Here is a 56,583-nt window from a genome sequence, read left to right on the forward strand (position 1 = left end):
GTGTAATCCGGCGATCAGAATTAAGCGCCATGGTGTACCTGTGCGTTGAGAAGCATGCAGCCGGATGGCCGACCTGCATTGTCTCAATTTCCTGCAGGAATCAGGAAGCAGAAATCCTCTAAACTGTGCGATAGCCATTAGCCCGTGCGTACAATTCACCTGGGTGCGTAAAGCGATGTGCTGATCCGCAGGTTAAATCTCAATATCGGTTGGGCCGCCGGTGAGGAATACCCGTGCCTGCGCCAAATACGCCCGCATCGACTGTCATCCCCCGGCCGCAAATCCTCACCAGCCGAGCATTGGCTGCGGTGGAGCGATTCAGCCACATCGAAGCCCTCAGCGGCGTCGTACTTGTACTCGCCGCTATCGCTGCAATGCTCTGGGCCAACAGCTCGCCCAGCCTTTCCTATGAAACCCTCTGGCACACCCCAGTCGCCATCACCATCGGATCCATTAGCGTGGGTCAGTCGCTGCACTTCTTGGTCAATGACGGCTTAATGACCATCTTCTTTCTCGTTGTCGGAATGGAGATTCGTCAAGAGATCCAAGACGGCGCTCTGTCGAACGCAAAGCTGGCAACGCTCCCGTTAGGTGCGGCACTGGGTGGTGTGCTAGTCCCTGCAGGAATCTACCTTGCTTACAACATGGGTACGGCGTCTGCACACGGTTGGGCAGTCCCGACCGCAACCGATATCGCGTTCGCCGTGGGAGTTCTTGCTCTGCCCGATGATGAGGATTGCAGCGATGTCGTCGATGATTGCAAGAGCCAGACGATCATGACCGATGTCTTGGAAATGGACGGGCATGAGGTCCAGGCGTTTTGCGAAGCTGATTCAGCCTGGAATCACATTCAGAGCTACGGCTTTAACGCCGATTTGCTGATTACCAACCTCAGAATGCCAGGGACGATCGATGGGATTCAGCTAGCCCCCAACGTACACGCGCTGCTACCACTGATGCCTGTGGTTGTGGCATCCGGGTTCCATGCCGCTGCTGATAGCTTGGACGGTGATCACGTGTATTGGCTACAAAAGCCGTACGGCCTTGATCAGCTGCGGGAGCTTTGTCACAAGCTCACTCCCCACAGCTGAGATAGCGAAGTGGAACGTCCGTACGCTTTGTTGCGTGCCGTCCACTGCTCTATTCAGGCAAGGCTGGGAAAGAAGGCTGGCACCTACAACTGTTTGGCTGAATTTTTTCCTCGGTTCTAAAGCTTGAACTGCCCAACCAGCGTGTTAAACGACATAGCCACCGGTTCGAGATCAGTATCGACAAGAACGTCGAGAAGACTTTCACCGCCGAAAACCTGATCGTGGCCGACGCGAACGCTGCACACATCGATCTGGTGGGTCTTGCCCCTGCCCATGTGCATCCGACGGGCTGACCCCAGAGGCTTGGCAGTGGCCTAGGTCTTGACACGCGTGACTCTTCAGATTTCCATTGCCCTGATAACGGCTGCTTTGGGTCGAAAGCGGTCAGCCACGACCGGCCGCTTTCGACCCATTGCAGCCGGTTGTGACAGGTCTCAACCGACCCAAAGCGGACTGGGTTTCCCCAGCCCGCAAACTATGATCAGCTTTGGCAGAACCGAATTCGATTGCCGAATGGGTCGTAGACTTCCAGCACTTGCCCCCAGTCTTGCTGAACTATATCTGGTCGTCCGTATCCGTAGCGTTTGCCCAGCAATTCGTCGCGCAGCAGTTCGATATTTTGCATCGGAACAAATACGGTCGATCCCGGGCTCGCATCGCCATGATGTTCGGAAAGATGGAGTTGCAGGCCGTTTCGACTGATTCCCAGGTATAGCGGCAGATCTGCTTCAAATCGGTGCTCAAATTCGACGCTGAACCCTAGAAAATCAAGGTAAAACTGGCGCGCCTTGGCTTCGTCAAACATCCGCAATATCGGGATGGCTTTGTCGAAGCTTATAACGGGTTGGGCCAGCTCATAGGGAAGCATCGCAGACGCGGTGTTCCAGTCCTTGAAGCCCAATTGATGTGCTACCAGTTCAAGCGCCGTTGAGTGAGACGCCTCTTGATTGCGCGCCTCAAGCGAGGCACGCAGCCTCTTGGCCATCTGCTTGGCTTGTTCGATTGAAAACATCGTTCCTCCTGTAACCGAGGCATTCTGATGCTCGCATTGCCAAACCTCGACTCTCAAGAGTTGCGACAGGATTTGGGAGGAGAAGAAATGCTTTCACCTTTCCTTTCAGGAGCGAGCGGCGGGCAGCATCAGCCCGCCCAGATAATACACGGCGGCTCCCACCAGCGAAAGTTGTCTCGATTGCATGTCTCCGGCACGAATAATCAGTCTGCTTTGGGTCGAAAGCTGTCGTTCGCAAAGAAAAATTTTGCGGTAACACGCATAGCGATACCTGATGACGGACCGTCAAGCCCGACGCTCGTACGTTAAGTAGTCATTCCTACCGGTGCCGGTGCATGAAAAGCCTGCTGTCTGGTATATAAACTTCGCGGGGTTATCAGGCCGCACGCTTAAGCGAAAATGCCTAAAACCCTGCCGTGCCGCATCGCACAGGTATGCATCAAGCAGCGCCTTTCCCACGCCAAGACGCCGATAGGCTGGCCTTACGTAAACCGAACAAAGTTCGGCGTAGCGTTGTTCGGGCGCCCAGAACCCATAGCCCGCGAACTGACCCTCCATCACAGCGACTGTCAGTCGGTCCAAATTCTCTACCCAAAGCGTCAGGTGGCGCTCCATTTGCGAGCGCCATGCAGCTTCATGACCCGGCTCCCAGCAGCGAATATAGCTCTCCTCACCTAGGTAGATAGCAGGGAGATCAGTCACACAGCCTTGCCTGAGTTGGAGCGTCATTTCATTAGCCGTCGATAGAGTGAGGCACCATGGTGGAGCCCGCGCCTGTCTTCGCAAACCCTCACGGCTAGGTCGTAAGCCTAAAGCAAGCGCTAAGCGTCAGGCGGCATTCGGCCAAAAGCAGCCGTCGTGGACATTCGAGTCTTTGCAACGACAAAACATTCAAGCCCCGAACCCCAACCTAAAGACTAATATGCCTAGGCTTAACTTGGGGTCTGAAGCGGTCACTCACACAGGTTCGGCTTGGGCCACCCCGATCAGGTGCAGTTCGGTGGTGTCTGGAGCGAAGACAAAGTTGTCGGCGCTGAGGGTTTGCGTGTAATCGCCTTTCAGCGATACCTCAAAGCGATGGCCTTCGGTGTCGGCCTGGTTGGATTGCACGTAGGTGCGCTCGGTCGAGGCGCTGTAGCCGACCTTGAGAGTGTGGTCGTTGCCGTTGCCAAGACCGGTGAACCCCAGGGCCGAGACGTCGATGCGGTCCACTGATACCAGCAAGTCGGCGATGATGTCGGCAGAACCGTGGTAGCTGTCGCTGATGCTGCGGTACACGAAGGTATCCGCGCCGGAGCCGCCTGACAGGTAATCGCCGTTGCCGCCCCCAATCAGGACATCATTGCCAGCGTCGCCGTACATCTCGTCATAACCTTCACCACCGATTAACCGCGCCGGTATCAACAAACCGTTAGCGCCCGTTTCCGGAAGGTCGCCGTCAGGATCGGGTATCGAGGGCGCGAAGATAAAGGCGTTATCGGTCGTCCCACGTCCATCGCTCAAGAAACCGACGTCCAGAGTCGTCAGAGAAAAACGGTTGCCGGCGGCGTCGGCATCTAGGGATTCGATGGTGGCCAGGCCGGTGGCATCATCGTAGGCCCAGGTCAGGGTGGTGCCGTGGCCGTTGCCGATACCGGTGAAGCCTAGGGCGGAAACGTCGATGCGGTCGCCCTGGCCCTGGTGGAAGTCCATGAGCAGATCCTGCTCGGCAGTGCCGCTGGCGTCATTGACATAGCTGTCAGTCAGCGTCTTGTACACAAAGGTGTCGCGGCCCTCATTGCCGGTCAGACGGTCAGCGCCTGCGTCCCCCTCAAGGCGATCATTACCGACCCCGCCAATGAGTGTGTCATTACCCCCAAGCCCCACTAGCAGGGCGCCGCTGGCACGCACGGCGGTGATGGTGTCCGAGAGATACGTACCGGCCTGACGACCAAAGAAATTGGCGTCGGTGAGGCTATCCTGGTAGTCGCCGCTCAGGGCGATCTTGAAGCGGTAGCCGTCGGCATCGGCGTCCAGGCTTTGTAGGTAAGTGGTGTCATTACCACCGTTGTAGCTGAGCAGTAGCGTGCCCTTATGGCCATCACCCAGGCCGGTCAGGCGCAGGGCGGCAAGATCCAGCTGGTCATGGGCGGCGTCGAAATCCAGGATGCGGTCATGGGTATCACCGGCGCTGCTGGCGTAGCTATCCTGCCGACGGCTGTACACAAACACATCGTTACCCGAGCCCCCGGTGAGCCGGTCCGCCGCCTGGCCGCCGTCCAGCAGGTCGTTGCCTGCGCCGCCATCGAGTACGTCGCGGCCACGCCCGCCTTGCAACACCTCTTCGCCTGCAGTACCGATCAGGTGATCAGCGCCGTCGGAGCCCAGCAGGGTATAGGCCGGGAGCTTCATCGAGGTGTACAAATGAACGTAATCGGCATTGCTCGCCAGGCCCAGTTGGGTGTGGCTGATCACGTTGCCATAGATACCGCGATAATCATTGCCGTTGGGCTGGACCTGTCTGTCGTCCAACCCATAGGTGGAGTGGCTGCCGCCGGTGATGGTGTTGTTGACCAGATCAAGTGCGGGGTCGGCGCCGGTGGTGACGCCTTGGGCATTGGTGTATTGCCCCACGAAAATTTCTGCGGCCGGGCCGCTCTGGGCGTTGTTGTGCACGTAGTTGCCGTACACCGCCTGGTTGAGAGTACCAAGCAGGGCAATACCTTCGTGACCATTGCCGTATACATCGGCATTGCGCACCGTGCCGGCCTCGTAGCCCTGCACCTGGATGCCCGCACCGCCGTTGTTATAGAACTGGCCGCCGACGATGCCGTACTGTTGGTAACCATTAACGCCATCAGGCCGCGCTACACCTGTGAGCAAAAAGCCATTGCCAGCGTTGTCATGGGCCAGGTTGTTAGCCAGGGTCAGATACGTTGGTGCCCTGGATGCGGCCACCACGTCAAACCCATCACCGCCGTTGCGGTAGGCCTGGTTGTCCGTGAAGTCCATGGAATCGGCGCGAACAGGCTGAGCTTGGAACTGGGTAGAAAAGCCATCGCCGTTGTTGTCATGGGCCAGGCTGTCGGTTACCCGGGAATTTGCTGTGAGCGCCTGCGCGCGAAGCCCGTCGCCGCTGAAGTTCTGAAGCTCAACCCCGGCCACGCTGAACCCGGTGGTATGGGCAGTGCCACCGGCTGCGCTACCGGTGACGATGCCATCTACAATCCCGCTGGTGTGGGCCTTATTGCCGTCCAGTGTCAGGTTGCTGACAGCTGCGCCGCTGGTATTGGCCTTGGCGGACGTATGAATCAGCCCGGCAATATCCGCGCTTGAGCCGTCGGCGAGTTTCAGGGTGGTTTCCCCCAGGCGTTCGCCATTGAGCGAGACATTGCTCTTCAGGGTCAGACAACCACCATCACCGTTGGGGCCGCTGACGATATAGGTACCCTCAGGCACGAACACCTGGCCGCCCCCCGCCTTGGCCGCAGCGTCGATGGCCTTCTGGATCGCCTTGGTGTCATCCGTAACGCCGTCGCCTTTGGCACCGAAGTCAAGCACATTGAAGAGAGTGGCCACGTGAACTCCTTGATAAGTGAAGCAGGGTCCGCGCAACTGCACACTGGGCGGATAAATAATCGGCAGTTTGTTAAGACCCACCACTGGTATTCCAGTTCAAGGCTCGTTATCGCGGTATTTTTTACTCCGCCAAATCCAGCGCCTTGGCGCCAGATCAGCAACGCCTTGATGTCCCCATGGTGTCGAAGACTTTGCCCATAACCGCGAATAAGAAGCTCACTCTCTCACTGGGCGCACGTAGCCGAGAAGGTCACGGAGGCCTGATGCTGTTCATGAGCAGAGCCACTCGTTTTCGGCAGAAATGATCAGTCTAATCCCAGACGGCGCGGCCGTTTGAACATTCGGCCCTAGGCCTATGTCAATTGGTCGATTCATAGGAGCAGATGATCGTCGGCTTTGGGTCGAAAGCGGTCATCCACGGCCGACGGCTATCGACTCAAGCCGCGCTCAGCCCTTCGGCATCTTGCTGCGTCTTCACTGCGCGTAGCGGGGTTTACGTTAAATGCCTATTTTCATCCGGCTGGTGAGATTGCAGCAGGCTGAGGGTTGTTAGTGGCCGGCAACCCGGGCTCCGTTGACCAGTCATAGTCCAACTAACCGGCTGCTTTCGACCCAAAGCAGCCCTTCGTCGTCGGCAGCAGTCGGGCACCCCGCCCATCATCCCTACTGCGTATTACCTGCCTTTTTCTTTGCCCACTCTAAATGAAATCTCTAAATGCATCGCCTGGCTTGCGCAGGGGGCGGAGGGGCGGCTCACGTGTTCCACGCAGCCTTACCTCTCGACGGCCGCCAAGCCCTCCAAGCACTCGTGGCTGTTACTGAATGTGGCCTGCATCAGGCGGCAACTCCAACCATGAGTCTGTCACTCGCCCCCTCTCATGCGTCGAGCGATCAGATATACCGCCAGTCCTGCAAGTGCGGTCGCAGCGCCGATGTAGCCAGTGCTCGTCCAGCCAAAGCCAGCTGTGATCGCCATTCCCCCTAACCACGGGCCTAACGCATTTGCAAGATTGAATGCAGCATGGTTAGACGCTGCCGCCAAGCTAGGCGCTTCGTGGGCTATGTCCATTAACCGAATCTGAAGCGGAGCGGCTAAAGCAATCATTGTCCCGACTAGACCAACACCCAGCATCACCCCCCAGGTCGATTCTGCGGCTAAAGGGAAGAACATCAATACGGCTATAGACCATACGAGAACAACCCCTACCGCACGGAATTGCAAACGGTCAAACAATTTGCCGCCAACGATATTGCCGATGATACCGCCCAAGCCGAATGCTGCGAGCCCAAATGGAATCATCTCTGGGGACGTCCGGGTTACTTCAAGCATCGTCGGCGCTAGGTAGCTGAAAACCGAGAACATACCTGAAAAGCCGATTGCAGCGATGGACAGAGCCATCCAAACCTGAGGTTTCTTGAACGCCTGTAACTCCTTACGTGGATCACTACGGACTTCGTCTCGACGATCAGGAACAAAGAGCCACACCAAGGCAATGGTAGCAACTGCAATGACGCCTACGAGCGCGAACGCCGAACGCCAGCCGAAGAACTGCCCCAGAAATGTAGCTACAGGGTTACCAAGTAGCATCGCTAGGGTTAACCCCATCATCACGCGCGCTACAGCTCCAGCACGCTTATTCGCCGGCACCATACTTGAAGCCACCACTGCTGCAATACCGAAATACGCTCCGTGTGGTAATCCGCTGATGAATCGAAATGCAACCAAGCTACCAAACGTCGGCGTATACGCAGTGGCAAGGTTGCCCACCGCGTAGAGAACCATTAGCAGGATTAAAAGATGCTTACGCAACATCTTGGCACCAAGGATCGCCAACAACGGTGCCCCTACCATTACGCCCAACGCGTAGGCACTGATGGCATGCCCCACTTGAGGCTCACTGAGATGCAAATTGCTGGCGATGTCTGGCATCAACCCCATAATGGCGAACTCACCCGTACCAATGGCGAAACTGCCCAACGCCATGGCAGCCTCCATCTTGACCGCGGCACGCACAGGCAAAACATAAGCGGGTGTTTGCTGGATAGACATATGAAGTGCTCTGATCTTGAAGAAAGAATAGGAAAAATGAGCGCGGATCCACGGTCCGGAAGAGCCTTGAAACCCTCTCCCCGCACCGGTGATGCTTTTACTCAATGAATCGATTACGGCCCGCCATTACGGCAAAGAAGATTTGTAGAACTGCCGCCACCAAAAGCATCCAAAGCGATTCCTGCCAGGTGCCGAAAACGCTGTGAAGCCAGCCTGCCAAGAATGGGCCCGCGGCCCCCAAACCGTAGCCTACGCACTGTGCCATAGCCGAAAGCGAACTTGCCTGGTGGTGATCACGAACGCGCAGACCAAATAAAGTCAGGCATGTGACCATAGACGCACCTGCCCCGACGCCTGCAAACAACAGCCATACCAAAGACATTGAAGGAGCCCACACAAGCCCTGCCATACCGATCGCCACCGCCAGCGAGCATAGAAATCCCATTAGGCGTTGATCTTTCATTCGCTTGATTGCGACGGAAGTGGAAAGGTTAGCCACGACAGCGACCGCTTGATAAGCAAAGAGGTGCAAGCCCGACTGTGATGCCCCTATTCCTATTGAATTTGCCATCGCGGGGTACCAGTCAATCACGGTGTAGAAAGTCACAGTCTGTAAAGCCATAAACATCGAGACTTGCCATGCGATCGTGCTTCCCCAGACTGACTTTGCGGCGTGTGGCGCTGGTATCGCCACACGCCCGCGGGCCTGCCGGAGATGAGGTAACCAGCAAACGATAGCTACGAGGGCGAGGACAAACCACACTCCCAAGGATACCTTCCACGTGTAGCCTGATAACGAGGACAGAGGCGCTGACAGTCCACTCGCAAGCGCAGCCATCAACGCCATAATTGCAGCATAAAGACCGATACACAGCGCTGCGTGAGTTGGGAAGTCCCGTTTCACAAGGGGCACAATGAGCACGTTGGCTGTAGCGATACCTCCGCCGATGAGAAGCGTACCGACCCATAGTCCGGTAGCTGTACCGCTAGACCGGATTAGGCAGCCCATAGCAATGAGACACAGCGCACCAAACAAAGCCTGTTCAAGGCCGAAGCGTCTCGTGAGCCATGGAGCCAGTGGCGACGCAGAAGCGAACATCAGAAGTGGAAGCGCGTTCAGGAAACCCGCGGCAGCCGCACTCAAAGAAAAATAATGTTGCACCTGATCCAATACTGGGCCAAGCGACGTAATAGGCGCTCGCAAATTGGCAGCGATCAGCAGAATGCCGAGCAGCAAGGATGATGCTAATACAGATGTACCGGCCCGAACGGCCGACGAGGAAGACGTCATAGAGACCACTCACAACTTAAGGACGGATTTGCCCTATGGTTGCGTTGGTTGACGTTAACGCTTACGCAAAGCGCTGTAGAGCACAATGTCTACTGGGGAATATACCCAAACGACATCATCTGCTTCAAGCCATGGAACAATTTGCCGCAGGACTTGGCGTCAAGCCCCCTATTCTCCAACCTGTGTACGGATTGTATTCAAGGAGACCTCTAGGCTCGGTCACTACGGCGCATTGATTATCTCTGAACCTTGACATTGAATGTGTGATTCGGGAATTCATAACGGCTGCGACAAATGGAAATATAGCAACTCACCTCATCTGTTCGACCAGCGTAGGGGGTTGCCAAATCAGATAACAGCTGGCACTGAGTGCCGCGCCATTGGCCGTAAGTGGAATATCCGGATGGCTTCGCCCTGCCTAGCTTGCGAAGTCGCATTCTGTTTACGCCCGATTACTGTGATCGGTGACAGCTACACAGTCCATTTCGGCGGCCATGTACTTAAGTAGCCATTTTTCAGGGGGGCAGCTTGTTAGGGGGCTAATCGCAGCTTGCCAAGCACTCGTATCCCTAGATGCTGGGGTATGCGTATGAAAATCGAATTTCTACCAGCGGGCGCCGGCGTATGGCCAAGGCTGACTCATGTTCTCTCCTTGTTGGCCATGCTTAACGGCTTCTTGCCGATAGTGCTCGTGTCCAGTTACAGATAGCACTATGCCGTAATCGTATCGCTCAATCGCCCGATGCGGCTAGATGATTGTCCTAAGCGACGGCGCGCCATGACCTAGTGGGGTTTAAGTGAAACCCTAACTAGGTGGTTTTGTTCTCAATGCATGTCGTGTTTGGGAAGTGTCCAGATCACTCGACCGCGCCCGGTACTTTGCCCAATTATCTCATGCACATTGCCAGCTTAAACCGCGTCATCAACCATTCATGAACGGTGCTCATGGGCCTATACGCGGTTACGGCATAGTCGCTAGCCACACAAGACGCTAAGTTCGGTAGATATACGCACCTATGAAACCGATGCAATGGCGAGCGATTTTACGCGTGCCCCTCTGTTCATGAACAGGCCATACAGCTTTCCTGAGGAATACTGACCGTGGATACGATCGACAGGATGCCGTTGACCCGGCGCGAATTCCTTATCGTAGGGGTAGTCACCTCTGCGACCATTACTCTGCCCCCATTTATCACTGCAAAGGCCAGTGCCGCCAACGCCGCGCAACCAAACAAATCGCAGCTCGTTATCAATATCAACGGCACGACACAGGCGCTTGTACTTGATACCCGAACGACGTTGCTGGATGCATTGCGCGATCATTTGCACCTGACCGGCACCAAGAAAGGGTGCGACCACGGTCAATGCGGCGCTTGCACCGTCATCGCCAACGGCACCAGGATCAATTCATGTCTGACGCTGGCCGTTATGCATCAAGGTTCCAGGATTACCACCATTGAGGGCTTGGGCAGTACCGAGAAACTACACCCCATGCAGGCAGCTTTCATCAAACATGATGGCTATCAATGCGGTTATTGCACGCCAGGGCAAATTTGCTCAGCGGTAGCGGTTCTTGAAGAGATTCGCGCCGGCATTCCCAGCCATGTCAGTGAAAACCTCACCGAAGCGCCGCGACTTGTCGCCCGGGAGATTCAGGAGCGCATGAGCGGCAACATCTGCCGTTGCGGCGCCTATTCGAACATTATCGAGGCGATTACCGAAGTCGCGCAGGAGACCGTATGAGGCCGTTCAATTATCTGCGCCCCGGATCTCCGGCAGAAGCGGCTACCCAGGCCGCCCAATTTGAAGGCGCACGCTTCATTGCCGGGGGTACCAATTTAGTGGATCTGATGAAGCTCGAGATCGAAGCCCCCACGCATTTGATTGACGTGAACGGACTGGGGATGGACACCATTGAGCCCACGTCCGAAGGCGGGCTGCGTATTGGGGCCTTGGTACGCAACACCGATCTGGCTGCCGACGCTCGCGTAAGAAAAGATTACGCGGTGCTCTCTAGAGCCCTGCTAGCAGGTGCCTCGGGACAACTTCGCAACGTCGCGACGACGGCAGGCAATTTACTGCAACGCACACGCTGCCCCTATTTCTACGATACCAACATGGCGTGCAACAAACGCAAGCCCGGCACTGGCTGCGCAGCCATTGGGGGGGTTAGCCGCCAACTCGCTATCATCGGCACGAGCAGTAACTGCATTGCCACCCATCCAAGCGACATGGCGGTAGCGATGCGTTTGCTGGATGCCACGGTTGAGACTGTTCGGGCTCACGGTCGTGTCCGCTCCATTCCAATAGCCGACTTCCATCGGCTGCCCGCCAACACGCCGAATATCGAAACAGCCCTTTTCCCAGATGAGCTGGTGACCGCTGTTACGCTGCCCAAGCCGCTAGGTGGCGCGCATCTGTATCACAAGGTGCGCGACCGCGCATCGTACGCGTTTGCCCTGATCTCGGTGGCGACCATCGTTCAGCCCGACGGAACCGGCCGGGTAGCGCTGGGCGGTGTCGCTCATAAGCCATGGCGCATGGAAGCTGCTGACGCGCTGATGCCAAAAGGTGCCAAGGCGGTCATGGACAGACTGCTCGCCGGTGCCGCTCCTGCTCATGACAATGCCTTCAAGATTGTCTTGGCGGAACGAACACTGGCGTCGGTACTATCCCAAGCGAGGGCTCAGTCATGAAGTTCGATTCGCCGACGGGTGACAATCCGATAGACCAGTTGAAAGTCATTGGCCAGCCCCTTGATCGAATCGAAGGACCGTTGAAGGTTACGGGCGCTGCTCGCTATGCCTACGAGAATCATGAGCCGGTCCCGGACGCTGTGTACGGTTATATCGTAGGTGCTGGTATTGGCAAAGGTCGTATAGCCCGAATACAGACAGACGCTGCGCAGGAAGCATCGGGCGTGCTGGTTGTCATTACCGCAGCAAATGCCGGCCCCCTCGGGAAAAGTGAGTTCAATGCTGCCAGGGCGCTTGGTGGCCCGGACATCGACCATTACCATCAGGCAATTGCGATGGTGGTCGCACAGACTTTCGAGGAGGCGCGCTCGGCCGCGCAGTTGATCGAAGTGGAATATGCACCAGGCCAAGGCCGATTTGACCTGGAGGCTGAACGCCCTAATGCCCAGATTCCTAAAAGCGGGCCCGATACGGACATCGGCCAGTTCGATCAGGCCTTCAACCAGGCGACCGTGCAAGTCGACGTGACGTACACCACGCCTGACCAAGCCCACGCGATGATGGAGCCTCATGCATCCGTTGCGCGATGGCAGGGGGACCAGTTGACGTTATGGTGCTCGATTCAGCTGCTGTCGTGGAGCAAGCGCGACCTTTCGAAGATCCTCGGCGTGCCACCACAAAACATCCGCCTGCTTTCGCCTTACATCGGTGGCGGTTTCGGGGGAAAGGCATCGGTGCTGGCAGACGCGGTCTTGGCATCGGTTGCGGCACGTCAGCTCGGCAAGCCGGTTAAGGTTGCGCTCACCAGGCCCATGATGTTCAACAACACCACTCACCGGCCTGCCACGATCCAGCGCGTGCGCTTGGGTGCCGATAGCTCAGGACTTATCACAGCGATCGGCCACGAAACCCTGTCCGGCAATCTCCCAGGCGGACCGTACGAAAAGGCGGTCACTCAGACCCAAGTCCTATACGCCGGTGCCAACCGCATGACCCGCGCTCGCTTGGCCGTGCTGGACCTCCCTGAAGGCAATGCGATGCGTGCACCAGGAGAGGCATCTGGAATGATGGCCCTCGAGGGCGCCATGGATGAATTAGCAGTGGCCCTGAATATTGACCCAGTCAAACTGCGCATTTTGAACGACACGCAGGTGGTGCCGGGAGAACCTTCCCGGCAATTCTCGACACGCGAGCTGATCAAGTGTCTGGAGATAGGCGCGCAGCATTTCGGCTGGGATCAGCGTTCGTCCGCTCCAGGCAGCCAGCGCGATGGTCGCTGGCTGATAGGCATGGGCATGGCCTCGGCGATTCGCGGTAATCCCATCCGCGATTCCGCGGCGCGCGTGCATTTGGATGCTCATGGCCTCATCACAGTCGAAACCGACATGACCGACATCGGTACTGGCAGCTACACCATCCTCGGGCAGACAGCCGCCGAGACTCTGGGTGTTAGCCTGGACAAGGTGGTGGTTCGCCTGGGTGATTCTAACTTCCCTACGTCGGCAGGCTCCGCTGGCCAGCGAGGTGCTAACTCATCCACCTCCGGAGTGTATGCCGCCAGCATGAAGCTGCGCACGCTTATTGCCGAAACGATCGGTATCGACCCCGCCACTGCGCAGTTCACGGATGGCCAGGTGCGAGGCGGCGGCAAAAGCATGTCTCTTGCAGAAGTCGCTCGCCACGGCACGTTGATGGCCGAAGATATCCTGGAGTTCGGCAAGGCCCGTGAAGAGCGCGAGCACCAGACCTTTGGCGCGCATTTCGTTCAAGTCCGAGTCGATGCTGCAACCGGGGAGGTGCGTATTGACCGCATGCTGGCCGTCTGCGCTGCCGGTCGCATACTCAATCCCAAGACCGCGCGCAGCCAGATCATTGGCGCCATGACCATGGGTGCCGGCGCGGCGCTGATGGAGGAATTAGTGGTCGACAAGCGTCACGGTTTCTTCGTTAACCACGATCTTGCCGGGTATGAAGTACCGGTGCACGCCGACATTCCGCATCAGGAAGTCATTTTCATCGACGAAGTAGATGCTTACTCATCACCGATGAAAGCCAAGGGCGTAGGGGAGCTTGGCATCTCAGGTGTCGCTGCGGCCATTGCAAACGCTGTCTATAACGCCACTGGAGTTCGGGTTCGGGAATATCCAATCACCTTGGACAAATTCCTTGATCACCTGCCACCGATTGCTATCACCTGAGAGGCACCATGAGACTGATTGCACCCGTATTCGCGACGTTGTGTCTTGCTGCCGTGACCGAGGCTGGAGCTAGCTCAGCCAAGCCGGACCCCAAGCCTGCGCCCCATGTGCAGGAGGTCACGCCAAAGCTCTATGACTACACCACGCAGCTGCTGTTTGGGGAAGTCTGGAAGCGTCCGCAATTGGCGAGCCGCGACCGGAGTCTGATCACCCTCTCTGCCCTTATTGCAAACGGCCAGAGTGCACAGCTGACTGGCCATATCAAGCTAGGCTTGGACAACGGTCTAAAGCCGAGCGAGATCAGCGCCCTCATTACCCATCTTGCTTTTTACGCAGGCTGGCCGAACGCGATGTCAGCAGCGGGGGTGGCCCATCAGGTATTTACCGAGCGCAACATTGCCCATGACCAAATCGTGCCGGCAATCACCGAGCCCCTAAGTCTGGACGCAGATAGCGAAGCCAAACGGCGTGCCGCTGTGCGATCGGCGACCGAGGAAGTAGCACCGAAGCTGGGCGATTACACCAACGATGTCTTGTTCGCAGACCTTTGGCGTGATCCGAGCCTGACGGCTAGAGACCGTAGCTTGGTCACCGTCGCCGCCCTTGTCGCACAGGGCCAGACCGCACAGTTGCCGTTCCACTTGAGCCGCGCGATGGACAATGGCCTGAGCAAGACCGAGGCTTCTGAAGTGGTGACACACCTGGCGTTCTACGTCGGCTGGCCAAAAGCAATGTCGGCAGTGCCGGTATTCAAGGAAGTCTTCGAGTTCCGGGCAAAGAGCTGAGCATACGGCTATAAGCTATCCGCGCTCCTGAACAACTGCAGCGCTTGCAGGGGTTTGTCGCACGATGAGAGCAAGCACCACGATCAACGCCAATACCAGCAAGACAGCGCTCCAAACGAAGGCCATGGAAATACCCGCCGTTACCGCTTCGATTGAGTCCGAGGAACGCGCTCCATAGCTGTAGGCAACGGTTAGCACGCTGAGCCCTAAGGTGCCACCGAGTTGATGGCTGACGTTGACTAAACCTGATGCTGCGCCAGTGTCGGCCGATTGCACATCGGTCATCGCTGCAGTGGTCAACGGACTGAGGCAGGCACCTTGACTCAGGCCGATCAGTAGCAGCGGTACCACGACGCTAAGGTAATGGTTGTCGGCGCGTATTCCAGACAGCCACACCATGCCGACACATCCCATAGCCACTGCGCCTGCCAATAACGCTCCGTTTCCAAACAGGCGGGTTAGCCGCGGTATGGCCAAGGCGGCGGAGAAGTTTGCCAAGGTAGTCGGTAGAAAGGCCAACCCTGCCTCGCTGGCGTTGAAGCCAAGCACCTCCTGCAGGTACTGAGTTGTGAAGAAGTAAAAGCTCATCATCGCACCCAGGAACAACAGTCGAGCGCTGTACGCACCGGCGCGTACCCGGTGCTGGAACAGACGCAGCGGCAATATCGGCTCTTGGGTTCGCGCTTCATGAAAGCTAAAAATCGACAGTAGAACGAGGCCAACGATCAGCCCTATTACTGTGTGCTTATCGCTCCACCCTGCATGGGCGGCAGTGACGATGCCGAAGACCAGGCTGGTCATGCCCACCGTCGACAGCAACGCACCCGCCAAATCGAATGTGCTTGGTTGCACAGGCGTTTCGCGGACGACGCGCAGCGTTACCCATATCAGTACCAAGCCAAGCGGAAGGTTGATCAGGAAGCCCACACGCCATGATGCCCATTGGGTCAGAACGCCACCGATAAGCAGGCCGACACTTGAGCCGACGCCGGCGGTAGCGCCATACCAGGCGATCGCACGGGTACGTTGCTGCCCTTCAAAATTGACCAGCAACAACGCCAAAGAGGACGGCGCAAGAATCGCTGCACCCGCGCCCTGTAGAGCCCGCGCAGAAACCAGCAACCACTGACTTTGCGCCATTGCCACCAGCAGCGAGGCGAGCATGAACACGCCCAGGCCCGTGACGAACATGCGGCGGCGACCGAGTATGTCCCCGGCACGTGCGCCGAGCAACAATAAGCCGCCAAAGGCCAGGGTGTAGGCATTCTGCACCCATGACAGGCCTGTGGTGCTCATCGCGAACGTTTGGCGAATTTGCGGCAACGCGGTAATGACCACGGAGGTATCCAGTACGATCATCAGATAGCTGCACAAGATGACCAGCAGGATTCTCCACTGGCTGCGAGACAGTGGAATCATTGCGCCTGACCATAATCCGCATCGCTGACCTGTTCGAGCCAGTCGACGGTCTTGCCGTCCAATGCCTCGGCAATCGCGATATGGCTCAACCCGGTATCCGGCCCTGCACCATGCCAATGCTTAACATGCGGGGGTATCCAGACAGTGTCGCCCGGACGGATCCGCTGTGGCGCCTGCCCTTGCTGCTGCACATACCCCGCTCCTGCAGTCACAATCAGCGTCTGACCCAACGGATGGGTGTGCCAGGCAGTTCGAGCACCCGGCTCGAACGTCACGGTTGCGCCACCTACACGTGCGCCGCCGGTGCCTTTGAAAGGCGTATCAACGCGGACCTTCCCGGTAAAATATTCCGCCGGTCCTACGACCGACGGCTGAGAACCTGCGGGTGTCACGACAACGTTTATGGGCTGGGCACCTTCGCTTTCAGCGGTAAGCAGAGACAGTGAGAGCGCTGCTGCGGCAAGTGTCTTCATCACGAATCTCCGAGGCTTTTGCAAAGATTTGTAATCTATCAGTTACATGTAAATTCTATTAGTCACTAGAATCCACATAAATCAATGAGTGAGATTCATTAATGCTTCGCGAAAATGCTAGTGATCTGCTCGCCTTTCTGGCGGTAGCGAGGGAACGCAGTTTCACGAAGGCCGCCGGCAAGCTAGGCGTGTCCCAGTCGGCCCTCAGTCATACGATTCGCGGCTTGGAGGCGAGATTAGGTTTGAGGCTGTTGACCCGGACCACGCGAAGCGTGTCACCGACTGAGGCAGGAGAGCGACTCATCAGTACGGTAGGGCCTAGCTTTGAGGAGATTGAGTTTGCCTTGGCAGCGCTTAGCGATCTGCGTGACAGACCTGCGGGTAACATTCGTATCAACGCCATGGACCATGCATTGGAGCTGGTCATTCGCCCTGTTCTGAAAAACTTTCTGCCCAAATATCCCGATATTTCGGTCGAGGTTTGCTGCGACTACAGCTTTGTCGACATTGCTGCGCAGGGCTTCGATGCAGGCGTACGACTCGGCGAGGCGGTTGCCGACGGCATGATTGCGACGCGCATCGGCCCCGATCTGCGCATGCTGGTCTTAGGCTCACCAGCCTATTTCGCTGATCGGGAAAAACCCATCACACCTCGCTGTCTGCCCAAGCATCTTTGCAACAACCTGCGCCTGCCGACTAACGGGGGAGTGTATGCATGGGAGTTCGAGAAGGATGAGGAAACACTGAATGTGCGTGTAGCCGGACAGATCACGTATAACGGCGTTTATCAACTGCTGGATGCCGCGTTGGATGGCTTCGGTCTGAGCTACATCCCTGAGGACATAGCAGCGCCATATATCGCCAGTGGGCAACTGCAGGTAGTGCTTGAAGATTGGAGCCCTTGGTATTCAGGATTTCATCTGTACTACCCAAGTAGACGGCAAGCGTCGCCCGCTTTTGCTTTACTAGTCGAAGCGTTGCGCTATCGACCTACTTTGGTTGATTAATGATGTCGACTCATAACTCCTAGCGCAGCGCAGCGGCTAATCAAACGATGCTACTGGCCCTAGTATGCCGTAGGGTTCCTGCACAGGTACCAGAGGTACTAGGAAATCGTTATTTCGCGGAGAGTCCACATGCACTATCCAACCCGCTTTAGTTGTGTCGGTTGCGGAGCATGCTGCAAAGGACGCTTCATTCCTCTCACGCTGGGGGAGACCAGGCAATGGCTTGAGCGTGGCGATGATGTGGCAATCCTGCTTGAGGCCTTTAGCCGTCCGCATTGGCCGGTTTCAGAACAGGAATACCAGCACAGTCTGCTGCGATCGGCACAGGTGTCATGTGGCGCTACGCAGGTGCAGGTCACAGCCATTTTCGCTGCCCACGCTCTTACCCAGTGCCCCAATCTACAACGTGATGACCTTTGCGGTATTTACGAAAATCGCCCGCTCGTGTGCCGTATTTACCCGATGGAGATCAATCCTTTCATCGAGCTTGAGCCGCAAGCCAAAGATTGCCCGCCCGAAGCGTGGGAACCGAACACAATCATTATCAGCGATGCATCCGCAGATCCTGCGCTGAGCTCGCTGATCCAGGCATCTCGGCTGGCAGACCAGAATGACGCAGGCCTGAAGATATCGATCTGTAATCAGATGGGCATCAATGTCGCTGCATGGAAGGCCGAAGCCTTCGTCATCCACTTTCCCGAACGTGATCAGTTCCTCGAAGCCGTTAATGGCCAAACGTCTAGTTTTCAAGGCGACCAGAGCGACCTAGGGGCATGGATGCTCCGGGTAGCGAGCCCCGCGCTTTGCAATGAGCTGAAGAATGGGCAACTTGCGTTGGATGAGGCCGAACATCCCAACTATATCTTTCATGCCCTGAAATGACTTCAATCCTGCATACTTGAAAAGGAGAAAGTGTATATGAGCAAACTTTTTCGACATACTGCGCTTGCAGCGCTGGTGGGTGTAGCAAGTGGAGATCTGCTTGCGGCCGACTACAAGAAGAACCCATTCACGTTAGCCTACGACGGTGCGATTACTAAAAACGAACCGGGTAAAGTCAATATCCGCCCTGTCAGCTATAAACTTAATGGATTAGATATAGCAGCGAACGTCTACATTCCGGCTAACTATGACCCTAAAGGTCATTATCCAACTATTGTAGTGGCGCACCCAAACGGCGGCGTCAAGGAACAGGTTGCAGGTCTGTACGCGCAACGTCTAGCTGAAGTGGGTTACCTCACCATCACCGCCGATGCAGCTTACCAGGGTGCTAGCGGCGGTGAGCCGCGAAGCGTTGACAAGCCTGCCTACCGAATCGAAGACATTCATGGCATGGCCGACTTCATCACTCGGTATGATGGCGCCGATAGCACGCGCCTGGGCCTGCTAGGCATCTGCGGTGGTGGCGGATACTCGTTGGCCGCCGCCGAAACGGACAAACGATTCAAAGCGGTTGCCACGGTGAGCATGTTCAATTCGGGACGTGTGCGCCGCAATGGCTATGTCGACTCACAGCTTGACTCGGTACAAGTACGGCTGCAGCAAGCTTCTGCGGCCAGGGCCCAAGAGGTCGCAGGCGGGGCTGTTATGTATTCAGGGGATGCCAATCTCAGCGATGAACAAATCGCTAAACTACCCTTCGACTTGTATCGTCAGGGCTACGAGTACTACTGGAAGACCCATGCCCACCCAAACTCAACATTCAAGTACACGACGAGCAGCCTGATTGACTTGATGCGCTTCGACGCCACGGACCAGATAGCGCTAATTCAGCAACCTCTGCTAATGATTGCGGGCACGAAGGCTGACAGTCTTTACATGACTGAGGATGCGTTTACCAAAGCGACTGGTACTAAGGATAAGGAGTTGTTCAAACTCGACGGCGCAACTCACATCGAAACCTACTGGGTTCCCAAATACGTGAGTGCCGCCATCGATAAACTCAACACCTTCTATACGCGTACCCTCTAAGGTCCCGGAGTTAAGTAACCCCCCGTCCGCTTCGTTCGTTGAAGCGGACTATTTGACAGGTGCCTCCACTCCAGAGAATGCCAGTACTGCATCGGGTAACCGTGAACCTTTGACCTCAATCGCTCGCACGGATCGATCCAGCTCGGCGATCTCCGCCGGCGTGAATTGCACACTGACCGCACCCACGTTATCCAGCATATGAGCCATCTGTGTCGTGCCCGGAATCGGTACGATCCAAGGCTTCTGGGCGAGTAGCCACGCCAGCGAAATCTGCCCGGGGCTGGCGTGCTTGCGCTGCGCCCAGGCGTTCAGCAAGTCTACCAAAGCCATGTTGTGTGCCAAATTTGCGGTGGAAAACCGTCCTTCGATGCCGCGAATGTCACCCTCAGCGAACCGGGTTTTTGCATCGATTGCACCTGTCAAAAAGCCTACCCCCAGAGGGCTCCACGGTACGAAGCCAATCCCCAGCTTTTCACAGGTCGATAAAACATCTTGCTCAGGGCCCCGCCAAAGCATCGAGTATTCGCTTTGAACGGCGCTCACCGGCTGCTCTGCATGTGCTCGACGTAGCGTGTCGAGCCCCATTTCGCACAGTCCCCAGTGAAGGACCTTGCCTTGTGCCATCAGGTTCTTGATAGCCCCTGCGACATCTTCGATCGGGACCTGAGGGTCCACTCGATGCTGGTAAAGCAAATCGATTCGGTCGGTACGCAGCCGCTTTAACATACCCTCAACGGCGCTCTGGATGTGCTCGGGGCGACTATTCAGACCAGGACGACGCTCCCCGGTTATGGGGTCGATGTTCCAGCCGAACTTGGAGGCAATGACGCATTGGTCTCGAATAGGGGATAACCCCTCGCCTAAAATGCGTTCCACTTCGAGCGGACCATACGCTTCTGCCGCATCGAAGAAGGTCACGTCATGGTCATGAGCCGTGCGAATGATGTTGATCATCTCGGGACGGTTAGGGATGGTCGTCTGGTAGGTACGACTCATGTTTTGTACGCCCAATCCAATACTGGAGACCTCCAAAGAGCCCAGCTTTCGTCTTCCAAGGGTAGGCTGGCTGCTAGGCACGGTATCCCCGCTCGCGGAAGTCATCGCGCCAAGCGCCGTCGCTGCGCTCGCGAAGGCCGGCGCTATGGCAACGCCGCCCATTGCACCCAGCAATAAGCGACGACTCAGTTCAACCTTAGAAACCATTCGGGTAATCCTCAAAAATCCTGCGAGCAAGCCGTGCTCAGCGAGCGGTCCCTTGGGAGATAAAGAAGTTTGAATACGATCAGTGCGCGAACCGGGTCTTGATATCCGCAAGCGCCTGCAGCACCGAATCCGGCTCTTTAGCCGCAGGAAGACTGTCCCGGTCGCCTATGGCGTCCTGCCCACTTGAAAGGTCTGCTGGTACGGTCGAAAATAACGGCTCCAGATCCGTCTGAGCCAGGCCCGGATCCTACGAGCTCAAACGTTTTGCGTGTTGCCGCTTGAGAGGTCAACGAAGCAACCAACACCTGAGCAATTTGTTTACGTGAAACAACGCCGTCGGCGGGCGATCCAGTCCAATGCGTATCCCCCTGACGCATCACCAGTTTCTGCTGATTGGGCGAGTTGTAGTCGAACCAGCCTGGTCGCACGATGGTGTAGGGCAGTCCACTGGCGCGGACGAGCCGCTCACCTCGTCGTTTCCAGTCGTGACCTACTGACGGCTTTGTCACACCTACAGTGGTCATCAAGGCGATGCGAGTCGGCGCTTTGAGCACAGTAAGCACGTTAAGTATGGCCCCGTAGTTCACCGACTCTGCGCCTTTTGCATCATTACCACTGATGCCGTGGGTGAAGATGACGCCTGTTACCCCGGCAACAGCCTCAGCCAGGGTCTCAGCACGCGTCAAATCGCCCACCACAACGGCCACCTCTTCGGCGAACAGCTCGGCCTGAGAGGGATCACGGACCAGTGCTCGAGTTTGGTAGCCTCTGCGCAGCGACTCGGCGACAGTCGGCTGACCGATGCTACCGCTTGCTCCAACGACCAGCACGATAGGATTATCGGTATTCATAGCTGTATCACCTTCGAGATCAGCGTTTGCTGGGGTAGAGCGAAAGCAGCAGCGGGCAGGCTGACCCGGGACGGTTGCTCAATGCCCAACCATTTTCATTGCAGCTTCAGGCAAACGGTCGCCTAGGATCTCGATTTTCGATATAGCCGAATTGATTACCGCCAATTCCTCATGAGTTAAACGCAACTCTGCGGCACCCAGATTTTCTTCCAGTCGGTGAAGCTTAGTGGTGCCTGGAATCGGTACGATCCATGGCTGCTGTGCTAATAGCCAACCCAGAGCCACCTGAGCCGGGGTTGCTTGTTTGCGCTCTGCCAACTCCGTAAGGAGTCTTACCAGAACGCTGTTAGCTTTACGCGCTTCGACGGAGAACCTCGGTACGTGATTACGAAAATCGTTGGGTGCGAAAACCGTATGTTCGTCAATCTGCCCGGTTAGAAAACCTGCTCCAAGTGGGCTGAAGGGCACGAAGCCAACATTGAGCTCTCCAAGCAACGGCAACAAATCAAGCTCCGGTCCCCGCCAGAACAGTGAATATTCGCTCTGTACGGCGGTGAGGGGCTGAACTGCGTGAGCCCGACGGATAGTCTGAATCCCAGCTTCCGAGAGCCCGAAGTGCTTGACCTTGCCTTGCCCAATAAGCTCCTTGACAGTGCCAGCGACATCTTCGATTGGCACTTCCGGGTCGACCCGGTGTTGGTACAGCAGATCGATGTGATCGGTGCCCAAGCGCTTAAGGCTTGCCTCAACCGCAGCCTTGATATGTTCCGGCTTGCTGTTGGTGCCCGCGCCGCGTGCGCCTGTCTGCGGATCAATGTTGAAGCCAAATTTTGTCGCAATGACGACTTGGTCCCGGATGGGCGCGAGGGCTTTACCTAACAGCGTTTCGTTGGTGAGCGGACCATAGGCTTCTGCTGTGTCGAAAAGGGTGACGCCGCGCTCGTGAGCACTGCGTATCAGTTCGATCATGTCCTTGCTGTTGGCAGCCGGACCATAGACCTCGGTCATACTCATGCAGCCAAGGCCAATGGCTGAGACTTCCAGGCCGTTACCGAGCATGCGGGTTTTCATAATGACTCCTCGAATCAAAGCTCTCTGAGCTTGGGTAGCAGACACAGCTTTGCAGCTCGCACTGCCATTGCCTTGCTCAAGCGGGTAGTTGTATATCTTCAAGCCAGCCGTTGACTTGGTCCATGGTCCTGCGCTCTTGATCAGCCTGCATCTCAAATCCTTTTTGCAGCAGCGCTCCAGGGGCATGACGCGTGAGTACGTGGTAACTGCTACCTAAGCCGTAGCCACCGTGAGTAATAAATGGCACAAGAACCTTGCCATTCAGATCATGGCTGGACAAAAACGATCTGATGACGGGAGGCGTGGTTTCGCCCCAAATGGGGAAACCCAGAAAAATCAGGTCGTAATTGGCCATGTTCGACACATGGGCGGCGAGCAAAGGCTCGAAATTGCTGTCACGCTCCCGGCGTGCTTGCTCTACTGTGCCCAAGTAATCTTCGGGATAAGCATCTGCAGGAGCGATCTCGAAGAGGTCAGCCTGCTGAGCGCGCTGAAGCAGACCAGCGACAACCTTGGTATTACCTGAGCGGGTGAAATAAGCGACCAGAACTTTAGAGCCTCCAGGAGCCCCACCCTTGCCTTGGGACGTTAGCGAGGCGCCAAGCAAAGGCAAGCTTGCCAATGCCGCTACCACCTTGCGGCGCTTGGGGTTGTGGATTGCGGTCATCTGTTCCTCGCTGGTTGCTCGAGTATTTTTCAAGCACATTAGCGATGCGGATGTGTGAAGACTAGTCAGCTGATCGTTCTAAGGTTTATGAGCGTTGCTCATTAATTGGTAGAACAAACTAAACGCCTCATCATTGAAGCTGTCACTGTATTAAGGCTCGCACCGAGCTGGCTCTACGTGGTGGACAAGGCCGGACCGGTCTTCAAGGCCGAAGGTGGCGACGACTACAGCGGGGCGAAAGCGTAGGTCGCTGTTGACCCCGATCAGGAACAGGAAAAAAGATCTTATGAGCAATGAGTTTGTAAGCGTTGACGGCACAACCGTAAGAGCCCCGGAAGCGGCGCCGATAGAAAATTTCGAAGGTTTAACAGAAAAGCTCTGCACAGCTTGGCGTGAGCTTATGGATGAGATCATGGCAATAGAGCAACGCGACGACATTCGTGTTTGCCTTGCTCGTGCTGAGAGCTACGCCTTGGCCCTGCTCGACGCTGATCTTATCACTGAGAGTCAAAATACCATGATGGGAGTTGAGCTGGCTGAACGCTCAACGCTGCGTGATTGGGAGCTTCAAAGCCGGGACGGAAGGCGCGGATAGGAAAAAGCTCGATAACTCGATCATCAGCTTCTTGTGTGGGCATGAAGCCAAAGTGGCGCTCATAGAACACGCTCGCGGCCTGGACGTTTCTAACGTAGAGCATCAGGCGATTTAATGATGACTGCATAATCTTTCTTTGATTTGATTTCTACTGAATATTTTCGGCCTCAAATCAACCAATGTCGAGCTTCCGCCTTCAGCAGTAGACGTCGCACCAAGGATATGGATTCTAGGGTGAGAATCCTCAAGCGGTGATCACTATGCCGTGGCTTCTGTAGGTGGTTTGCCCGAACGGTTACGACCTAATTGCAGTAAAAGGATTTTGTGCCATAGTCAAATGGTTAGCAGCTGCTATCGACCAACAAGGAATGATGATGGCAATTTACGTAGCCCCAGGTAACAAGATTGAGAGGGACGGTGGTTCGTTTCAGGAAGTCACCATGAATACCTCCAACCATTCAGTAACGCAACGCTTCGGACGATACTGCACCATTCGAGATCACGAACAGGCACCCGCGACCAGTAAGCCTGGCCGGCATTGGTTACAGATCTATCGCACTCCTGACAATACAGAGTAAAGAAAATCCATGTGTCCCAAGCCCTTGGCTCACGCTGAGGGTTTCTGTCTTATTACACGATCCGCCCTGCTAGAAAAATAATTTGTAGTCTGTTGAATACAGCGATGTAAGCGGATGAGGCGCCACAGGCTGTCCATTTTTGCTAACTCTACAAACCGAGAGCTCATCGCTATACGAATTTGCCAAGCATCTGTTGTCCGCTACCTGAGCAGTTAGTGACTGTCGCAAGCACCGCAACGGAAATAGCACTGACTCGATCAAGTACGAAAGCGCGCAACCATCTGATCCAAATTTGCCGCGAGTTGAGACAGGTCGTTGCTGGCGATGAGAGTCTGACGAGTGCCTTCACTGCTTTGCAGCGCTAAATCACGAATACTGGTCAGCGCCCGATCGACTTCGCGGGCCACGTACGCCTGTTCTTCCGAAGCAGTGGCAATCTGTGTATTTCGGTCGTTGATCATTTGAGCAGAATCGGTGATCAATTCTAGCGACTGGCCCGCTTCGTTGGCCATACTGTGCGTGCTATGAACCTCACGTGTGCTCTCAGCCATAGAATTAACGACCTGGGCGCTTCGGACCTGCATTGAAGAGATCATGTTTTCGATTTCGCCTGTCGAAGTTTGAGTTCGGTGAGCTAGCGCCCTGACTTCGTCGGCGACAACAGCAAAACCGCGACCTTGCTCACCGGCCCGGGCAGCTTCTATAGCGGCGTTAAGGGCTAACAGATTGGTTTGCTCGGCGATTGCTCCGATTACACCCAGTACCTTACTTATATCCTGAGTTTGCCCAGCTAGCTGCTGAACCTGTTCGGACGTCACATCCACACGATCCTTAAGACTCACCATAGCTTTCAAGGTCTCACCAACTTTCATGTTGCCAGCCTGGGCGGCGTGCGTTGACTCCTTGGCCGCCTGCGAGGTTGAGGTTGCGTTGCGCGCGACCTCTTCGACCGCCGCACTCATCTGATTTACCGCAGTGGCGGCTTGTTCGATTTCACTGTTCTGCTGTTGCAATGTGCGGTTTGCGCTCTCGGTGACTGCAGTCATTTCAGTCGATGCAGAGCTGAGTTGTTTAGAGGCATCGGAGATCTCGGTGATGGTATTGCGCAAATTGGCCTGCATGGTGTTCAGAGCCGTCATCAGGCGCGCTGATTCATCGTTACCTGTCACTGTCAGTGAGCTGCGTAGGTCACCCTTTGCGATTTGCTCAGCCAAGGCTAGTGATGCATTGACTGGTCTGACGATGCTATGAGTCAAAGTGATTGCCAACACAATCGTCAGAAAGATTGCAGCGGCGACGACTACTCCTATGACATAGGTACTACGCGTGTATACATCAGATGCCGTTATCCCGGCTTGCGCAGCGCCTTCGGCGTCGTGTTGGCGTAGCAGTGTCAACTGAGCCTGGTAGGCCGATGCGCGTGCGTATTGCTCAGTATTGGCATAGGCAACGGCCTGTTCGTGGCTGACGCTATCCAGCTCCAAAATGCGAGCCAGACCGTCAATAAATTCAGCCATCAATGTGGCTGCGTGTTCAAATGCCGCACGCTGCTGATCATCCTTGATCAGGTTCTGACGGTAGAAATTCGTATGTTCATTGAGGGTGTCACGTGCTTGGGAGATTTGAGCAATGGACGCTTTACGATCTTCAGCATTCGTATCTGCCAACAATCGGATGCTCGCTAAGCGCGCGCTCAGAACGGCTATCTGAATGTCGTCTGTGGTCTGAATACTCTTCAGCCAGTGGGTTTCTATCGCTTGCTCTGCAGCGCGAAGCTTGCCCAATTGGAGGTATGCGAATCCCCCCAAAATCACCACCAGTAGGGTAATCAAGCCGAAACATAGCGACGCTCTTGGGGCGATATTTAGTGATCGAAAATTCATGATAGTGACGCTTCTGGGTTGCCACGGTTGATGGAGGCGTTCTGATATGGGATCGGCCGCTCTTCTGAAACCTTAAGTAAAGTAATCAAGGCAGGCTGTCCTGATTGATCTCTATGCATGAGAGCAACAACAAAGGCAGGTGTCATACAGGCAGGCGGCAGAAGCTGAATCTTGTGGTTGGCTGGGCAAGGAGCCTCGTACAATCGAGAAAAAATGCATTCAGCCGTGACTCAAGCGCTTTCCCAGATTGGGTCTCGTACAAGCTGCTCGATGAGCTGCGGCGGAAAGCTCGGGAATCAAGCATCCGCGATCAGTGTGGTGAAGGTGGGAATTCTCGTTGAGAGGCGCTTTCTGCTAGTTCGCTGATCCACATCAGGTCTCGCTATGGAAAATCGTCGTGCTGACTAGCGGTCGAGCAATCCGGAGCGTGGGTAAATGGCACCCGTGCTTGATGTGGCCATTGGCCCCAGCCGCAGCTTCGAGCCTTGAGGCACCCGGTATAGGGCCCAGCGATGCGTCCAGTTTTCCGAGTTCCCATTCCCTGGAACGACCGAATTTGTACATGCTCATTAGACACGTTCCTCGGCAAACAAGCTGAACGAGCCAGCTTGTCGTGGCGAGTCCCTATTCCTCGTTTCTCTTTCAGCCAGCCAAACATCCGCTCAATGATGTTCCGCTGTGAATACTTTGGGCGATCAAAGAGTCGGGGAAAGCCAGGTGGGTGTCTGCCTGGCATGGCGCGCAGCGGGATCACCGTGTGCAGTTGGTAACGGTCGCAGTAGTGACGCAGGTGTTCTGCGTCATAGCCCTTTTCAGCCGGTAACCAGCGACTACGCTTGCGTGGTCGCCTCGGCTTACCGGGAGTTCGACCTGATCCAACAGCGATTAGGCTTGTGCGATATCGCTGGCTTGCCTCGACGAAAGGATGAAGCGTAAGGAAATGCCATTGGCGTCGCAGACCATGTGGATCTTAGCAGTAAGGCCGCCTCGACTGTGTCTCATGCGCCAATACTTTACTTTTCGTACAAAACCTAATCAAAGTGATGACGCAAGTGATGGGTTGGCATCATAAGAGCCCACAACTAATTCAATAGCTCAGTATCGCGCTAAGCTTTCGAGACCGCCCTTACGTTAAGTCATTGACGATGGCTGAAATTCGACTGGAAAGGCTTGTAAAGGCCCAATTTCAAAGCTGGTACGGGTTCCCGAATAGGGCTCGTAATGCAGCCTCTCGCCTCTTACAATATGGAGATGGCAATTTGCCCCAAAAAATTCTTGCCATGTTGCTACAAGGCTGCCAAGCTGTTAGCTGAAAACGGGATTTAAAGTAAATACTCAGAGCATTTAAATCCGAACTGCGTTTTCTTAGCTACCCTACACACGGAGAAGTCGACATGAACGAAGAGGTTTTGACTAATGATTTTGTAAGATGGAACTGGGAAAGCTCTAACTTTATAACCTCCCAGATTATTCCTGGGTTGAATGACTTCGACAAGTCGACTGGCAATTTCTTTCACCCGCTTATAGATAGCTTTTCCAGTCTGTTCTCTACTATAAACGTGCAGCAATCCAATTTGGTTGCATTTGCTTCAGATTCGGTCGACGTCATCAACCACACGAAATCCATCGTGGACGCGCTCAGCGATGGCGTCATCGACACGGATGAAAATACGCTTATCATTCAATCTCTGGACAGCCTGGGTAAGACATCTGATCACATGAACGGGCTGGTGGCCAGTAGTGCTATTGCTTCCGTAAACTACATTGATGGAACGTTCATTCCCGTACTAGACCATTTGGCAGTTGTGTCTGCGCTGATTGGGGACGAAGTGGGCCTGGGAATAAACGCGTTCATCAGATCATCCGCCACCTACGTATCAAGTGTGACGAAAAACGCTATAGAATCTACTCATGACATTACGAATCTCAGCGCCCTAGTCAAAGAGCTTGGCTCCAGTTATGATGAAAAGACTGGAACGCTTGATATTTTTAGGCTAACCGAGAACATTACAAAGCTGACCGATACCGTAAATACCACTATCGATCATTTTGGCAAATTATTTACGGCTACCCATGCAGTGAGTGGCGATTATACAAAAGACCAAGCTGCATCGGCACACGAGTTAACCCCTATAGCTGTGGTAGGTATTCCGGATCACACTGACATGCTTCCTCACGCGCATGTTTCATAGCACATCTAGGGAAGGTCTGAAGTAGGCGTCTATTCCTGACGCCCTCTTGGCTTGAGGCTCAAAAAACGCTCGCCCAGTCAGAAAACCAGACCTTTTCCGCCGCCCCGCTATGTTTTGCTGGCTGCCTTAATGTAACGTTACCTAAACCTTAACTTTTGCGCGCTGAATACACACCTCAATACTTCACCTTGTAGGTTGGTGAATCCTCAGGCCTATTCTCCCTGCGGTCGTAGATCTTGGTCGTGCTGATATTGGCATGACCCAGCCAGGCCTGGACCTTGGCGATGTCGGCTTCATGCTCTAGGGCGTTGGTGGCTGCGGTTGCCCTGAGTCCGTGTACGCCAAGGCCGTCGACCTTAATCCCAGCCTTCTTCGCGTAGGCCGCCACGACGGTGTAGATACCGTTGGACGTAATACCGGCACCGGTCAGCTTGCCGCGCAATGGGATGAAGAGCGGCACTTTCCTGTCCGCCCAATGATGCCCTGAGCTTTCCAGATACTGATGAATGCGCCCAGCTGCCACAGGGTGCAACGGCAGGTAGCGCACCTTGCCGCCCTTGCCATGCACCTTCAGGTGCTGGATCCCGCGGCGTTCCTGGATGTCGCTGACCTGCAGCAGCGCCGCTTCTTCACGGCGCAGCCCGTGATAGAGAAGAACAGCCAGTAGCGCCCGGTCGCGCAGCCCTTTGAGGGTTGTTTCATCGGGCGCCTCGAGCAGCGCTTTGGCCTGGTGATCGCCCAGTGCCGGTGTCTTGCCTTCGTTGCTTTCTATCCTGGGTCGTTTCACCCCATGCACGGGATTGCCGCCGGCGATCGCATTGCTTTCCAGAAGATGATCAAACAGGCTGGCCAGCGCGGCCAATTTGCGCCGGATCGTGGCTCCGGCTAAACCGCGATGCTCGAGCTGGGCGCGCCAGGCCAAAACATGCGATCGGGTCACCACGCGAAACTCATCGGCCGACGCCAAACCGACAAACCCACAGAAGTCTTCCAGGTCATTCTGGTAGGCACGACGAGTGCGCGGGTTGTCCAGGTTAGCAAACCACTCGACCGCGGCCGGAACCCGGGCCAGCGTCTGAAATTCGACCGACGTGAGCCGACGCTGATCATTCTGATGGGTTTTCGTCAGTTCCTGCATAGCATTCCAACCATTGGCTCTTTCTCGATCATTGCTCACCTTTACAGTCACGAAAGCAACGTCACGCATTGCCTTCGCCTACAAAACCGACAAGCGGTAAAAACTGGTGATAACCTATTTTATCAAGAATTTTGCCTGCGTGAACGACTCGCTTAGGAAAGAAGCTCCGGTTGTGTTTGGGTAGGCAAATGCAGTTGTTCGCTCGGCAACACCGGCGCCGGGTTTTCACTCGACCCACCCGACCAACGCTTCGGACGGCACGAAATTCATGCTCCAATACCCGCCGGGCAATTTTTGCCAATGAGGTGCTCCATGTCGGGTATCGAGCAGGGCAATAGATGTCTAGGTGACATTTCGCCTTTCGGGGGGAATTCAGAAGCACGACGACCCTACGCGCGCCCTTAGGCAGGCTGATCAGTTGGGGCCGGTCGGGGAGGGTTCATCTCGGCTCAGTACATGCCGGATGCCTTGGTGGATTGCATCAGTGATGGACGAGGGAGGTCAGAACCTCTCCGGGTAAAGGATATGGATTTCGTCAATAAGGCCTTCAAAAACCTTGCTGAGGCATTCGGCCATAGCGGCAGATGCCCGCTGCTCACCGCGTTCTATCCTCGATAAATTGCCAGTGTCTAGCCTTAGATCGCTGAATGCGGATGCTTTAGCGCACACCTCTTCGAGCGTCCATCCACTGTCAATCCGTGCCTTTCTGAGCGGGCTCATGAAAATCCTACCAGAAAAAATTAATTCTGCGATTAGCGCAATCCAATTTCAACAACGTTCTGCGTTTGGCGCTTTGCGATATGCGCAAGGCATTAGGAAAATCTGCGTCATGGATATAGGACAGATCATCAGACAAGCACGAAAAGCAAAGAAGCTCTCTTTAGAGCAGCTTGCGAACGAGGTTGGATCCGATACGGGAAACCTTTCCCGGCTTGAAAGGGGGCAGCAAGGCACTACCCCGGCCAAGCTCAGGCAAATACTTGCTTATCTGGAAATCAAGCTCACTGACGTTCAATTATCAAATCCTAAAGAGTTAGAAACAGCTAACGTGGAAATGGCGCTGCAGCCTGCCAGACCACCTAGGTCGTACCCACTGATAAGCTGGGTTCAGGCAGGCGAGGCGTCAGAGTCTCCAGGGCGAATCGGAGAATCGCACCGAATGATCGAGTCAACAGAAAACGCAGGTATAGACGCCTATTGGCTAACTGTCAGTGGTCACTCTATGACATGCGTGGGCAATCCGAGCTTCCCTGAAGGTTCGTTCATTCTTGTGAGACCTGATGCTGAAATCATAAACGGCAAATACTATGTCGTAGAGCTGTTGGATTCAGGCGACAAAACCTTTAAGCAATATGTGGAAGATGCTGGATACAGTTATCTTCGCCCTTTGAACGATAAATACAGAACCATTGAGATTGATGGGAACTGTAAATTCTTGGGACGAGTAGTCGATGCCAAGATGTCCGGCTTATAACCTGTAGACCACATTTCTTAGCAACACGTGCTAGTCACCGGCCTTCTTTAAAACGCCCTTTATTTTCTGCGTTCCCGCAGAAATTGGGGCGTTTCTGCTTTCATCCCCCTCTCATTTGCCTGTCCTCCATTGTCAGCAGCCACTGGTCGCGCCTCATATTCTGCGATTGACGCAGAAAAAACTGATGTCATACTGCCCGTAAATCTGCCTAATACGCAAATTTATTACTGGCGCCTGTTTCTGGGCGCGTCTGCCGAATAGACATCGGCCGGAAGCAGGGCAGCGATGGATCGGCCTTAATGGTCCAGAGGGTTGGCAACTGACCTAGGGTGCGCAGCGTAAAGCCCCAAACAAGTTTTCTGGCGGACAGGGTCGCGGTCGGAGTTATTGGTAAGCCCCAGCCCTTTCGAGGGCGGGGCTTCGCTTGATCGGCTTCGTATGAGGCCTATCAAGGAAGCCCCAACACTCACTCTGCCGAGTTGCCAGATTCAGACCCGCGCGCGCCCCAATGCCGGGTTTCTCTTAGCCCCTGTCCCATTCGCTACAGGTAATTTTATGAATGCCACGCTCACCGCCAGTGCAGTTTTTTGTGCTGCCATGATTTCAGGGTGCAGCACTGCCCCGATGCTGTCTGTACCCACCGGCGAGTGGGAAGAATTCAGCCAGGCTTCAGCGACACCCCTCCGTCAGTACACACCGCCTAGGGTTGTCGCAGCCCCTACGCCGATGCCCCAGACCGTCGCAGCTCTTCCGGCGGCCAGGCAAGTCAAAGAAGCTGATGCTCCTGTCTTGAAACCGGCGGTCTCTCCGCCTGCTCCAGCGGTTGCGAAACCTGCGGCAGCGCCGATCGCGGTGCTGCCAGCTCCGGTGCCTGCACCGAAGATCGTTGAAGTTGTTCAACGTCACAGCGGACCTAGCCCAGCGGCACAGGTGGTGGCCGATGCCTTGCAGCCCGCTTCACTTGCGAAGGTCCAGGTGTTGCCTGCAGCTTCTGTTGCTGCTTCTCCAGCGAAGGTCGTATCCACTGTTGCGCCGGCGAAGATTATTCCTGCCGCTGTCGTGCCGCCCGTTGTGGTGGCAAAGGTCGCTCCACCGCCCAAACCAACTCCTGAGCAGTGGAAGCTAAACACCTCTGACGTCACGTTGCGCCGCGCACTGGGCAAGTGGGCCGCAAAGGCCGGCTGGCAGCTGGTGTGGGACGCGTCAGTTGATGTGCCGATCAACGTCAGTGCAACGTTTGAAGGCGACTTTCGCTCTGCTGTGAAACGCCTGTTCCAGTCGCTATCCGCCGCTGATGTAAACCTGACCGGCATGCTCTATGCCGGCAACAACGTCCTTCGCGTCACCGAGTCTGGTCGCCGCGCTCAATAATCCCCTGGAGTTAACCCCTATGACTTCGTACTTGAAACGAAGCCTTGCCGTGGCCGTTGCACTGGCATTGTCCGGGTGCGGCGCGATGACCGAACGCGACGGCATTCGCGGCGCCTCGGTGGAAGGCAACCAAAAAGTGCAGGACAGTTTGGCCCGGCTGCGCCAGGAAGATCTGTTGCGCGGCGCCGCGGTGCGTGAGTTCGACGGCATGTGGCTGGGCAGCAAGACGGTGAAGGTGTCACGCGACGCCGAGTTGCCGGCGGTGTTCAGTGAACCGATTCGCTTCTCGTTTCCGGACAAGCCCACCATCAACGTATTTGCCGATCGCATCAGCAAGATCACCAACCTGTCGGTGCGTGTCAGCCCTGATGCCCTGGTGCCGATCCAGGTGTTCACGGCACAACGCATGGGCTCAGCCGGGGGTGGCTCGGCCATGCAAGCCCCCGCGCCAATGACAATGAGCGTTCCCCTCAGCGGAACCCTTGGACAGTCGATACCAAGTTTGGCGTCTATGCCCGGTATGGGAGGGGGTGGCTATACGGCAGTGCCTCAGGGCGATGGCGCTGCGCGGTCGTTCTTCATCGACCAGGCCAGCCCGGCCGGGGCCACCTTGAGCGAACTGCTCGATCAGAAAACCGCTGAATACGGCGTGGGCTGGGATTTCAAGGACGGCATCATCCAGATCTCGCGCCTGGTGACCCGCACCTACCAGATCGCGACGATCACCGACATCAACGATGTCAACAGCACCATCGCCAAGACCGCGTCCACCGGTGCTAATGACAGCGGCAGCAGTGGCAGCGGCGGAACAAGCCAGGCAGGCCAGCTTTCATCCTCATCGGATGTGTCGGCGAAAATGACAGCGAATGTCGATGTGGTTAAAAACCTAAAGGTCGCGATCCAGGGTGCGCTGACGCCTAACGGCATCGGCAAATTCTCGATATCCGACTCCGGTGTAGTGACGGTCACGGACACCCGCGAGATTCAGGAGCAGGTCGAAGAGCTGATCAACGCCGAGAACAAGTCGGTCAAGGGCCGCGCCCTTGGTGTTCAAAGATCCCAACCTCCACAACTTCAGATCGAATACACCAGGTGGTTACTACCTGGTGCGATCCCCGCTACCCACAGGATTAATCAAATGAAAAACGTGATCATCAATTACACCGGCACCGTCGGCAAAACGACCATCGCCGCTAACCTGCTGTCGCCGCGTATGGACGGTGCGCCGATCTACGCGATCGAATCGATCAACGAGACTGCAGAAACTCTCGGCCTGGACGTGGAAAAGCTGCGCGGCAACAAATTCCGCGAGCTGTTCAAGCGGCTTATGCTCGAAGACCAGGCCATCGTCGATGTGGGTGCTTCCAATGTTGAGGAGTTCATGGCCAACCTGGAAGGCTTCGAAGAAGCCCACGAGGAAATCGATTTTTACATTGTCCCAGTGACCTCTGGCACCAAAGAGCAAAAGGAAACGGTCAGCATGATCGGTAGCCTGGCTTCGATGGGCGTCCCTGCAAATAAGATTCGCGTTGTGTTCAACCGTGTCAAACGCGATGTCCAGTCCGAGTTTCCCATCATCACTGCGTACCATGAGCGTACCAACGCATTTGTGCTGAACTACGACTGCGCAATATTCGAATCTGAATTGTTTGACGCGTTGTCAATCAATCGACTCTCAATGAAAAGCCTGATGGATGACGATACGGACTATAAAACTCTCCTCAAGGACAAGAGTGCGAGTGCACAACAGCGTGCTTACTGGTCAGATATGTACGGTCTGAAGTTACTGTGCAAAGGGGTCAATCGCAAGCTTGATCAGGTATTCGTAGAGCTTTTCAATGAGGTAACCTCTCATGAGTGAGCGTGAATTAGTTCCGTCTACCGCGCGCGATGCTTTCATCGTCGAGTTGCTAAGCGATGTGGGACGTTTACACGACGACATAAAAAAATACCCAAGCTACTTGAGCTTTCCATGGATGATTCGCTACGGATCGTCGCGGATGCAGTCGAAGACGCAGAGGACACTGCGCTGTTTCTTCAAAAAAGCACAAACGAGCTTGTTCAGGCAGCTACGACCAAGGCCGGTTTAGATGTCGGACTCAAGCTTTCCGAAGCTATACATGAAAGTCTATCCAGCGCTTTTGAGCCCGCACTCAATCGCGCAACGCTAAAAATCGAAAATCTGGAAAAACGCATCACCGATATGTCAGGAAACGTTCGTGACACACAGGCAACGCGTTTCAATTACATTGTCTTGGCCGGATTCGTAGCGGTTGCAACGGTCATGGTGGTAGCAATGGGTTGGATTGCGATTAAAGCTCAAGACGTTAATGAAACCAACAAGTGGTTTTACAACGAATATAAAACTCAGCGGGCACTTATCGATACGTTATCACCGGAGCTAAAGAAGAAGTTCACACAGCAACCCTGAGAGCACGTTTGTTTTGTTACTACTGGGCAGACCTATCTGATTCGCTGATAACTCTAGCCCAGTCTGTGTTTTCGACTTCATCTCTGATTTGCTTCAAGCCTTGGCGAAAGTTTGCTGGTGGTTTAGTTTTTTCACCACTCAGCAATTTGCTTTTGGCTGGTGTACTGACCGGGCTCTTATCTGATGACGGCTGACCTGACTGGCCCGATCGCTTCAGTCGTTTACGAATTCTGTATAGCGCCTGGTCGAAATGGCGCAGCGTGATCGTCATCCCGGTATCCACCAGTTTCTGGTGAATTACGGTCCTGCTCACACCGGAGTCCATTGCGCTTTCGATCACGTCATACAGCTCGCGAATTTGCGCAGTGTAAGACCTGGTTTCGTCGTTCTGGGCCAATTGAGCTAGGGCTTCACGCCGGTTCTGAACATCTGGAGCCATGAACGATGCCTATCTGATGGGGAATGATGCAAAAGTGATGTATTCCTGTCGTAGGAAAGCGTAACACCGATGTAAATAAACGCAATGCTGAGTATTTCTGACGTAATTCAGAGCAGCCTGGATGTATCGTTGATGTAAATCCGCCTAGACCCCAATTGCAAAACAGGCACGTTACCGATGTATACGGGGGGATGAAGCGCCCCCCCGAATACATCGCGTGCCAAAGGGGAAACCCCTTTGAAACCCCGCAGAGCGGGAAAGCGTCGTTTGTCGTTGTCGTTGTCGTTTGTTCCGTCCCGTGATCACTGAAAGGAGGCGCCGTGGCCGCCAGTCCCAAGAAAAGCCGCGTCCTGCATTTTCGCTGCAGCGAGGAAGACTTCGCCGAGGTTGAACAAAAGCTGAAGGCCGCGGGCATGACCGCCTCTGAATTTTTCAGAGAGGTTTTTCTCAACTCAAAAATTACGTTCAACGTAAAAGCCGCCAAACCCGTGGACTATCACCGCTTGTTATTCATCTATAACAAAGCGGGCAACAACATCAATCAGCTGGCCCACCAGGTCAACTCTGTGCATCGGCGTGGAGTTCTTTCAGAGTCGCTGTACATCAAACTGTTGAATCGGCTCGTCAGTATCGAGTCCCTCTTACTGAGTGGTATTGATCATGGTGATTAGGCCAGGTGGCTATAACACAGGCGCTCAGGAATATCTTGAAACGGGTAACAAAGCCGGCCGTGAACTTCACCGGGACGAGTTGGACCACCGTATGATTATCGAGGGTGATCTTGATCGGACGCGCTCTATTTACGAAAGCATCCCGGACCATGGCCAGGATCGGTATCTGACATTTACCATGAGCTTTCGTGAAGATCAGCTCAGTGAGCAAATGCTGCGTGATATCACTCAAGAGTTTAAGCAGTTTCTGATGCACGCTTATAAGCCAGACGAGTTCAACTTTTACGCCGAAGCGCATTTGCCAAAAATCAAGTATGTGCCTGACAAAAAGACAGGAGAAATGATTGAGCGTAAACCGCACATTCATATCATTGTACCACGCATCAACTTACTAAGCGGTAATGAGGCTAATCCCGTCGATGTCTACATGAATCACGTCAAGTTCTATGAGGCGTTCCAAGAGTACGTCAATCAGAAGTATGAACTTGCGTCCCCCCGCGATCATGTGCGCATTGATATTACGGACGCGGCCAGCGTCCTGTCCCGCTATAAAGCTGATGACTTTTACGGCAAGAACCGGGAATTTAAACAGGGGTTGGTTAAACAGGTCATCGAGCGCGGTGTGACTGACCGAAAAGGCTTCTATGCGCTGGTCGGTGAATCTGGCGAAACCCGCATTCGTAATGAAGGCAAGGACAATGAATACATCGCTGTCAAGCTTGAGGGCGATGCCAAGTTCACCAACCTCAAGGACACCATCTTCAAAGACGACTTCATTGTGCGGCGCGAACTCAAGATGCCGCCCCTGGATGAAAAAGTAATACGCGACCGCTTACAGGCCTGGCCGCAGCGCGCAAAGGAAATCAAGTACGTCAACAAGGCGACACCCAAGTTTCGCCAGGCGTACTCCGAAGCATCACCCGACGTTCGCGTGCAAATGCTGTCCGATCGCGAATCAAAGTTCTATCAAACCTATGGAGATACCCATGACCGATTACACCCTGTCCAACGGCCGAGAGATCGCCAGCGAAGTGCTGATGAAGCTCAGGGCCGACGCCCTACCGGCCCTGCCGATGGCCTGCAAGACCTGTCCAGTCGCGATGTGGCAGATCACGGGCAAGCCGGATCGACCGGACTCGGTGACGGTGCGGTGCTACTGCCCAATGATGCACACGTTCACCTGGGACAGCATCAACCGGGAGGAGATACTGGACTGCGATCGCCTGTACCAGGAGGAAGAGGAGGACGAGGGCGCGCCGGCGGATCAGGACGACGACAGCCAACTGCCTCCGTTCCTGCGCAAGCAACGGGAAGAGGAGAAACTGGCAGGCCAGGCCGAGCCCCACGGGCCGGAGTTGGACCACGAACCCGAATAACCGACAACCCGCTGCCTCCGCATTCCCGCAATCCTCGCCGCATGGGTTCCATTGCAGACATCCAGGCGCGCGGTCGCCGACTGTTCGATCCGCTGAAACCCCCAGTCGCTCCAGGACCAGCATTTCAGCTGGACAGGGACAAGCTTTTCACTCCCGAACCACGCGGTCCCGGCGACCCGGCCAAGGTCTCTGGTAGCAGGAAAAAAGCCCCAAACCGAAACAAGCGCAGTGCCGGCACTGCGACACGCAGCAAAGCTTCAAACCCGCAGAAACGTGCCACAAATCACTCGCTTCCTCCTTTCGCTCGCAACCCCCATCGCATCCCTTCCGTCTCTGACATTCAGCGTCACGGTCAGCGGTTGTTCGAACCTTCCCGTCGCCGTAACGAGCCTTTGGGAATCAAGCTTCCCTCGATCAAGGCGCTGACGGCCAGCCGCAGCGCTTCGACGGTCGCCGCCTATCTCAGCCGGCAGGCAGAGCAACAGCAGTTGTTACCCGCGCAGCGCCACGCGCTGCGCCGCTTGAACTCGCAGTACTTCGCACTCAGACGCTCGGTGTTCAGTGATCAACGGCTCAGCTACTTCGTCACACTCAAGACCGACGCCGGCGAGCGCACGCTCTGGGGCGTGGCGTTGGCAGAAGCGATGGAGCACGCCGGCGTTAAACCTGGCGAGCAACTGCGCTTGGAGGACTTGGGGACGCAGCCGGTGGTGGTGCAGGAAGTGGCTGCGGACGGCACGGTGACCGAGAAAACCACGCATCGTCGGGAGTGGGCTGCAGAGCCGACAGCACCAGAACGTCAGGAAGCGGAGCCACAAGCCCCTATAACCGCAACTTCGGCGCCGATGACCACGGACGATGATGAACCTGGCATGAGTCAGGATTGATCAAACGCAGTTCTCTCGACGCGAAGTGACCATCCTCACGCGCCCGGTCGGCGATCCTTCGGGAACGCCTGCCGGGTGGCTTGCAATCATTGACGGGCGTAGGCCCCTAGATTTCTGTCGCACGAGGACGCAGCCACTGTGCCCTTTCAACAAGTCGAAAGTTGTTTTGGCCGATTCTCTCCGAATGACCACACCCGAATGAGCGAAATCCATGCTCATGAAAACCTGGTTTCCTGCGATATGCCGATGGGTTTGCTACGTCGAAGACTCAGTTTTGCTGCATGAATTTGCTTTTTCATGCAGTCCGGAATATCGTAACAGGGAATTTTTTCGCAGGTTCGAGGGTGTAATGGCCGTGGATCTATCAGGAATGCGCAAGCTGTACCGGACTGGTGCTCTGAAGAATGCCTTCATCGCCCCTGCGCCTATGGAACCTGGTGGTTGGATTCTTCTGGTTGATCGAGACGATGGATCGCAGGAGTACATGGCCGTTGCGCGTACTGATCGCTACAAGATCTATAAGAGCCTTGAAGCGGTAGTTGCGGACGTTGAGCGTGTAGGTTTTAACGAGGCGAAACTCAAAGTGGCATAACAGAATCGCAGAAACCAAAAAGCCCGGCTGGTAACCGGGCTTTTTGGACAATCCAGAACAGGTCCTTCAACTTTCGACGGTAGAGACCTGTTCTCCACACATTTGGTGAGCCGATTATGGCGCGCACTGCGGCTTCGTGCAAGTTGCAGAAAGCTAATAATCACTAGCTCGCCGCTGAACGGCGCTTATCTGATCATGATTAAAACAAAGATCGACCTAACGGATCCAAAACACACGGTCGTCCCCTCGGATTTCACCCCCCCTCTCCCCCCAACGTTTCCCCCATCGTCTGAACCTCGGCGTTTTGGCGGTGAGGCATGAAGCGCAATCTAACTGTTGTAAAACTCAATCCTGCTGACCCTCATTCCGCCCTGCGTAGATCCGCCCGGCAAATGCCGGCACGCTATGCCACTGTTCGTCACCTCACTGAAAAGCAACTGCGCAATCCTCTGATCCGTTCGGCCTACGAGCGACTGAGCAACATGGTCGCCTACCGTGGCCAGTACCTGCGCGAACTGGATTCAGTGCATGGCGATCGGCGTACCCGCGTCGAGGTCTTTCAGGCGATCGAGCGCGTAGCCGAGCAGCTGCTGGTGCGCCTGGATCTGGCCAACAGTGTTCTGGGCTACATCGATCCCGAAAACGGCCGCTACGTCCTTAACACCCAGCGCAACATCGCCGAGGACGCCGGCACTATCTCAGCGCCGGCGCTGTGCCGTTTGTTCAAAACCCTAGAAGCTGCCGGCTACGTCTACCGCCGCATCGAGCGCATACGCCTCGACGAAAAGGACGAATACGGGCTGCACCTGGTGCGCACCCGCGTGCTCATCCGGTTTACCAAGCAGTTCTGGGCCGATCTAGGCCTGCGCTACGTCTATGAGCGCGTGCAGAACGCAGCCAAGAAGCGCCGCGATGTGCAGTTGCGCGAGATTGGTCAGCGCCGCATGGCTGAAATCGAACGTCATTCCCTGGATCTGCAGCGCCGCACGATCTCTCGCAAGCGCTGGCAGGCCAAGGAAGCCCGTGACGCACGTGATCCAGCGCAAGCGCAGCTAGCCCTGCCGCAACAGGCTGCAGCTGCTGCAAAACTGCCTGAGCCCGACATTCTTCCCGAACGTATGACCGGTCACCAAGCGCTGAAGGCCATTGGCGCCATGCTCACCCGGAAACCCGCCGGCAGCTGATTCGCTGGTGATCTGATCGGCAGAGCTACGTCCCCACTCGGGAACCGAGCGGGAGGGCTGTAGATGCCTGCACCTTTTCTCGTATCTGCTCACGCGGAGGCTTACGCTCGCCTGTAATTCGAGCCGAAACATGCTGGTGATCGAGCTGTGCTCAGTTGATGAAAAAAGCGCTGCGCAGAGCGTCGATTTGCCCCCCAGTCGAGCCCTTTTAGAGAGGTGGCCACGCAGGAGCAGGCACCGCCTGTGGATGATTTAGATTAGATGGAATTTTATTCCCCCTCCAGTTAACCCCTTCGGGATTAAAAAGAGCTTTCCGAGGTGAAACACCTCGAACAGCAGTAATGCACCGCGCACTTCGTGCCTTCGGCACGGCGCGGTAACGCTGCCTCAAGATTCAAAGAAAGCCCGTCTAAGCGGCCCAGGGCGATAAAGCTGCCCTGCCCTGGCCTACGGCCACCCTGCGGGCGCTAAGACCCGGATAAATCGCCCCCGACCGGCAAGCCGGCCGAGTGCTCAACCGGGCGCGTGTGCGCGCTGGCTTATGAAAGGAACACTAACCACAAATGCCGCTATGTGCCTTCGGTGAAGGCATGCATTTTGAGATTTCAGTTCCCTCTAAAGTCATAGATGCCAAGGGTCTGATCCAGTACGCAGCTTCAAATAAACTATCACCTAGAAGCTGAAAACCCCCTGTAAACACTCGGCCATTCATCAAATTTGGTTGACATAGTTATTATGAAGATCGACTATAGACGCGAGCGCGAAACCAGTGGCCTTCAGCGGCAATGACTGGCGTAGGAACCCCGGCGATGGCTGAACATCGGCGTAGGGTGAGACCTCCACACCCCTGCTTGAGGGCGTGAAAATGAATATCAAGCATACCTTCAAGGGCTACTGTGATCAGTAGCCCTTTTCTTTGTCCGCTAGACAAGACTGTAACGCCTATACAGCAGCTCTCCGTGGCGATGCTTGTTGAGCGATTTGGCGTCGGTGTGCATAAAATTCCAAAGCGTCTGACCGTCTATGATTGCCACACTGACAAGCATTTGACGCTTTGACTCATACGCTCCGATGAACGCCAAGCGATCAGTACCATCTGTGAAGGCGACCCTCCACACCTCCAGTGGACCAGTAAGCGTGTCCAAAGCCAGCCTGACGTATCGTTCACGCGCATCCATCCGCTTCTCAACGATGTGGTACAGACTGCCTCGGCGGATGGCCACTTCGCCTAAAGGTGTTTCCACCGTTAAAGAAGAGATCGCGGCATCAATGAACCCAAGATGATGCGCAGTAACCTGGATAGCATCCTCATGACTGGTGGCCGCTACGACCTCTTCGATTGCTTGCGTGCGCATCTCACGCGGTAACGTACGCAAATCGGGTAGGTTGTTGTCCAGCCAAGTGGGTTGGCCTTTGACTTCTGAAATACTGGATGCTGGCACAGTGTCCGTGCTCAAACGTCGGCGCTCTAAAATGGGTGGTTGGACGATCATTGTGCCACGCCCAAAAAAACGTGTTTCGCACTCATGAAGAATGGCGGCCTCAGCTGACAGTCCTTCCGTGTACCAACGCGTTCAGCTTGGCGGGTTGTTCGTCGAGAATGAGCGCTGGCATCTTGTCGCGCTGTAAAGCTCTAATGTACTGTACACGCATACAGTTAATTGAGCTTCGTCCCATGGCAAAGGCATCCGCGCCTCGACCTCCAACGTCCTACGAGCTGCTAGCAATCAGGCTCCAGAAGGCAGTTAACAACCCTATGTCGCAGAAGCGCAAATACGCGATTTTGGAACGTTTGCCTGACGACTGCGCGGACGATTGGTCGCAGATCCTCGAAGAGCTGGATGATGCCGATAACGTGACGGTGGCCCATCGGGATGATGGAGGTGTCCAGGTGTTCTGGACGGTTGTTAAAGACGACTGACGCGAGACTTTTTTTCGGCCCGCCCTGTGCGGGTTTTTTTTCCACCTGATGCAGGGTTACGGCACGGCTTATTCGATTTTGAGACAGCTGCAGGAAGGAGCCAGCAAGATGCCGCTCTACTCTTTCCAGGTGCCTGCCGGTTTCCCCTCCCCAGCGGCCGATCACATCGAGAAGCATCTGTCGCTTGATGAGCTGTTCGAGATTCGGGCGCCGCACGTGTACCTGGTGAAGATCGAGGGCGACAGCATGGAAGGTGCCGGGATCTTTACTGGCGACCTGGTGATCGTCGACCGTAGTCGGTACGCAGAGCATGGCGATATCGTCATTGCTGCATTGAACGATGAGCCCGTATGCAAACGGCTCTACATGCGCGACGACCATGTGATGCTGCAGTCGGAAAATTCTCGGTACCCGGCTCGACACGTTATGGAATGCGACGAGCTGGCCATCTGGGGTGTGGTTCGCTACAGCATTCGCGATCATGAAAAAACTTGAGCCTGTCTTTGCGCTGATCGACTGCAACAGCTTTTATGCGAGCTGCGAGCGTGTGTTTCGTCCGGACCTGGCCAAGGTCCCGATCGTCGTCCTGAGCAACAACGATCTGAGGGAGCAAACTGTTAGTTAGAGCCGGGGGAGCTTAAGCCTGCTCTGGACCTCGCTCCACTGAGCTTTCACAACTCAACGCTGATCGAGCCGGGTGGTGTAGCTTTGGCTCGTTAGGTAACGCCTTATGGTCTACTCAGAGTCTGTTGGCACTTGCCTAACCAGTGGCAGAACGCCCGATTGAATCGGCCACACGCTGACCCAGTTGCGCTGGCTGCGTTCGGTCCTGCTACAAAGACCGGCATCACGGATCGTGCCTGTCTGAACATTTTTCTTATTTATCCTCAACCGCCTGTCGTAAGCATTACGATCGCCTTTTAGAATTGCCGACCGATGCCGAATCAGACTAGGTAGGCCCTCGTTTTCGGGTAGGTCCGATGCGATGGCACAGGGATGTGGCAAGCCGCAAAAAACTCCGGGTGATCCCCCGGAGCAGGTTGTCCTCCCTTTTGAGATCCCCATATGTCGAAATCCCTCAGATTGCAGATCCTCGCGCTGCTCAGCGGCAGCCTCGTGCTGGTCGTGCTGATTGCCCTTGCGTGTTTCCAGTTCCTGTCCAGCAACGTACACGCCTATCGCGGTCTGCTTGAGGGGCCGTTGCACGCCTCGCAACTGGTCGATCAGGCCAACCTGCAATTTAAGGTTCAGGTGCAGGAATGGAAAAACGTGCTGTTGCGCGGCAAGCAGCCGGCCGATCGCGATAAATTCTGGGCGCAGTTCGAAGACCACGAACGTCAGGTGCAGGACACGCTCGGGCAATTGAGCGCCATGAATGGCCTTGATAGCGCGACCAAGACCCAGGTCGATGCCCTGCGCTCCGAGCACCGTACATTGGGTGCCGCGTATCGCACGGGCCGTGACGCCTACATCGCTTCCGGTGATGACCCGGTCGCCGGTGACTTGGCCGTGAAAGGCGTCGACCGCGCGGCCAGCGAGCAGATGACCGACCTGGTGGCGGGTCTGCGCAAACAGAGTGACGAACAGTCGAAAATCCTTAGCAGCACTGCCGACCAGACCATCCTGATCGGCACGCTGTTCATGCTCGCCTCGGCGTTGCTGGTCGGCGTGCTGACGCTGTGGGTGGTCAACCGCAACATCGTCGCACCGATCAGCATGCTCATCGAATATGTTGCGCAGTTGAGTCAGGGCAAGTTCAGCGGCCGTGTCAGCATCACCCGCCAGGATGAACTGGGGCGTCTGGCCGTTGCGGCCAATACCCTGCGGGATTTCCTCGCCGACACCTTCACCCGCCTCAAGCGCAGCACCACTGACCTGGACAGTGCCGGCGGCGAGCTGAAAGCGATTGCCGCGCTGATGGCCCAGGGCACCCACGAGCAGTTCGAGCGCACCGACCAGGTGGCGACGGCGATGACCGAAATGTCCGCCACGGCCCAGGAAGTTGCCCGCCATGCGGCCCAGGCTGCACAGGCCGCTGACGAAGCGGACCGCAGTTCCCAGGAAGGCAGCAAGGTCATGGGCGCGACCATCACCGCCATCACCCAGATGCGCACCGAAATCAGCAACACCGCCAATGTCATTCGCCGTCTGGAAACCGACAGCGGGCGGATCGGCAAGGTGCTGGAAGTGATTCGCGGCATCGCCGAGCAGACCAACCTGCTGGCGCTGAACGCGGCCATCGAAGCGGCCCGTGCCGGCGATGCCGGGCGCGGTTTTGCGGTGGTCGCCGATGAAGTGCGCACGCTGGCCCAGCGCACGGCGGCCTCGACGGCGGAAATCAACCAGATCATCAGCTCGGTGCAGACCGGCGCCGTTGACGCTGCGCTGGCCATTGAAAGCGGACAGGCACGCAGTCAGGAAAGCGTCGATCAGGTGGCGCTGGCAGGCTCCTCGCTGGAACGCATTACCAGTGCCGTGGAAGCCATCCGTGACATGAACCGCCAGATCGCGACGGCGGCGGAAGAGCAAACGTCCGTGGCCGAAGACATCTCCCGCAACCTGACGGAAATCACTGCCATTGCCACCACCAACCAGGACAACGTCCAGCGCACGCAAACCGCGAGTCAGGATCTGCATGTGTTGTCGGCGGGGTTGAACGACGTGATTTCGCGGTTAGGTAACTAATACGGGTCGACGATGGCAAACGCGTCATTTTCTGCCGTGGGAACCATGGCAGACTTTTCAACAGATCAGTCGGTTGCCGCCGCTGGTAGACGCGTTCGTATGGTGACATTTCTATGCTAGACGAGGTGAATGGTGTAAAAGCGTTAGTAGAAAGTAATCCTCTAAAATCAGGTACCTAGATACGCCTAACAGTTAAGATCATTCAGATACAACGATGGCTGTGTGATTGCCCGTAGTTACGATGCCAAACCATTCGTGAAGATGGGCGCGCCGTATTTTCAGATCAAGGATCTGCTGCGCCGGCACGGCATCGTCGCGTTTAGCAGCAACTACGCGTTGTACGGCGATATCTCCGAGCGAGTGATGAGCGTCATCGAGTCGATGGTGCCGGATTCGGAAACCTACAGCATCGATGAAAAATTTGCCGACCTGACCGGCATATCGGGCGACCTAACCCAGTTCGGGCGGCAGATCCGCAGCAAGGTGCTGATGCACACCGGCATTCCCGTGGGTGTGGGGATCGCGCATACCAAGACCCTGGCCAAGCTGGCCAACCACACCGCCAAGAAGCTGCAGAACCAAACCGGCGGCGTTGTAGACATCTGCGACCCGGCTAAGCGCGACTGGGTGCTAAAGCGCTGCGACGTCGGAGATGTCTGGGGTGTCGGCAAACGCATGAAGGCTCACCTAGAAGCCATGGGCATCAAGAAGGCCATGGACCTGGCCCAGGCTGACCCAACAATGCTCGGCCGTAAGTTCAGCGTGGTGATCGAGAAGACTGCCCGTGAGCTGGCCGGCGTGTCGTGCCTGGAGCTGGCTGATGCTGAACCCCCAAAGCAGGAAATCTGCTGCAGTCGGATGTTCGGCAAGCGGTTGAGTGAGATTGAGCCTATTCGCGAAGCGGTGGCCACCTACATGCAACGCGCAGCGGAGAAGCTGCGCGCGCAGAACTCGCTGTGCAAGAAGGTCCGCGTCAGCATCCGCACCGGCATGTTCAACCCCGACGAAGCCAAGTACGCCAATGGCGCACTGGTGGAACTGCCCTACCCTACCAACGACGTGCGGCTGATGACCAAGGCCGCGGTCCAGGCGCTGGATCGTTTGTTTCGTCCTGGTTATCGCTACAGCAAGGCCGAGGTGCTGCTGATGGATCTGCGTCAGCCAGGTGAATTCACCGACGATCTGTTTGCCCAGGTCCAGCCGGCGACGGCCGATCGCATCATGGGCGTGCTCGATGAAATCAACGAGCGTTGGGGCCGTGGCACGCTGCGCGCTGCAAGTGTGCCGGCGGATCCGGACTGGGCGATGCGACGAGAGCTGATGAGTCAGAGTTTCACCACTCGCCTCGATCAGTTGTGGATTGCAAAGGCCAATTGATCGATCACCGTCTGGCTTGTGCCCTGCAGCGCTCGCTGAAGTCTTTGGCGCTGAGCCTTACGATCAGTGCAAGCTCAACTTGCGCACCAAAAAAAGCCCCACTGCTTTGCGGCGTTGGGGCTTTTTTGTGTCTGGTTATTCTGCCTCTTGTAGATCGCGCGGCATCGTTGGCGGCGACTGATAGTCGGTCATTACGGGAGGCAGGTTTTGCGTATCCGCCGCGTTCATAATCTGATTCACGACCTCGCGCGCGTTGCCGTTGGCTGCGACCCACACATCTTTTCGGTAGAGCCACACGCTCGCGATCGCGTCGTTCTTGTAGCGGCACACCCCCCAGCGCTTCCCGTCTATTTTTTTGATGTCGCAATCGACCTTGATATTTACGCGATCGCTGAGGCGCTCGAGCGCGTGCTCGTCTTTTTTAATCATGTCGTAGACAAAGAACGCCACGAGGGCAACGGCGACGGCGCCGATAATTACAGGCTTTGCTTTCATGCTGCGCGGATCTCCATAGGTGAAGGTGCGCAGGTTAGCAAAAAGCCCGCTCGGTGGGCGGGCTTGTGGCGTGGTCTCTCGGACGATCTTCTGTCCGTGTCCAACTATAACGACTATTAAGCAGGTCGAAAAGGATCCTCCCCTCCCCTGCGTTTGTTCAGGCCGTGCAGTTAATAATTGCTAATTCATATTTATTAATTACTATTAATTAAGGCCCAAATAGGCCTATTCTTCGCTTGCAAATAGGCCCATATGGGCCTATTATGTCTTCGTTGGTGGCACGCAGAGAGCCACTCGAACCTGAGGAGGCTAGCCGTTGCCACCGCGAGGAACGAGATGAGACTTTCAGATGTAGCGACCATTCGGACGGATTTTCCAGAAGCTCATTTTTGGATTACCCGCCGGGGCTCAGCGGATCGATGTGGAGCGCCAGTACGAGAGTTCAATCCTGAACACATCGGCATACTGGTGAACCGTGTAGACATCCTTCTCCCTGACTTCCTTTTCTACTCATTGGTGCATGTGCATCAATCTGGTTACTGGAAAAGGTTAGCAACAGGGACGCTGAGTTTGGTCAACATCCGTGTTTCAGACGTTCAGCGGATCGAGCTGTCGCCACGGTAAGGGGAGGGGCCTCACGGCCCCATTCTCTGATGCTGCGGAAAACGAGCCGAGTTAATTAGTAATTAGTAATTAGTAATTAGTAATTATGAATAGCGAGCTGATGGAGGAGGATATGAAAATTGACTTACCGGACATACCAGGGCAACAACGGTTGATCTTCGAGATGGCTACCCAAGAGGCCATGAAGCAGCTTGAGGCTAATCTAAAAGCTCCGCACCTGCCCAGTCAGCACGAGATAGATGAGTCGTTGTATTCGCGGGCACACCTACTGCGCAAGCACGAGGGGTGGGAACCCCCGCATCCTGAGGTCGTGCGGGCATATTTTCGCCATTTTCAGTCGCACTTCGAGGCCTACGACACGGACAAGAAATTGGCCAGCTTACTCAAGCTAGCGTCTGATCGGAGAATTCGAAAATTTAAGGAAGGTAGCCAAGACATACCGTATGAGATCTGGCGAAATTTCCTGATTTTGACTGGCCGGGTGCCACAGGAAATCGTGAAGGTCATTGCCTTCATGGGATGAGAAAGATCGAGAAAAGTGCCGGGGAATGGCAGCAACCACCCCCAGCGTGAACACAATTAAACCTGGTGGAAAAATCATGCCCGACGTGAAATGTATCACAGCGCGCCCTTTACTGCTGCGCGAACTCACCAACCCCAAATACCGCTACTGGCTCAAGCAATATGCCGGTGAGATTGCCCCTGCCTGCGTCGCTGAAGCGTTGATGTCGATGTTGGACAAAAGCCGGGCATTTGCTAATATTAATTAATATTTAGTAATTCACAATTGTGAATTAATATTCAGAGGCTTGTATGGGCGATATCGTAATCGTTGGTGGAAATAAGGGCGGCGTTGGCAAGACCACAACCGCGGTCAATTTGTCAGTCGGATTGGCAATGGAAGGTAAAGACGTGTGCCTGGTCGATGCAGATCCACAACGAAGCGCGTCGAAGTGGTACGCCGAACGCGAGGCGTCAAACATCACGCCTAAAATTACCCTGCTGGAAAAGCGAGACAACATCACGGTCACTTTGAGGACGCTGAGTGAGAAATTCGATTACGTCATTGTGGACGTAGCTGGAAGAAACTCGCGTGAGCTCATCACGGGCGCCGTTGTCGCGGACGTCATCATTGCTCCTAACCAATGCAGCCAGCTTGACCTGGACACGCTTGGCGAGCTGCAGGAACAGGTACTGAGGTGCCGGGATCTGAACCCAAACCTCAAGACGTTCGCCTACCAATCCATGGCGTCGCCGAACCCGTCAGTCCGAAAAACGGAGCGGAAGGAGTTTCTGGAATTTCTCTCTGAGTTTCCTGAAATTCAACCCCTAAACTCAGTCGGGTTTTACCGAAAAGCCTATAAGGATTCGATTCCATTTGGGACGTCAGTGTTAGAAGGGAAAAATCGTGATGCCGCTAACGAAATCAAAGAGCTTCTGAACGAGGTGTTCCATGGCCGTTAAGAAATCGAGCGAAACGGCTACTAAGAAAGCGAATGTTAGCCAGGAAGAATCGGAGCGTTTAGCGAGTGAGCTGGCCGATAAACCTTATGGCTCCCAGCCTCAAGTGCGGGCTCCCGACAAAAGGAAAGCCGTTCCCATTTCGGTGAGTTTGCCTCCCAGCATGATTGAACAGATCGAGGACGTTGTGCGCGCAAACAAGCGTGGAGGAATGCCTAACAGAACGGTCAGCGCCCTCATCAGAAGCGCTTTAGAGGCCCAGGGATTTAAAGCGCAGTGAGTATCCATGCTGATGGTTAATAATTAATAATTGTTGGTTATTAATTAGTAATTCTGCTTGCGACGGTAGGTTATGGGCTGATATTGGTAAGTCAGGGGAGGGAAGATCTTTGGACGATCCAGATGATCTATATCGCGAGTTCAACGCTGAAGCAGAGGCATATCAGCAGGAAGTGAAAAGGATCGAGCAGGAGCGTCGAGTCACTTCATTGTTGCAAATGCTCGAGGCCGTGGCCGGAGAAGACGGTTCTGCTGCGGATGACGATTGGATGGAGTCAATCGACCCCCTCTACTCGTTAACCATTGTTGATCGGGCAAACGTTGGGACACATCAAAGATGGGCTGCATTTGAAGACCGGCACCCCAAGCTGAAATCGATCCCGGCCTCGGAACGAGCCGAGTTAGCAAAGCAGGCTTATCCAGGTGAAAGCTGGAGCGAGCTTTTGTACCGGCTTGGTTATTCCAAACAAGGCAGATCGAAGTCCTAACGTGTTCAAGTGGAGCGCAGTGGCAAGGTCTGTTGTATGTATGACTTATAGGAAACGTGCCATGAGCAACCCACGCAAGCAGCGTAAAGACCAGATTGAATCGGAGCGATTGGCAGTCGCCAATAGATGGTATTGGCGCTGGCTTCCGAACCGTAGCTGGCAGGCGATCATGTTTGTTGGCATTGGTACAGCGGCCATGATTTTGATCGTCAGTTGGGCGCGAGGTCTACCGTTTGACTTGAACATCCGTGCAGCGGTTGTGGCTGTCCTTTGGTTGTTCTTTACAGCGCTGGTTTACGCCAGAGAGAGAGCGCTGGCCCATTTGTCCAGGTAACGAGGAAAACTACGATGCCGATGATCCCGCTTTGTCTTTGCTGTGATCGCTGCAGTACGCAGCAGCCAACGGCCAGAAGCTACACGACGGCCGGCGTTTGCTACACCTTGTGCGATCCCTGCCGTGAAGAGTTTGATCGCCCAGCGACGCAGGATCGTCCACGTGATCAACGTGATATCTCACTCGATTGGCTGTTCTGAGGTAGGAAAGAAGGCCATGAATGAACTGAAGAAAACTGCACTGATTGTGGCTCTGCAGTCTGCCGATTGGTCCAGTACCAGCCCCGACAACAAAGCTTTGATCCAGGCTGCGATCTACGAGCTGGCTGGCATAGCTGTTAAACCTTCCAGTCCATTGATTGAGCTGTCAAAGGTGGAACAAATGGCCGCTTACTACGAAGCCCCGAAAGCGTTCTTTGACTGGCTGGATTTGATGCGAGGGATCGAGCTGGACATTGTAGACGGGGCAGCCGCTGAGTAATCGAGGAAAAGTTTTTATGACAATGACTGACCCACTACAAGCACTCATTAGTCTCCAAGCTGAAATTCGCAAGGGAATGCCCACGCACCCCACGGAAAATTATCCTTCAGTTCGGGTCGTGGTTGATGAACAGAACGGACATGCCAGGTACACCTATGCCCGGATCGAACATGGCCGAGTTAAAGCAATGGCTATGTTCGTCAGCGTGGACCAGATCGAGGGCGAAGGATGCTTTCAGGTGGGCTATGCAGTGCCGGAAACGTACCGGGGAAGAGGCTGGGCTGTTGAGGTACTTCAGCAAGGGCTGGATGAACTCAGCAAAGGTCTCGCGCGGTTTGGTGTAACACAGTTCTATCTTGAGGCTGTGGTAGGAACTGCCAACGTAGCTTCCATTGGGGTCGCAAAACGGTTCTTTTCTACAAGCCCAATCGCTACGACCGATAACGTCTCCGGTGAGCCTGCTCTAGCGTTCACTCGACTCATAAAGTGTTGAAGGAAAAAACGTGAGTCAAGAGCATAAGCGAATCGATCGGGAACAACTGCCATCCGACTATCCTACTCACCGGCATTCGAGCGAGTTCTGGGAGAATCTGGGTCGGGCCGTGGCCACCTACGGCTTCCTGGAGGAAGTTTTGGGTCGTGCCATCTTCGCTCTGTCTGCGACGCGTGAGTATGGCCACGATGAGCTTGAGCAAGCGTATAGCAAGTGGCCTGGCCAACTTGAGCGGGCTTTGTTCGATCCTCTCGGAAACTTCATCCGTGAATATGACGAAGTGCTGAAAAATCACCATAAGCTGCCAGTCAATAATCCTGAGCAGTTGATTGGGGATCTGGGGCGTGCTGCCAAGTTGCGTAGCGTGCTGTGCCATGGTTCCTGGCAGGTGCCGGACGGCGAAGGCAAGTCGCTGCCAATGTTCGTCGATAAAAAACTGAACATCTTCGCGACGCCCATTGATATTGCCTACCTGCAGCAGGTCCGCGACCACGTGGCCGGCTTGGCGTGTGAGGTTATCGAGTCCGTCAGCAGTATGGGCCTGCAGTTTCCCGGATCGGCCGGTCCGGGCGGGGTCATACTGCAGCCGTAGTCTGCGGGAAAGATTGAGGGAAACGACGCCATGAAGATCGGCCAGCGGGAAGACCGAGAGCGATCAGCGCTGCACACACCTCAATACTTCACCCTGAACGTGGGTGAATCCTCTGGCCGGTTCTGCCGGCGATCGTAGATCCGCGTCGTGCTGATATTGGCGTGGCCCAGCCAGGCCTGCACCTTGGCGATATCCGCCTCGTGCTCCAGGGCATTGGTTGCTGCCGTTGCGCGTAGTCCGTGTACGCCCAGTCCCGCAACCTCTATCCCTGCAGCCTTGGCATAGTGCCCCACCACCGCATAGATGCCATCGGCGCTGATCCCTGCGCCCGTTGTGCGGCCGCGCAGCGGGTGGAAGAGGGGAGTCTTGCCGTCCTGCTGATCAAGGCCGGACGCTTCCAAGTAGATGTAGATGCGTTCAGCGGCCACCGGATGCAACGGCAGAAAGCGCAGCTTGCCGCCCTTGCCGTGGATGCGCAGGTGCTTGATGCCTCGACGCTCCTGCAGGTCGGCGAGCATCAGCTGCGCAGCCTCTTCGCGGCGTAGCCCGTGGTACAGCAGCACCGCCAGAAGCGCCCGATCGCGCTTGCCTTTGAGCGTGTCCGGATCTGGCGCATCGAGCAGGGCTTTAGCCTGGTGATCGTAAGCGTCCGGTAGATACACCTTGACCACACCATTTTCCCCTCGGTGACCTCGTAAGCCTAGGGTCGCTCATCGCCGCCTCGTACGTAAGGTGATTATGGCAAGCGGAGCATGCAGGCGCGGAGATGGAAGTCTGAAGGGTCAAGACACAAGCGAAGTAATGGTTTGGTTCACGACAGCCGTGCCGGGGCCGTGAGCGTCAACCTAGATTCCTAGAAGTATTTCAACCGCCGCCGTCACAACTTGATTTTTAGATAATCTCTGAGATCGGCCATCGCTTACAGTGCCATAGACAACAGCTACAACACCACTGCCTCGGCCATAGCCGAGGCACATTGATCACCAAAATACAGCTCGCCTGCGACAGCAACGGCTTCCCGGTGACCGTCATGCTGTCGCTCGGTACAAGCTGGCGAACAGCTTCAAAGCCATAGTTGCACGAGCCTGAATCAAGAAATGCTTGCAGGCTGATTGTTTGGACGAAATCTAGCTCAAGAAGGTTTCCAACGATCTACCTCGCAGCTCGGCCCTGTAGCGGTTGGGATGGAGATCAACTCTATCAACGAGCCCCATGGCGCTCGGACATAATGCATAGAATTGCCTGTTCCTTTTTCGATACCAAAAAGTGCGTTCGGCCCGCGAAGCGGAGTACCTCCTGCAGCCAAGACACGATGGAGCACCTGGGCAAGATCATCACAGTAAACGGCGAAGTGCTGAAGCCCCATGGAGCCTATTCCATCGACGCCCGGTGCTGCACCTTCGATCTCAAACAATTCGATGTTGGCACCTTCACCGAGACGAATCATGCGAGTCGCCACGATTCTTTGCTCTTCTTTCAGCGCTACCGTTGCGGCAAGTTCTTCGGGGGGGCGACGCGGTTGGCCATCGACCACTGTGTCGTAGACGATAGCTGCATCGAAGGCCTCGTGAAAGAACCGGGTTGCTGCCTCGATGTCTGGAACCGTTATGCCTATATGATCTATGCCACGTACATTGCTAGACATTCAGCATTCCCACCTATGGTCGACCCAAGAAGGAGTTGATCAAAGGGTTCAACGCTGGAGCGCACTCCTCTGGAACCCAATGGCCGCAATCTGGCAACACGTGCGATTCAACGTTAGTGGCGTAGCGGCGGATGTTCTCAGGCTGCTGAGCACCGAACCCGCCGTTACCCCCACCGCCAACCGCGAGTACAGGCATTGTCAGCTTAGTAGCCACCAGCTTCTCGTTCTGCTTAATCGATTGGGGAAGCGCACGATAATATTCAAATGCATGGTGGAAGGTCTGGGGCTTAGAGTATGACCGCACGTAACGGTCTACCAGTTCGTCAGTGAACACCGCTTGGTTGCTGGCATGGTGACGAATGAAATGCGTCAGAAACAATCGCTCGTTTCCTTTGACCATTGCGTCGGCCAGCTGACCGGAGGCTGCGAAGAAACTGTGATGCCATCCAGGTGCCTCCCCGGTCGCGACGAAGGCTGGCAGCGAATAGAGAGTGTCGTCAGGAATGGTCGCTTCGATGAACGCAGCCTTCACGATGTCCCCAGGATGGCGGGCAACCATTGGGTAGCTGTTCCAGATACCAATATCGTGGGCAACAAGGTAGAAGGGCTTGTCCGCACTGATCCGCTTGGCAAGCTTGTGCAGATACTCCGAAACATCCACTCCAGTGTAAGTAGTTTTCGGCGGCGCTGACAGGCCAAGACCTGGCAGGTCTACTGCTACGACCGTATAGCGTTCTGCGAGTTGCGGCATGAGGCTACTCCACTCATACCATGTCTGGCCGAAGCCGTGGACAAGCATCACAAGGGGGCCTTTGCCGCCACGTACGAAATGCAACTTCCCACCGTCAACAGTCTCGTAGGCGCTGGTAAAACCTTCGGGTGTCGGAAACTCTGCCTGTTGGGCGCTGACAGCTGGAGGCGGTGCAGGATTGATCTGTGCTGCGTTGGCCTGAGTTACACCCATAGCGAGCGCAGCAACGGCTAGTGCAATTGCGTGGAGCTTCATATTTTTCACCTAGTGGGACGATAAATGATTGGGCGATCAGCGATCTTGTTGAGCGCGACTACCGGGAGGAAAGGCATAGCGACGTGCTGCCAGTGCTATCACAAAAGCTAGCAGTGCGAGAATGGCGACAGCGGGCGGCAGCATGGACGTACCACCTTGCGTAAGGAGAGCTCCGCCAACAGCTCCGCCGGCCGCGATTGCCAGGTTCCATGCAGTTGTTACCATGGCCTGGGCTAAGTCGACGCCATCGCCGGCGGCATCAGCTGACGCTGTCTGCATCATGGCGCCCGCTCCGCCAAAACCTAGGCCCCAGACGACGGCGCTCAAATAGACCGCGATGCTCTGCTCTCCAGCGATACTCAAGAGTACAGCGGTTAATGCGAACGAACCGATCGATGCAAGCACCATCATGCGGAGCATCCGGTCAACCCAACGCCCGACTACCCATATGCCAGCAAGCGAACTTATTCCGAACGCCAGCAGGACTAGATCGACCCGCGATTGCGAGGCAGTCGAGAACGGCGCGATGTAGGTATAGAGAATGTTGTGGGCAGTCATCCAGGCCAGAATGACAAGAAGGATCGGCAGGATGCCCTTAGTTCTGATGACGCCTATGAGCGAGGGGCGGTTGTCGCCTGTTCGGCCAGGAGCATCTGGAACCTTCACCATGATCCAACCGATCAACATGACAGCAAGTGCCGATAGAATGAGGAACGATCCACGCCACCCTACCAAGCTCCCCAGGAACGTCCCCAGCGGAACACCCAGTGATAGCGCCAGGGGCACACCTACCATCGCGACCGCCATTGCCGCCCCAGTCTGTTCGGGACGTACGATGCTGCGGGCGTACCCCGCAAGTATTCCCCACGCCAATCCTGCCGCACATCCTGCTATGAACCGTGCGATCAGCACGACACCGATTGACTCAGCCATCGCGGTCAACGTGTTGCCGACAACGAAGCAGATGATCGTTGCCAGCAAGACAGGCCTACGGCGCAAACCTTGGGTCAGACTGGTGAGTGGGATTGCCGCCAACAGCGATCCAAGTGCGTATATCGCGACAAGCTGCCCTGCAATAGCTTCAGAGATCTGAAGGCCAGAGGCGATGCTGGGCAACAAACCGGCGGGTAGTGTCTCAGTGACGATGCATAGAAAGCCTGCGGCGGCTAGGCCAGCCAGTGCCGCGATGGGTAGTCCGGAGTTCCTGGCAGTAGCCTCGTTGGACAGGCTTTGAGATGGGGAGGGCTGCATGATTTTCCTCGCGATTGGCGTAGTGGCTGCCGTGCAGAGCGCAACCTGACGGCATGGATATTTACGTTATCTCCCACTATAGTATTCATAAGCCCCAGAGTAAACGGATTATGTAATGGTCATTAACGTAAATAAGCGAGCCCGTGGGCGACCGCGTGAATTCGTCCTTGAGGACGCCATCCAGGTCGGGCAGCATCTGTTCCACGAGCACGGCTATGAGAACGTCAGCGTCGCATCGCTGACAGAAGCGATAGGGATTACTCCGCCGAGCTTCTATACGGCTTTCGGCAGCAAGGGCGCGTTTTTCAACGATGCTTTGAGGCATTACTCCGCGACTGTTGTGCCACTCGACACCTTTTTGATCCCAGACAAATCACCGCAGACCGTACTGAGGGACATGCTTAGGGCTGCGGTGCATGCATACGCCGCCCACCCGAACCGCCGAGGTTGTTTTATTCTGGAGCATGCGAAGGCCGGAGCCACTGAGTCGGGAATAGCTGCTAAGCAAATCGCAGACGAGAATCGTGCAAAAGTGATGGCGTTTCTCGAAGCATCTGGCATCTCCGCTGCTAGCCAAGTTTTAGACTATGTCTCCGCGACCATGCTTGGCCTGTCGGCTGCGGCGAAGGAGGGTTGGGAGGAAGAGAGGCTGATTGCAGTTGTGGAGACCACCGCGGTAGGCCTAGGCCAAATAATAGGCAGCGCCAGGGATATACCTGAAGAATCTTCCTAATACTTCCACGCACGAGGATTTAACTCCTGAAATCATGACGGCGGCCTTGCTGGCGTCGTCCGACTATTGCCTGGTTTCTCCCTACACCTGCATGCTTCCTGGTCAACCCAATGTAGGTGTCTTGCGCGATTAAAGCGATTGCCACGTATGCGGCAGCAACTGATCGATTTCACTCGCCCGCTGCGTCGGCAGGCGCGTCAGCACATCTTTGAGGTACGCATAGGGATCCTGCCCATTGATGCGGGCTGACTGGATCAAACTCATAATCGCTGCCGCCCTTTTGCCGCTACGAAGAGACCCTGCAAACAACCAGTTTGAGCGCCCCAGTGCCCATGGACGGATCTGGTTCTCCACTTGGTTGTTATCGATGGGCACAGCCCCATCGTCGAGGTAGCGCGTCAGCGCTAACCAACGTTTAAGGCTGTAATCCAAGGCTTTTGCCGTCGCAGATCCTTTGGGCACAAGATCGCGCTGGGTCAACATCCAGTTGCGCAAAGCTTTTGCCAACGGCGCCGCTTTTTCTTGTCGTATTCGCCAGCGATCTTCATCACTCATATCGTGCGCC

Annotated in this window: 53 protein-coding genes and 7 pseudogenes (1 of these 60 only partly in view); 36 read left to right on the plus strand and 24 right to left on the minus strand. The window is 55.5% G+C overall.

All coding sequences use genetic code 11. The features are described from left to right. Positions 1–233: 233 nt before the first annotated feature. Both SLW75_RS26895 and SLW75_RS26900 read left to right on the plus strand, forming a co-directional pair. Positions 234–722 (plus strand): annotated as a pseudogene (locus SLW75_RS26895) (Na+/H+ antiporter NhaA); the annotation flags it as partial. Next, a complete protein-coding gene (locus SLW75_RS26900; protein ID WP_410935977.1) occupies positions 705–1,091 on the plus strand; it encodes a response regulator in 387 nt (128 codons plus the stop codon). The pseudogene SLW75_RS26895 and the gene SLW75_RS26900, both read left to right, overlap by 18 nt. A gap of 481 nt (positions 1,092–1,572) precedes the next feature. Here the strand turns inward: SLW75_RS26900 and SLW75_RS26905 are convergent, their stop codons facing one another. From SLW75_RS26905 to SLW75_RS26930, 6 genes and pseudogenes are all read right to left on the minus strand, one after another. Further along, positions 1,573–2,103 carry a glyoxalase superfamily protein gene (locus SLW75_RS26905; RefSeq protein WP_410935934.1) on the minus strand — a complete coding sequence of 177 codons (531 nt, stop codon included), beginning with the start codon at positions 2,101–2,103 and terminating at the stop codon, positions 1,573–1,575. A gap of 285 nt (positions 2,104–2,388) precedes the next feature. Further along, positions 2,389–2,832: a GNAT family N-acetyltransferase gene (locus SLW75_RS26910; protein WP_410935935.1), complete on the minus strand. Its 444-nt coding sequence runs from the start codon at positions 2,830–2,832 to the stop codon at positions 2,389–2,391. A 228-nt stretch (positions 2,833–3,060) separates the two neighbouring features. Then, positions 3,061–5,661 carry a M10 family metallopeptidase C-terminal domain-containing protein gene (locus tag SLW75_RS26915; protein ID WP_410935936.1) on the minus strand — a complete coding sequence of 867 codons (2,601 nt, stop codon included), beginning with the start codon at positions 5,659–5,661 and terminating at the stop codon, positions 3,061–3,063. Positions 5,662–6,523: 862 nt separating this feature from the next. Beyond that, positions 6,524–7,711 carry an MFS transporter gene (locus tag SLW75_RS26920; protein ID WP_369317933.1) on the minus strand — a complete coding sequence of 396 codons (1,188 nt, stop codon included), beginning with the start codon at positions 7,709–7,711 and terminating at the stop codon, positions 6,524–6,526. A 97-nt stretch (positions 7,712–7,808) separates the two neighbouring features. After that, positions 7,809–9,002 carry an MFS transporter gene (locus tag SLW75_RS26925; RefSeq protein WP_369317932.1) on the minus strand — a complete coding sequence of 398 codons (1,194 nt, stop codon included), beginning with the start codon at positions 9,000–9,002 and terminating at the stop codon, positions 7,809–7,811. A gap of 451 nt (positions 9,003–9,453) precedes the next feature. Beyond that, positions 9,454–9,645 (minus strand): annotated as a pseudogene (locus tag SLW75_RS26930) (hypothetical protein); the annotation flags it as partial. A gap of 476 nt (positions 9,646–10,121) precedes the next feature. Between SLW75_RS26930 and paoA the strand changes: the two are divergent. From paoA to SLW75_RS26950, 4 genes are read left to right on the plus strand one after another with little or no spacing between them, the layout of a single operon-like run. Beyond that, the gene (paoA, locus tag SLW75_RS26935) at positions 10,122–10,745 is read left to right on the plus strand and encodes an aldehyde dehydrogenase iron-sulfur subunit PaoA (protein ID WP_369318162.1); all 624 of its coding nucleotides are present in this window, start codon (positions 10,122–10,124) and stop codon (positions 10,743–10,745) included. After that, positions 10,742–11,698 (plus strand): FAD binding domain-containing protein, encoded by a 957-nt coding sequence (locus SLW75_RS26940; protein ID WP_369317931.1) that lies wholly within the window; start codon positions 10,742–10,744, stop codon positions 11,696–11,698. The genes paoA and SLW75_RS26940 overlap by 4 nt, the downstream gene beginning before the upstream one ends. Next, positions 11,695–13,896 (plus strand): aldehyde oxidoreductase molybdenum-binding subunit PaoC, encoded by a 2,202-nt coding sequence (gene paoC, locus SLW75_RS26945; protein ID WP_369317930.1) that lies wholly within the window; start codon positions 11,695–11,697, stop codon positions 13,894–13,896. Before SLW75_RS26940 ends, paoC begins: the two co-directional genes overlap by 4 nt. Positions 13,897–13,904: 8 nt before the next feature. Beyond that, positions 13,905–14,681: a carboxymuconolactone decarboxylase family protein gene (locus tag SLW75_RS26950; RefSeq protein WP_410935937.1), complete on the plus strand. Its 777-nt coding sequence runs from the start codon at positions 13,905–13,907 to the stop codon at positions 14,679–14,681. A 15-nt stretch (positions 14,682–14,696) separates the two neighbouring features. Here SLW75_RS26950 and SLW75_RS26955 read toward each other — a convergent pair whose 3' ends face one another. Both SLW75_RS26955 and SLW75_RS26960 read right to left on the minus strand, forming a co-directional pair. Then, positions 14,697–16,100 carry an MFS transporter gene (locus tag SLW75_RS26955; protein WP_369317928.1) on the minus strand — a complete coding sequence of 468 codons (1,404 nt, stop codon included), beginning with the start codon at positions 16,098–16,100 and terminating at the stop codon, positions 14,697–14,699. Then, a complete protein-coding gene (locus SLW75_RS26960; RefSeq protein WP_369317927.1) occupies positions 16,097–16,573 on the minus strand; it encodes a cupin domain-containing protein in 477 nt (158 codons plus the stop codon). Before SLW75_RS26960 ends, SLW75_RS26955 begins: the two co-directional genes overlap by 4 nt. 101 nt (positions 16,574–16,674) lie before the next feature. Between SLW75_RS26960 and SLW75_RS26965 the strand changes: the two genes are divergently transcribed. From SLW75_RS26965 to SLW75_RS26975, 3 genes are all read left to right on the plus strand, one after another. Then, positions 16,675–17,580 (plus strand): LysR family transcriptional regulator, encoded by a 906-nt coding sequence (locus SLW75_RS26965; protein ID WP_369317926.1) that lies wholly within the window; start codon positions 16,675–16,677, stop codon positions 17,578–17,580. A gap of 129 nt (positions 17,581–17,709) precedes the next feature. Next, a complete protein-coding gene (locus tag SLW75_RS26970; RefSeq protein WP_369317925.1) occupies positions 17,710–18,462 on the plus strand; it encodes a YkgJ family cysteine cluster protein in 753 nt (250 codons plus the stop codon). A 36-nt stretch (positions 18,463–18,498) separates the two neighbouring features. Continuing rightward, positions 18,499–19,551 carry an alpha/beta hydrolase gene (locus SLW75_RS26975; protein WP_410935938.1) on the plus strand — a complete coding sequence of 351 codons (1,053 nt, stop codon included), beginning with the start codon at positions 18,499–18,501 and terminating at the stop codon, positions 19,549–19,551. Positions 19,552–19,599: 48 nt separating this feature from the next. Here SLW75_RS26975 and SLW75_RS26980 read toward each other — a convergent pair whose 3' ends face one another. From SLW75_RS26980 to SLW75_RS26995, 4 genes are all read right to left on the minus strand, one after another. Next, entirely contained in the window at positions 19,600–20,652 is a 1,053-nt protein-coding gene (locus tag SLW75_RS26980; RefSeq protein ID WP_369318161.1) for an aldo/keto reductase, read from the minus strand. Positions 20,653–20,891: 239 nt separating this feature from the next. Further along, complete coding sequence (locus SLW75_RS26985; RefSeq protein WP_410935939.1) at positions 20,892–21,605, minus strand: SDR family oxidoreductase; 714 nt, start codon at positions 21,603–21,605, stop codon at positions 20,892–20,894. Positions 21,606–21,683: 78 nt separating this feature from the next. Continuing rightward, positions 21,684–22,676, minus strand: a complete 993-nt coding sequence (locus SLW75_RS26990) for an aldo/keto reductase (RefSeq protein ID WP_369317922.1) — start codon at positions 22,674–22,676, stop codon at positions 21,684–21,686. Positions 22,677–22,752: 76 nt separating this feature from the next. Continuing rightward, positions 22,753–23,343: a flavodoxin gene (locus tag SLW75_RS26995; protein ID WP_369317921.1), complete on the minus strand. Its 591-nt coding sequence runs from the start codon at positions 23,341–23,343 to the stop codon at positions 22,753–22,755. 286 nt (positions 23,344–23,629) lie between these two features. On the opposite strand from SLW75_RS26995, the gene SLW75_RS27000 reads away from it, so the two are divergent. Continuing rightward, complete coding sequence (locus tag SLW75_RS27000; RefSeq protein ID WP_369318168.1) at positions 23,630–23,938, plus strand: hypothetical protein; 309 nt, start codon at positions 23,630–23,632, stop codon at positions 23,936–23,938. Here the strand turns inward: SLW75_RS27000 and SLW75_RS27005 are convergent. From SLW75_RS27005 to SLW75_RS27015, 3 genes and pseudogenes are all read right to left on the minus strand, one after another. Next, a complete protein-coding gene (locus tag SLW75_RS27005) occupies positions 23,841–24,065 on the minus strand; it encodes a VOC family protein (protein ID WP_410935940.1) in 225 nt (74 codons plus the stop codon). The two genes, SLW75_RS27000 and SLW75_RS27005, sit on opposite strands and share 98 nt — an antisense overlap. A gap of 708 nt (positions 24,066–24,773) precedes the next feature. Further along, a complete protein-coding gene (locus tag SLW75_RS27010; protein WP_369317920.1) occupies positions 24,774–26,399 on the minus strand; it encodes a methyl-accepting chemotaxis protein in 1,626 nt (541 codons plus the stop codon). Between the two features lie 595 nt (positions 26,400–26,994). Then, a pseudogene (locus tag SLW75_RS27015) lies at positions 26,995–27,392 on the minus strand (transposase); the annotation flags it as partial. Positions 27,393–27,793: 401 nt separating this feature from the next. Between SLW75_RS27015 and SLW75_RS27020 the strand changes: the two are divergent. Continuing rightward, complete coding sequence (locus tag SLW75_RS27020) at positions 27,794–28,591, plus strand: hypothetical protein (RefSeq protein ID WP_369317919.1); 798 nt, start codon at positions 27,794–27,796, stop codon at positions 28,589–28,591. Between the two features lie 175 nt (positions 28,592–28,766). Here SLW75_RS27020 and SLW75_RS27025 read toward each other — a convergent pair whose 3' ends face one another. Then, complete coding sequence (locus tag SLW75_RS27025) at positions 28,767–29,729, minus strand: tyrosine-type recombinase/integrase (protein WP_410935978.1); 963 nt, start codon at positions 29,727–29,729, stop codon at positions 28,767–28,769. 718 nt (positions 29,730–30,447) lie between these two features. Here SLW75_RS27025 and SLW75_RS27030 point away from each other — a divergent pair. From SLW75_RS27030 to SLW75_RS27045, 4 genes and pseudogenes are all read left to right on the plus strand, one after another. Continuing rightward, positions 30,448–31,203: a LexA family protein gene (locus SLW75_RS27030; RefSeq protein WP_410935941.1), complete on the plus strand. Its 756-nt coding sequence runs from the start codon at positions 30,448–30,450 to the stop codon at positions 31,201–31,203. A gap of 555 nt (positions 31,204–31,758) precedes the next feature. Then, the gene (locus SLW75_RS27035; RefSeq protein WP_410935942.1) at positions 31,759–32,574 is read left to right on the plus strand and encodes a toxin co-regulated pilus biosynthesis Q family protein; all 816 of its coding nucleotides are present in this window, start codon (positions 31,759–31,761) and stop codon (positions 32,572–32,574) included. Between the two features lie 1,138 nt (positions 32,575–33,712). Further along, entirely contained in the window at positions 33,713–34,435 is a 723-nt protein-coding gene (stbB, locus tag SLW75_RS27040; protein WP_410935979.1) for a StbB family protein, read from the plus strand. Continuing rightward, positions 34,428–35,005: pseudogene (locus SLW75_RS27045) on the plus strand (hypothetical protein). The gene stbB and the pseudogene SLW75_RS27045 overlap by 8 nt, the downstream one beginning before the upstream one ends. A 19-nt stretch (positions 35,006–35,024) precedes the next feature. Here the strand turns inward: SLW75_RS27045 and SLW75_RS27050 are convergent. Continuing rightward, positions 35,025–35,444: a hypothetical protein gene (locus SLW75_RS27050; protein WP_410935943.1), complete on the minus strand. Its 420-nt coding sequence runs from the start codon at positions 35,442–35,444 to the stop codon at positions 35,025–35,027. A 320-nt stretch (positions 35,445–35,764) separates the two neighbouring features. Between SLW75_RS27050 and SLW75_RS27055 the strand changes: the two genes are divergently transcribed. From SLW75_RS27055 to SLW75_RS27075, 5 genes are all read left to right on the plus strand, one after another. Next, positions 35,765–36,115, plus strand: coding sequence for a plasmid mobilization protein (locus SLW75_RS27055; protein WP_410935944.1), 351 nt, complete (start codon positions 35,765–35,767; stop codon positions 36,113–36,115). 986 nt (positions 36,116–37,101) lie between these two features. After that, on the plus strand, positions 37,102–37,491 hold the full coding sequence (locus SLW75_RS27060) for a hypothetical protein (RefSeq protein WP_410935945.1): 390 nt from the start codon (positions 37,102–37,104) through the stop codon (positions 37,489–37,491). 359 nt (positions 37,492–37,850) lie between these two features. Beyond that, the gene (locus SLW75_RS27065) at positions 37,851–38,378 is read left to right on the plus strand and encodes a hypothetical protein (RefSeq protein WP_410935946.1); all 528 of its coding nucleotides are present in this window, start codon (positions 37,851–37,853) and stop codon (positions 38,376–38,378) included. Positions 38,379–38,589: 211 nt separating this feature from the next. Next, positions 38,590–38,970, plus strand: coding sequence for a hypothetical protein (locus SLW75_RS27070; RefSeq protein ID WP_410935947.1), 381 nt, complete (start codon positions 38,590–38,592; stop codon positions 38,968–38,970). A 392-nt stretch (positions 38,971–39,362) separates the two neighbouring features. Further along, positions 39,363–40,154, plus strand: a complete 792-nt coding sequence (locus tag SLW75_RS27075; protein ID WP_410935980.1) for a hypothetical protein — start codon at positions 39,363–39,365, stop codon at positions 40,152–40,154. 923 nt (positions 40,155–41,077) lie between these two features. On the opposite strand, the gene SLW75_RS27080 is transcribed toward SLW75_RS27075, so the two are convergent. Then, positions 41,078–41,647, minus strand: a complete 570-nt coding sequence (locus tag SLW75_RS27080) for a PBECR2 nuclease fold domain-containing protein (RefSeq protein WP_410935948.1) — start codon at positions 41,645–41,647, stop codon at positions 41,078–41,080. A gap of 182 nt (positions 41,648–41,829) precedes the next feature. Here SLW75_RS27080 and SLW75_RS27085 point away from each other — a divergent pair, with 182 nt between their 5' ends. The 5 genes and pseudogenes from SLW75_RS27085 to umuC all read left to right on the plus strand — a co-directional run. Next, positions 41,830–42,075: a DUF1654 domain-containing protein gene (locus SLW75_RS27085; protein WP_410935949.1), complete on the plus strand. Its 246-nt coding sequence runs from the start codon at positions 41,830–41,832 to the stop codon at positions 42,073–42,075. 48 nt (positions 42,076–42,123) lie between these two features. Next, on the plus strand, positions 42,124–42,570 hold the full coding sequence (locus SLW75_RS27090; RefSeq protein WP_410935950.1) for a LexA family protein: 447 nt from the start codon (positions 42,124–42,126) through the stop codon (positions 42,568–42,570). Continuing rightward, positions 42,557–42,676: pseudogene (locus tag SLW75_RS27095) on the plus strand (hypothetical protein); the annotation flags it as partial. The gene SLW75_RS27090 and the pseudogene SLW75_RS27095, both read left to right, overlap by 14 nt. Before the next feature lie 464 nt (positions 42,677–43,140). Then, entirely contained in the window at positions 43,141–44,760 is a 1,620-nt protein-coding gene (locus SLW75_RS27100) for a methyl-accepting chemotaxis protein (protein ID WP_410935951.1), read from the plus strand. 210 nt (positions 44,761–44,970) lie between these two features. Continuing rightward, a pseudogene (gene umuC / locus SLW75_RS27105) lies at positions 44,971–46,137 on the plus strand (translesion error-prone DNA polymerase V subunit UmuC); the annotation flags it as partial. Between the two features lie 135 nt (positions 46,138–46,272). On the opposite strand, the gene SLW75_RS27110 reads toward umuC, so the two are convergent. Then, complete coding sequence (locus SLW75_RS27110) at positions 46,273–46,632, minus strand: hypothetical protein (RefSeq protein WP_410935952.1); 360 nt, start codon at positions 46,630–46,632, stop codon at positions 46,273–46,275. A 336-nt stretch (positions 46,633–46,968) separates the two neighbouring features. On the opposite strand from SLW75_RS27110, the gene SLW75_RS27115 reads away from it, so the two are divergent. The 10 genes from SLW75_RS27115 (at position 46,969) to SLW75_RS27160 (ending at position 51,383) form a co-directional block, all read left to right on the plus strand. After that, positions 46,969–47,256, plus strand: a complete 288-nt coding sequence (locus SLW75_RS27115; RefSeq protein ID WP_410935953.1) for a hypothetical protein — start codon at positions 46,969–46,971, stop codon at positions 47,254–47,256. Positions 47,257–47,368: 112 nt separating this feature from the next. Beyond that, positions 47,369–47,779 (plus strand): hypothetical protein, encoded by a 411-nt coding sequence (locus tag SLW75_RS27120; protein WP_410935954.1) that lies wholly within the window; start codon positions 47,369–47,371, stop codon positions 47,777–47,779. Positions 47,780–47,804: 25 nt separating this feature from the next. After that, a complete protein-coding gene (locus tag SLW75_RS27125; RefSeq protein ID WP_410935955.1) occupies positions 47,805–48,026 on the plus strand; it encodes a hypothetical protein in 222 nt (73 codons plus the stop codon). Positions 48,027–48,069: 43 nt separating this feature from the next. After that, positions 48,070–48,720, plus strand: a complete 651-nt coding sequence (locus SLW75_RS27130) for an AAA family ATPase (protein WP_410935956.1) — start codon at positions 48,070–48,072, stop codon at positions 48,718–48,720. After that, the gene (locus SLW75_RS27135; protein WP_369307368.1) at positions 48,710–48,997 is read left to right on the plus strand and encodes a ribbon-helix-helix domain-containing protein; all 288 of its coding nucleotides are present in this window, start codon (positions 48,710–48,712) and stop codon (positions 48,995–48,997) included. Before SLW75_RS27130 ends, SLW75_RS27135 begins: the two co-directional genes overlap by 11 nt. Before the next feature lie 109 nt (positions 48,998–49,106). Next, entirely contained in the window at positions 49,107–49,484 is a 378-nt protein-coding gene (locus tag SLW75_RS27140; RefSeq protein WP_410935957.1) for a hypothetical protein, read from the plus strand. A 61-nt stretch (positions 49,485–49,545) separates the two neighbouring features. Next, positions 49,546–49,818 carry a hypothetical protein gene (locus SLW75_RS27145; protein ID WP_410935958.1) on the plus strand — a complete coding sequence of 91 codons (273 nt, stop codon included), beginning with the start codon at positions 49,546–49,548 and terminating at the stop codon, positions 49,816–49,818. A gap of 216 nt (positions 49,819–50,034) precedes the next feature. After that, positions 50,035–50,298, plus strand: coding sequence for a hypothetical protein (locus SLW75_RS27150; RefSeq protein WP_410935959.1), 264 nt, complete (start codon positions 50,035–50,037; stop codon positions 50,296–50,298). 16 nt (positions 50,299–50,314) lie between these two features. Further along, positions 50,315–50,791 carry a GNAT family N-acetyltransferase gene (locus SLW75_RS27155; RefSeq protein WP_032703295.1) on the plus strand — a complete coding sequence of 159 codons (477 nt, stop codon included), beginning with the start codon at positions 50,315–50,317 and terminating at the stop codon, positions 50,789–50,791. A gap of 10 nt (positions 50,792–50,801) precedes the next feature. Beyond that, on the plus strand, positions 50,802–51,383 hold the full coding sequence (locus SLW75_RS27160) for a hypothetical protein (RefSeq protein WP_410935960.1): 582 nt from the start codon (positions 50,802–50,804) through the stop codon (positions 51,381–51,383). 80 nt (positions 51,384–51,463) lie between these two features. Here SLW75_RS27160 and SLW75_RS27165 read toward each other — a convergent pair. The 4 genes and pseudogenes from SLW75_RS27165 to SLW75_RS27180 all read right to left on the minus strand — a co-directional run. Further along, a pseudogene (locus SLW75_RS27165) lies at positions 51,464–52,036 on the minus strand (tyrosine-type recombinase/integrase); the annotation flags it as partial. Positions 52,037–52,515: 479 nt separating this feature from the next. Beyond that, the gene (locus SLW75_RS27170; RefSeq protein ID WP_122662287.1) at positions 52,516–53,028 is read right to left on the minus strand and encodes a VOC family protein; all 513 of its coding nucleotides are present in this window, start codon (positions 53,026–53,028) and stop codon (positions 52,516–52,518) included. Positions 53,029–53,041: 13 nt separating this feature from the next. Continuing rightward, positions 53,042–54,034, minus strand: coding sequence for an alpha/beta fold hydrolase (locus SLW75_RS27175; RefSeq protein ID WP_410935961.1), 993 nt, complete (start codon positions 54,032–54,034; stop codon positions 53,042–53,044). Between the two features lie 36 nt (positions 54,035–54,070). Then, positions 54,071–55,285 carry an MFS transporter gene (locus SLW75_RS27180; protein WP_368957481.1) on the minus strand — a complete coding sequence of 405 codons (1,215 nt, stop codon included), beginning with the start codon at positions 55,283–55,285 and terminating at the stop codon, positions 54,071–54,073. 115 nt (positions 55,286–55,400) lie between these two features. Between SLW75_RS27180 and SLW75_RS27185 the strand changes: the two genes are divergently transcribed. Further along, positions 55,401–56,018, plus strand: coding sequence for a TetR/AcrR family transcriptional regulator (locus SLW75_RS27185; RefSeq protein ID WP_122662291.1), 618 nt, complete (start codon positions 55,401–55,403; stop codon positions 56,016–56,018). Between the two features lie 129 nt (positions 56,019–56,147). Here the strand turns inward: SLW75_RS27185 and tnpC are convergent, their stop codons facing one another. Further along, a protein-coding gene (gene tnpC / locus SLW75_RS27190; protein ID WP_410935981.1) for an IS66 family transposase crosses the window boundary here: on the minus strand, positions 56,148–56,583 show its final stretch. 1,091 nt of this gene lie beyond the right edge of the window; only the last 436 of its 1,527 coding nucleotides appear in the window; its start codon lies off the right edge, out of view — the gene reads right to left on this strand; the stop codon is at positions 56,148–56,150.

Origin of the sequence: Pseudomonas sp. W5-01 (assembly GCF_046540435.1) — a bacterium.
Classification (GTDB): domain Bacteria; phylum Pseudomonadota; class Gammaproteobacteria; order Pseudomonadales; family Pseudomonadaceae; genus Aquipseudomonas; species Aquipseudomonas graminis_B.

What these genes read in the sequence shown, in the direction of transcription:
- SLW75_RS27005 (WP_410935940.1), bottom strand. Translation starts at nt 24,065, where the DNA reads ATGCAGTCATCATTAAATCGCCTGATGCTCTACGTTAGAAACGTCCAG.
- SLW75_RS26970 (WP_369317925.1), top strand. Translation starts at nt 17,710, where the DNA reads ATGCACTATCCAACCCGCTTTAGTTGTGTCGGTTGCGGAGCATGCTGC.
- SLW75_RS26980 (WP_369318161.1), bottom strand. Translation starts at nt 20,652, where the DNA reads ATGACTTCCGCGAGCGGGGATACCGTGCCTAGCAGCCAGCCTACCCTT.
- SLW75_RS27155 (WP_032703295.1), top strand. Translation starts at nt 50,315, where the DNA reads ATGACAATGACTGACCCACTACAAGCACTCATTAGTCTCCAAGCTGAA.
- SLW75_RS27020 (WP_369317919.1), top strand. Translation starts at nt 27,794, where the DNA reads ATGAACGAAGAGGTTTTGACTAATGATTTTGTAAGATGGAACTGGGAA.
- SLW75_RS27125 (WP_410935955.1), top strand. Translation starts at nt 47,805, where the DNA reads ATGGCAGCAACCACCCCCAGCGTGAACACAATTAAACCTGGTGGAAAA.
- stbB (WP_410935979.1), top strand. Translation starts at nt 33,713, where the DNA reads ATGAAAAACGTGATCATCAATTACACCGGCACCGTCGGCAAAACGACC.
- SLW75_RS27090 (WP_410935950.1), top strand. Translation starts at nt 42,124, where the DNA reads ATGCAGGGTTACGGCACGGCTTATTCGATTTTGAGACAGCTGCAGGAA.
- SLW75_RS27180 (WP_368957481.1), bottom strand. Translation starts at nt 55,285, where the DNA reads ATGCAGCCCTCCCCATCTCAAAGCCTGTCCAACGAGGCTACTGCCAGG.
- SLW75_RS26975 (WP_410935938.1), top strand. Translation starts at nt 18,499, where the DNA reads ATGAGCAAACTTTTTCGACATACTGCGCTTGCAGCGCTGGTGGGTGTA.
- SLW75_RS27110 (WP_410935952.1), bottom strand. Translation starts at nt 46,632, where the DNA reads ATGAAAGCAAAGCCTGTAATTATCGGCGCCGTCGCCGTTGCCCTCGTG.
- SLW75_RS27050 (WP_410935943.1), bottom strand. Translation starts at nt 35,444, where the DNA reads ATGGCTCCAGATGTTCAGAACCGGCGTGAAGCCCTAGCTCAATTGGCC.
- SLW75_RS27070 (WP_410935947.1), top strand. Translation starts at nt 38,590, where the DNA reads ATGCTCATGAAAACCTGGTTTCCTGCGATATGCCGATGGGTTTGCTAC.
- SLW75_RS27100 (WP_410935951.1), top strand. Translation starts at nt 43,141, where the DNA reads ATGTCGAAATCCCTCAGATTGCAGATCCTCGCGCTGCTCAGCGGCAGC.
- SLW75_RS27075 (WP_410935980.1), top strand. Translation starts at nt 39,363, where the DNA reads ATGCCGGCACGCTATGCCACTGTTCGTCACCTCACTGAAAAGCAACTG.
- SLW75_RS27175 (WP_410935961.1), bottom strand. Translation starts at nt 54,034, where the DNA reads ATGAAGCTCCACGCAATTGCACTAGCCGTTGCTGCGCTCGCTATGGGT.
- SLW75_RS27010 (WP_369317920.1), bottom strand. Translation starts at nt 26,399, where the DNA reads ATGAATTTTCGATCACTAAATATCGCCCCAAGAGCGTCGCTATGTTTC.
- SLW75_RS27150 (WP_410935959.1), top strand. Translation starts at nt 50,035, where the DNA reads ATGAATGAACTGAAGAAAACTGCACTGATTGTGGCTCTGCAGTCTGCC.
- SLW75_RS26925 (WP_369317932.1), bottom strand. Translation starts at nt 9,002, where the DNA reads ATGACGTCTTCCTCGTCGGCCGTTCGGGCCGGTACATCTGTATTAGCA.
- SLW75_RS27030 (WP_410935941.1), top strand. Translation starts at nt 30,448, where the DNA reads ATGAAAATCCTACCAGAAAAAATTAATTCTGCGATTAGCGCAATCCAA.
- SLW75_RS26965 (WP_369317926.1), top strand. Translation starts at nt 16,675, where the DNA reads ATGCTTCGCGAAAATGCTAGTGATCTGCTCGCCTTTCTGGCGGTAGCG.
- SLW75_RS27145 (WP_410935958.1), top strand. Translation starts at nt 49,546, where the DNA reads ATGAGCAACCCACGCAAGCAGCGTAAAGACCAGATTGAATCGGAGCGA.
- SLW75_RS27120 (WP_410935954.1), top strand. Translation starts at nt 47,369, where the DNA reads ATGAAAATTGACTTACCGGACATACCAGGGCAACAACGGTTGATCTTC.
- SLW75_RS26995 (WP_369317921.1), bottom strand. Translation starts at nt 23,343, where the DNA reads ATGACCGCAATCCACAACCCCAAGCGCCGCAAGGTGGTAGCGGCATTG.
- SLW75_RS26940 (WP_369317931.1), top strand. Translation starts at nt 10,742, where the DNA reads ATGAGGCCGTTCAATTATCTGCGCCCCGGATCTCCGGCAGAAGCGGCT.
- paoC (WP_369317930.1), top strand. Translation starts at nt 11,695, where the DNA reads ATGAAGTTCGATTCGCCGACGGGTGACAATCCGATAGACCAGTTGAAA.
- SLW75_RS27000 (WP_369318168.1), top strand. Translation starts at nt 23,630, where the DNA reads ATGAGCAATGAGTTTGTAAGCGTTGACGGCACAACCGTAAGAGCCCCG.
- paoA (WP_369318162.1), top strand. Translation starts at nt 10,122, where the DNA reads ATGCCGTTGACCCGGCGCGAATTCCTTATCGTAGGGGTAGTCACCTCT.
- SLW75_RS26960 (WP_369317927.1), bottom strand. Translation starts at nt 16,573, where the DNA reads ATGAAGACACTTGCCGCAGCAGCGCTCTCACTGTCTCTGCTTACCGCT.
- SLW75_RS27170 (WP_122662287.1), bottom strand. Translation starts at nt 53,028, where the DNA reads ATGTCTAGCAATGTACGTGGCATAGATCATATAGGCATAACGGTTCCA.
- SLW75_RS26905 (WP_410935934.1), bottom strand. Translation starts at nt 2,103, where the DNA reads ATGTTTTCAATCGAACAAGCCAAGCAGATGGCCAAGAGGCTGCGTGCC.
- SLW75_RS27080 (WP_410935948.1), bottom strand. Translation starts at nt 41,647, where the DNA reads ATGATCGTCCAACCACCCATTTTAGAGCGCCGACGTTTGAGCACGGAC.
- SLW75_RS27115 (WP_410935953.1), top strand. Translation starts at nt 46,969, where the DNA reads ATGAGACTTTCAGATGTAGCGACCATTCGGACGGATTTTCCAGAAGCT.
- SLW75_RS26910 (WP_410935935.1), bottom strand. Translation starts at nt 2,832, where the DNA reads ATGACGCTCCAACTCAGGCAAGGCTGTGTGACTGATCTCCCTGCTATC.
- SLW75_RS27135 (WP_369307368.1), top strand. Translation starts at nt 48,710, where the DNA reads ATGGCCGTTAAGAAATCGAGCGAAACGGCTACTAAGAAAGCGAATGTT.
- SLW75_RS27035 (WP_410935942.1), top strand. Translation starts at nt 31,759, where the DNA reads ATGAATGCCACGCTCACCGCCAGTGCAGTTTTTTGTGCTGCCATGATT.
- SLW75_RS27085 (WP_410935949.1), top strand. Translation starts at nt 41,830, where the DNA reads ATGGCAAAGGCATCCGCGCCTCGACCTCCAACGTCCTACGAGCTGCTA.
- SLW75_RS27025 (WP_410935978.1), bottom strand. Translation starts at nt 29,729, where the DNA reads ATGCAGGAACTGACGAAAACCCATCAGAATGATCAGCGTCGGCTCACG.
- SLW75_RS27060 (WP_410935945.1), top strand. Translation starts at nt 37,102, where the DNA reads ATGACCGATTACACCCTGTCCAACGGCCGAGAGATCGCCAGCGAAGTG.
- SLW75_RS26990 (WP_369317922.1), bottom strand. Translation starts at nt 22,676, where the DNA reads ATGAAAACCCGCATGCTCGGTAACGGCCTGGAAGTCTCAGCCATTGGC.
- SLW75_RS26920 (WP_369317933.1), bottom strand. Translation starts at nt 7,711, where the DNA reads ATGTCTATCCAGCAAACACCCGCTTATGTTTTGCCTGTGCGTGCCGCG.
- SLW75_RS26985 (WP_410935939.1), bottom strand. Translation starts at nt 21,605, where the DNA reads ATGAATACCGATAATCCTATCGTGCTGGTCGTTGGAGCAAGCGGTAGC.
- SLW75_RS27130 (WP_410935956.1), top strand. Translation starts at nt 48,070, where the DNA reads ATGGGCGATATCGTAATCGTTGGTGGAAATAAGGGCGGCGTTGGCAAG.
- SLW75_RS27185 (WP_122662291.1), top strand. Translation starts at nt 55,401, where the DNA reads ATGGTCATTAACGTAAATAAGCGAGCCCGTGGGCGACCGCGTGAATTC.
- SLW75_RS26950 (WP_410935937.1), top strand. Translation starts at nt 13,905, where the DNA reads ATGAGACTGATTGCACCCGTATTCGCGACGTTGTGTCTTGCTGCCGTG.
- SLW75_RS26955 (WP_369317928.1), bottom strand. Translation starts at nt 16,100, where the DNA reads ATGATTCCACTGTCTCGCAGCCAGTGGAGAATCCTGCTGGTCATCTTG.